At 58.0% G+C, this 57,671-nt stretch carries 44 protein-coding genes and 1 pseudogene (1 of these 45 running past the window's edge); 12 read left to right on the top strand and 33 right to left on the bottom strand.

What is annotated here, in order from left to right; translation table 11 throughout:
* From pepB to OKC31_RS00170, 11 genes are all read left to right on the top strand, one after another.
* A protein-coding gene (pepB, locus tag OKC31_RS00220; RefSeq protein WP_270655890.1) for an aminopeptidase PepB crosses the window boundary here: on the top strand, window positions 1-950 show its 3' portion. Its footprint begins 334 nt before the window's first position; the window shows 950 of its 1,284 coding nt (coding positions 335-1,284); its start codon lies off the left edge, out of view; the stop codon is at window positions 948-950.
* A gap of 267 nt (window positions 951-1,217) precedes the next feature.
* Entirely contained in the window at window positions 1,218-1,646 is a 429-nt protein-coding gene (ndk, locus tag OKC31_RS00215; protein WP_005333805.1) for a nucleoside-diphosphate kinase, read from the top strand.
* A 167-nt stretch (window positions 1,647-1,813) separates the two neighbouring features.
* The gene (locus tag OKC31_RS00210; RefSeq protein ID WP_270655888.1) at window positions 1,814-2,917 is read left to right on the top strand and encodes a bifunctional tRNA (adenosine(37)-C2)-methyltransferase TrmG/ribosomal RNA large subunit methyltransferase RlmN; all 1,104 of its coding nucleotides are present in this window, start codon (window positions 1,814-1,816) and stop codon (window positions 2,915-2,917) included.
* Between the two features lie 11 nt (window positions 2,918-2,928).
* On the top strand, window positions 2,929-3,720 hold the full coding sequence (gene tapF, locus OKC31_RS00205) for a PilW family type IVa pilus biogenesis/stability lipoprotein TapF (protein WP_085943024.1): 792 nt from the start codon (window positions 2,929-2,931) through the stop codon (window positions 3,718-3,720).
* A complete protein-coding gene (gene rodZ / locus OKC31_RS00200) occupies window positions 3,710-4,681 on the top strand; it encodes a cytoskeleton protein RodZ (RefSeq protein WP_270655886.1) in 972 nt (323 codons plus the stop codon). Before tapF ends, rodZ begins: the two co-directional genes overlap by 11 nt.
* 10 nt (window positions 4,682-4,691) lie before the next feature.
* Window positions 4,692-5,807 carry a flavodoxin-dependent (E)-4-hydroxy-3-methylbut-2-enyl-diphosphate synthase gene (ispG, locus tag OKC31_RS00195; protein ID WP_005333801.1) on the top strand — a complete coding sequence of 372 codons (1,116 nt, stop codon included), beginning with the start codon at window positions 4,692-4,694 and terminating at the stop codon, window positions 5,805-5,807.
* A 138-nt stretch (window positions 5,808-5,945) separates the two neighbouring features.
* Window positions 5,946-7,223, top strand: coding sequence for a histidine--tRNA ligase (hisS, locus tag OKC31_RS00190; protein WP_005351051.1), 1,278 nt, complete (start codon window positions 5,946-5,948; stop codon window positions 7,221-7,223).
* 3 nt (window positions 7,224-7,226) lie between these two features.
* Window positions 7,227-7,877, top strand: a complete 651-nt coding sequence (locus OKC31_RS00185) for a YfgM family protein (RefSeq protein WP_270655883.1) — start codon at window positions 7,227-7,229, stop codon at window positions 7,875-7,877.
* On the top strand, window positions 7,870-9,054 hold the full coding sequence (bamB, locus tag OKC31_RS00180) for an outer membrane protein assembly factor BamB (protein WP_005333796.1): 1,185 nt from the start codon (window positions 7,870-7,872) through the stop codon (window positions 9,052-9,054). Before OKC31_RS00185 ends, bamB begins: the two co-directional genes overlap by 8 nt.
* A 74-nt stretch (window positions 9,055-9,128) precedes the next feature.
* Window positions 9,129-10,625, top strand: coding sequence for a ribosome biogenesis GTPase Der (der, locus tag OKC31_RS00175; protein WP_270655882.1), 1,497 nt, complete (start codon window positions 9,129-9,131; stop codon window positions 10,623-10,625).
* A 124-nt stretch (window positions 10,626-10,749) separates the two neighbouring features.
* Complete coding sequence (locus OKC31_RS00170; protein WP_139442116.1) at window positions 10,750-10,974, top strand: zinc ribbon domain-containing protein; 225 nt, start codon at window positions 10,750-10,752, stop codon at window positions 10,972-10,974.
* A 372-nt stretch (window positions 10,975-11,346) separates the two neighbouring features.
* Here the strand turns inward: OKC31_RS00170 and mltF are convergent, their stop codons facing one another.
* A complete protein-coding gene (mltF, locus tag OKC31_RS00165) occupies window positions 11,347-12,831 on the bottom strand; it encodes a membrane-bound lytic murein transglycosylase MltF (protein WP_005344877.1) in 1,485 nt (494 codons plus the stop codon).
* Window positions 12,832-12,980: 149 nt separating this feature from the next.
* Between mltF and purL the strand changes: the two genes are divergently transcribed.
* Window positions 12,981-16,904 carry a phosphoribosylformylglycinamidine synthase gene (purL, locus tag OKC31_RS00160; RefSeq protein ID WP_270655881.1) on the top strand — a complete coding sequence of 1,308 codons (3,924 nt, stop codon included), beginning with the start codon at window positions 12,981-12,983 and terminating at the stop codon, window positions 16,902-16,904.
* A 64-nt stretch (window positions 16,905-16,968) separates the two neighbouring features.
* Here the strand turns inward: purL and OKC31_RS00155 are convergent, their stop codons facing one another.
* From OKC31_RS00155 to OKC31_RS21690, 32 genes and pseudogenes are all read right to left on the bottom strand, one after another.
* A complete protein-coding gene (locus OKC31_RS00155) occupies window positions 16,969-18,513 on the bottom strand; it encodes an HD domain-containing phosphohydrolase (protein WP_270655878.1) in 1,545 nt (514 codons plus the stop codon).
* A 1-nt stretch (window position 18,514) separates the two neighbouring features.
* Window positions 18,515-19,972: pseudogene (locus tag OKC31_RS00145) on the bottom strand (HD domain-containing phosphohydrolase).
* Window positions 19,969-21,105 carry an FIST C-terminal domain-containing protein gene (locus OKC31_RS00140; RefSeq protein ID WP_270655873.1) on the bottom strand — a complete coding sequence of 379 codons (1,137 nt, stop codon included), beginning with the start codon at window positions 21,103-21,105 and terminating at the stop codon, window positions 19,969-19,971. The pseudogene OKC31_RS00145 and the gene OKC31_RS00140 overlap by 4 nt, the downstream one beginning before the upstream one ends.
* Window positions 21,106-21,337: 232 nt before the next feature.
* Window positions 21,338-22,801, bottom strand: coding sequence for an NADH-quinone oxidoreductase subunit NuoN (gene nuoN / locus OKC31_RS00135; protein ID WP_075115877.1), 1,464 nt, complete (start codon window positions 22,799-22,801; stop codon window positions 21,338-21,340).
* The gene (nuoM, locus tag OKC31_RS00130) at window positions 22,798-24,342 is read right to left on the bottom strand and encodes an NADH-quinone oxidoreductase subunit M (RefSeq protein WP_270655871.1); all 1,545 of its coding nucleotides are present in this window, start codon (window positions 24,340-24,342) and stop codon (window positions 22,798-22,800) included. The genes nuoN and nuoM overlap by 4 nt, the downstream gene beginning before the upstream one ends.
* A gap of 98 nt (window positions 24,343-24,440) precedes the next feature.
* The gene (gene nuoL / locus OKC31_RS00125) at window positions 24,441-26,288 is read right to left on the bottom strand and encodes an NADH-quinone oxidoreductase subunit L (RefSeq protein WP_270655870.1); all 1,848 of its coding nucleotides are present in this window, start codon (window positions 26,286-26,288) and stop codon (window positions 24,441-24,443) included.
* A complete protein-coding gene (nuoK, locus tag OKC31_RS00120) occupies window positions 26,285-26,593 on the bottom strand; it encodes an NADH-quinone oxidoreductase subunit NuoK (protein WP_005337247.1) in 309 nt (102 codons plus the stop codon). Before nuoK ends, nuoL begins: the two co-directional genes overlap by 4 nt.
* Window positions 26,590-27,141, bottom strand: coding sequence for an NADH-quinone oxidoreductase subunit J (nuoJ, locus tag OKC31_RS00115; protein WP_005337246.1), 552 nt, complete (start codon window positions 27,139-27,141; stop codon window positions 26,590-26,592). The genes nuoK and nuoJ overlap by 4 nt, the downstream gene beginning before the upstream one ends.
* A gap of 10 nt (window positions 27,142-27,151) precedes the next feature.
* Window positions 27,152-27,694 (bottom strand): NADH-quinone oxidoreductase subunit NuoI, encoded by a 543-nt coding sequence (nuoI, locus tag OKC31_RS00110; protein WP_167572562.1) that lies wholly within the window; start codon window positions 27,692-27,694, stop codon window positions 27,152-27,154.
* Window positions 27,695-27,704: 10 nt separating this feature from the next.
* Window positions 27,705-28,673, bottom strand: coding sequence for an NADH-quinone oxidoreductase subunit NuoH (nuoH, locus tag OKC31_RS00105; RefSeq protein WP_042019045.1), 969 nt, complete (start codon window positions 28,671-28,673; stop codon window positions 27,705-27,707).
* Window positions 28,670-31,426, bottom strand: a complete 2,757-nt coding sequence (gene nuoG, locus OKC31_RS00100; RefSeq protein ID WP_270655869.1) for an NADH-quinone oxidoreductase subunit NuoG — start codon at window positions 31,424-31,426, stop codon at window positions 28,670-28,672. The genes nuoH and nuoG overlap by 4 nt, the downstream gene beginning before the upstream one ends.
* 41 nt (window positions 31,427-31,467) lie before the next feature.
* Window positions 31,468-32,853 (bottom strand): NADH-quinone oxidoreductase subunit NuoF, encoded by a 1,386-nt coding sequence (gene nuoF, locus OKC31_RS00095; protein WP_270655867.1) that lies wholly within the window; start codon window positions 32,851-32,853, stop codon window positions 31,468-31,470.
* Window positions 32,850-33,392 (bottom strand): NADH-quinone oxidoreductase subunit NuoE, encoded by a 543-nt coding sequence (nuoE, locus tag OKC31_RS00090; protein WP_005337236.1) that lies wholly within the window; start codon window positions 33,390-33,392, stop codon window positions 32,850-32,852. The genes nuoF and nuoE overlap by 4 nt, the downstream gene beginning before the upstream one ends.
* 80 nt (window positions 33,393-33,472) lie before the next feature.
* Complete coding sequence (nuoC, locus tag OKC31_RS00085) at window positions 33,473-35,278, bottom strand: NADH-quinone oxidoreductase subunit C/D (protein ID WP_005337234.1); 1,806 nt, start codon at window positions 35,276-35,278, stop codon at window positions 33,473-33,475.
* A gap of 2 nt (window positions 35,279-35,280) precedes the next feature.
* Window positions 35,281-35,955 (bottom strand): NuoB/complex I 20 kDa subunit family protein, encoded by a 675-nt coding sequence (locus OKC31_RS00080; RefSeq protein ID WP_005344917.1) that lies wholly within the window; start codon window positions 35,953-35,955, stop codon window positions 35,281-35,283.
* Between the two features lie 29 nt (window positions 35,956-35,984).
* Window positions 35,985-36,389 carry an NADH-quinone oxidoreductase subunit A gene (locus OKC31_RS00075; RefSeq protein WP_270655865.1) on the bottom strand — a complete coding sequence of 135 codons (405 nt, stop codon included), beginning with the start codon at window positions 36,387-36,389 and terminating at the stop codon, window positions 35,985-35,987.
* Window positions 36,390-36,489: 100 nt separating this feature from the next.
* Window positions 36,490-36,726 carry a hypothetical protein gene (locus tag OKC31_RS00070; RefSeq protein WP_152564689.1) on the bottom strand — a complete coding sequence of 79 codons (237 nt, stop codon included), beginning with the start codon at window positions 36,724-36,726 and terminating at the stop codon, window positions 36,490-36,492.
* Between the two features lie 41 nt (window positions 36,727-36,767).
* Window positions 36,768-37,337, bottom strand: coding sequence for an Lcl C-terminal domain-containing protein (locus tag OKC31_RS00065; protein WP_005351118.1), 570 nt, complete (start codon window positions 37,335-37,337; stop codon window positions 36,768-36,770).
* A gap of 13 nt (window positions 37,338-37,350) precedes the next feature.
* Window positions 37,351-38,790: an Lcl C-terminal domain-containing protein gene (locus OKC31_RS00060; RefSeq protein WP_270655864.1), complete on the bottom strand. Its 1,440-nt coding sequence runs from the start codon at window positions 38,788-38,790 to the stop codon at window positions 37,351-37,353.
* Window positions 38,791-38,849: 59 nt separating this feature from the next.
* The gene (locus OKC31_RS00055) at window positions 38,850-41,297 is read right to left on the bottom strand and encodes a proprotein convertase P-domain-containing protein (protein WP_270655862.1); all 2,448 of its coding nucleotides are present in this window, start codon (window positions 41,295-41,297) and stop codon (window positions 38,850-38,852) included.
* On the bottom strand, window positions 41,294-43,300 hold the full coding sequence (locus OKC31_RS00050) for a prolyl oligopeptidase family serine peptidase (RefSeq protein ID WP_270655861.1): 2,007 nt from the start codon (window positions 43,298-43,300) through the stop codon (window positions 41,294-41,296). Before OKC31_RS00050 ends, OKC31_RS00055 begins: the two co-directional genes overlap by 4 nt.
* The gene (locus OKC31_RS00045; RefSeq protein ID WP_270655860.1) at window positions 43,300-45,438 is read right to left on the bottom strand and encodes a TonB-dependent hemoglobin/transferrin/lactoferrin family receptor; all 2,139 of its coding nucleotides are present in this window, start codon (window positions 45,436-45,438) and stop codon (window positions 43,300-43,302) included. The genes OKC31_RS00050 and OKC31_RS00045 overlap by 1 nt, the downstream gene beginning before the upstream one ends.
* A 164-nt stretch (window positions 45,439-45,602) precedes the next feature.
* Entirely contained in the window at window positions 45,603-46,478 is an 876-nt protein-coding gene (locus tag OKC31_RS00040) for a flagellar motor protein MotB (RefSeq protein ID WP_101529948.1), read from the bottom strand.
* Window positions 46,456-47,214 carry a flagellar motor protein gene (locus tag OKC31_RS00035; protein WP_005351127.1) on the bottom strand — a complete coding sequence of 253 codons (759 nt, stop codon included), beginning with the start codon at window positions 47,212-47,214 and terminating at the stop codon, window positions 46,456-46,458. The genes OKC31_RS00040 and OKC31_RS00035 overlap by 23 nt, the downstream gene beginning before the upstream one ends.
* 1,368 nt (window positions 47,215-48,582) lie before the next feature.
* Window positions 48,583-48,870 (bottom strand): YkgJ family cysteine cluster protein, encoded by a 288-nt coding sequence (locus tag OKC31_RS21695; protein WP_149153902.1) that lies wholly within the window; start codon window positions 48,868-48,870, stop codon window positions 48,583-48,585.
* The gene (locus tag OKC31_RS00030; protein WP_201975651.1) at window positions 48,864-50,573 is read right to left on the bottom strand and encodes a hypothetical protein; all 1,710 of its coding nucleotides are present in this window, start codon (window positions 50,571-50,573) and stop codon (window positions 48,864-48,866) included. Before OKC31_RS00030 ends, OKC31_RS21695 begins: the two co-directional genes overlap by 7 nt.
* Window positions 50,574-50,629: 56 nt before the next feature.
* Window positions 50,630-51,679, bottom strand: a complete 1,050-nt coding sequence (locus tag OKC31_RS00025) for a chemotaxis protein (protein ID WP_149153952.1) — start codon at window positions 51,677-51,679, stop codon at window positions 50,630-50,632.
* Between the two features lie 238 nt (window positions 51,680-51,917).
* On the bottom strand, window positions 51,918-52,193 hold the full coding sequence (locus tag OKC31_RS00020) for a hypothetical protein (protein WP_234923751.1): 276 nt from the start codon (window positions 52,191-52,193) through the stop codon (window positions 51,918-51,920).
* Window positions 52,194-53,119: 926 nt separating this feature from the next.
* A complete protein-coding gene (locus OKC31_RS00015; protein WP_102948324.1) occupies window positions 53,120-54,475 on the bottom strand; it encodes a VapE domain-containing protein in 1,356 nt (451 codons plus the stop codon).
* A gap of 508 nt (window positions 54,476-54,983) precedes the next feature.
* Window positions 54,984-55,949: a site-specific integrase gene (locus tag OKC31_RS00010; protein WP_270655859.1), complete on the bottom strand. Its 966-nt coding sequence runs from the start codon at window positions 55,947-55,949 to the stop codon at window positions 54,984-54,986.
* 197 nt (window positions 55,950-56,146) lie between these two features.
* Window positions 56,147-57,319: a tyrosine-type recombinase/integrase gene (locus tag OKC31_RS00005; protein ID WP_227656665.1), complete on the bottom strand. Its 1,173-nt coding sequence runs from the start codon at window positions 57,317-57,319 to the stop codon at window positions 56,147-56,149.
* A 289-nt stretch (window positions 57,320-57,608) separates the two neighbouring features.
* Window positions 57,609-57,671, bottom strand: a 63-nt coding sequence (locus OKC31_RS21690; protein WP_421288102.1) for an IS1 family transposase, incomplete at its 5' end; no start/stop codon positions are given.

Below are 57,671 nucleotides of genomic sequence, written 5' to 3'. Positions count from 1 at the left end.
CCCCGGAGCAGCTGGGCCCGCTGGAGCTGGCGGTGGAAGCGGCCTCCTTTATTACCGAGCTGGCGCCGGACAAGGTGAGCCATCGCATTTTGAAAGGCGAAGCGCTGCAACAGGCGGGCTGGGTCGGCCTTTACCAGGTGGGCCGCGGCAGTGCGCGCGAACCGGTATTGCTGGAGCTCGACTTCAACCCGGGGCGTGACCCCAAGGCGCCGGTAGCGGCAGCGCTGGTGGGCAAGGGGATCACCTTTGACTCCGGCGGCTACTCCATGAAGAGCTCCGAGGGGATGCTCACTATGAAGTGCGACATGGGTGGTGCGGCGATTGTTACCGGTGCGCTGGCGCTGGCCATGCTGCGTGGGCTCGACAAGCGGGTGAAACTTATTCTCTGCTGCGCCGAGAACCTGGTCTCCGGCCACGCCTACAAGCTGGGGGATATCCTCACCTACAAGAACGGCACCACGGTCGAGATTGTGAATACCGACGCCGAGGGGCGGCTGGTACTGGCCGATGGCTTGCAACTGGCGAGCGAGTCCGGCGCACCGCTGATCATCGATGCCGCGACCCTGACCGGCGCTGCTGTGATGGCGCTGGGTGGGCGCTACAATGCTCTGTTAGGCCTCGATAAAGGGTTGGTAAGCCGGGCCATGACCTATGCCGATGCCGAGCATGAGCCTGCCTGGCCGCTGCCGCTGGAGCCCTGGCACCGCCAGCAGTGCCCTTCCCATTACGCCGACACGGCCAACAGCCGTCCGGTGAAGGGGGGCGGGCCGGGTGGCGCCTCCAACGCGGCGGGTTTCCTCTCCCGTTTCGTTGCCAACGAAGGGATGGGCTGGTTGCATATCGATCTGGCCGCCTGCTTCAGTGACAACGGCGATGCCCTCTGGGCGCCGGGGGCCAATACCCTGGGGATGCGCACCATAGCGCGGGCCTTGCTGGCGGAAGCCAAATAGGCGAGACAAGGCACCCTCGGGTGCCTTTTTCATGCTGTTCGAATTGTGAACAAAAGATGGGGTTTTGGCGGCTTAAGGTAACTATCGTGCGCAAGCGCACATATTTTCTGGCTCTGCTCGGTCAAGATGAGTGTGGATGTTGATTGCAAGGGAGTGATGTTTAATAAAAAGTTGCTTGTTTGTGTGTTTTTCCGGTTTTTGTTTACGTATAATCGCCAGCGAACATGGATTCTAACAATAAAACTCTGTAGTTAAGGAAAGATATCAATGGCCATCGAACGTACCTTCTCTATCGTCAAACCGGATGCTGTCAGCAAGAACCTGATCGGTGCCATCTATAGCCGTTTCGAAAGCGCAGGCTTGAAAGTGGTGGCATCCAAAATGCTGCACATGAGCAGTGAACAGGCTGCCGGTTTCTATGCCGAGCATCAGGGCAAGCCTTTTTATGACAATCTGGTCAGCTTCATGACCTCTGGCCCTGTCATGGTGCAGGTGCTGGAAGGGGAAGACGCCATCCGTCGCAATCGCGAGATCATGGGTGCTACCAACCCGAAAGAGGCGCTGGCTGGTACCTTGCGTGCCTGTTATGCCGAGAGCATCGATCGCAACGCAGTGCATGGCTCCGATGCACCTGCATCCGCTGCCCGCGAAATTGCCTACTTCTTCTCTGACAACGAGATCTGCCCGCGCGGCTGATTTTTGTGGATGATGACCCAAGGGAGCCTCGGCTCCCTTTGTTGTTTTCGCCGTTTACGCAATATCCCTCTATTCTCCAGGTGGAAAGCCAGACCCATTATTTGTACAATGCCGCCCCCTGACGTCGTCAGCCAATAATTGATGAAGTGTTTGAACTGAGGCCATTGATGAGCGAAACAAAAATCAACCTGCTGGATCTTGATCGGGATGCCATGCGTGCCTTTTTCGTCGAACTGGGCGAGAAGCCATTCCGGGCAGATCAGGTCATGAAGTGGATCTATCACTTTGGGTGTGATGATTTCGATCAGATGACCAACGTCAACAAGGTGCTCAAAGAGCGCCTCAAGGCGATCGCCGAGATCAAGGCGCCCGAGATCAGCCGCGAGCAGCGCTCTACCGATGGCACCATCAAGTGGGCTCTGCAGGTGGGCGATCAGGAGGTCGAGACCGTCTACATCCCGGAAGATGACCGCGCGACCCTCTGCGTCTCCTCTCAAGTTGGCTGTGCGCTGGAGTGCAAGTTCTGCTCCACGGCTCAACAAGGCTTCAACCGCAATCTGAAAGTCTCAGAGATCATCGGTCAGGTGTGGCGTGCGGCCCGCGTGGTCGGTGGCAAGCGTCCCATCACCAACGTGGTGATGATGGGGATGGGCGAGCCGCTGCTCAACCTCGCCAATGTGGTGCCCGCCATGCGTCTGATGATGGATGACTACGGCTTTGGCATCTCCAAGCGCCGGGTGACCATCTCCACCTCTGGCGTGGTACCTGCGCTGGACAAGCTGGGTGACCAGATCGACGTGGCGCTGGCTATCTCCCTGCACGCCCCGAACGACAAGTTGCGTTCAGAGATCATGCCGATCAACGACAAGTACAACATCGAGGAGTTCCTCGCCGGTGTCCGTCGTTACCTGGCCAAATCCAATGCCAACGGTGGTCGGGTGACCGTCGAGTATGTGCTGCTCGATCATATCAATGACGATATGCAGCATGCTCACGAGCTGGCCAAGGTGCTCAAGGACACTCCGAGCAAGATCAACCTGATCCCGTTCAACCCCTTCCCGGGCAACCCTTACGGCAAGCCGAGCAACAGCCGTATCGATCGCTTCTCCAAGGTGCTGATGGAGTACGGTTTCACCGTGATTGTCCGCAAGACCCGTGGTGATGACATCGATGCCGCCTGTGGTCAGCTGGTGGGTGACGTGATTGACCGTACCAAGCGAACTATCAAAAATCGGATGCAACAGGATGGGATTTCCGTCAAAATGGTTTAAATGCTAAGCCATTGTATAGACAGGGAATGGATACACGTACATTGATCGTAGTGGCAGCGCTCTGCGCGCTGCCAGGCTGTGTGACCGAGACCACTTACGCTGGCCAGAACTCGACCCAGCGTGAAGTGGGTCCTGACCTCAAGGCGGCTGCCCAAACCCGCCTCGACCTGGGTATACAGTACCTGCGTCAGGGCAATGCCGAGCAGGCCAAGTTCAATCTTGACCGCGCCCTCCAGTATGACCCCTCCAACCCCCAGATCCAGATCGGTTTTGCCTACTTCTACCAGAAGGTAGGAGATTTCAAGGCAGCCGAGACCCATTACAAGAACGCCCTTGCCATGGATCCGTCCAATGCTGACGCAATGAACAACTATGGTGCCTTCCTCTGTGATCGCGGCAGGTATGCCGAGGCAGATCAGGCGTTCAACCAGGCTGTTATTCAGCCAGGTTACGTAAAAATTGCCGATACCTATGAAAATGCGGCACTTTGTGCGCTGCAAAATCGCAGAAATGATAAAGCAGGCGAGTACTATCGCCTGGCCTTGGGGTATAATCCCCGCAATCCAGGGTTATTGCTGGACTTGGCCGAGCTTTCCATGAAAGATGGCAAGCTGCCTGATGTGCAGTCCTACCTCGCCCGTTTTGCCGATGTGTCAGACGAGAACGAGGAGAGTCTCTGGTTGAGACTTCGGCTGGCACAGGCGATGGACAAGCCGGCATTACTTCACCAATTCGGGACTGAGCTGGTAAGGCAATATCCCACTTCGCAACAAGCCAAGCGTTATTTAGCCAATGACTATTGAACAGCAACACGATTTCCAAGACGACTCCCAGGCAGTAGGCCCAGGCCAATTGCTGCGCAACGCCCGTGAACAGCTTGGCTGGACACGAGAACAGGTTGCGTCCCGCATTCACCTTCGTCTGACCCTGATCGCCGCTATCGAATCGGATACCTACGACAAGCACACCTCCCATACCTTTATTCGGGGCTATCTGCGTACCTATGCCAAGCTGGTCGGGATCCCCGACGAGACCATTCTGGCCGCTTACGACAAGCTGGGTCTGACTCCTCCCGACAATATCGACATGCAGAGCTTCTCCCGTCGCTCCCGCCAGCAAGCCAACGACAGTCGGCTCAAGGTGGTGACCTGGCTGGTGATCCTGGTGTTGATTGCGCTCTCGGTCGCCTGGTGGTGGCAGAGTACTTCCCGTCGCTCCGCCGGTGATGAGGCGCTGGCAGCCACCGAGATGAGTGCAACCGGTTCGACTCCAGCTGAACCTGCAATCACGCCGCCCGATGCGATCAACACCGCTCCGGCCGAAGGCGCTGCCATCGCACCGGCCGCCACGGACGTGATTGCCCCTGCGGTGGTCTCCGATGCGACTGCTACCCTGGCGCCTGCTTCTGCGGCTGTTGTTGCCCCGACCGATGTCAGTGCGGCTGTCGGCACTGCGACCGATGCAGCGGTATCCGGCGCCAATGGCACTGAATCTGAAGAGGTTGTCGTTGATCCGGCGACTGCGCCGCAACTGAAGATGAGCTTCACCGCCGATTGCTGGCTGGATGTGAAGGATGCCAACGGCAAGACCCTGTTCAGTGGTCTGAAGAAGGCCAACGACGAGCTGGTGCTGGAAGGCGCCGAGCCCCTGAAGTTCATCATTGGCGCGCCCATGGCCGTCAAGCTTGACTACAAGGGTCAGTCGTTTGATATGAGCCGTTACAACAACGGTCGTACAGCCCGCTTCTCACTGCCGCAGGAGTAATCTGTTTCCCATGTCTTCTCACGAATCACCCATCATTCGTCGTAAATCCAGACAGATCATGGTTGGTAATGTACCGGTTGGGGGCGATGCCCCCATTACCGTGCAGACCATGACCAACACCAAGACCACAGATGTCGCCGCCACCATCGAGCAGATCCAGCGGATCGAGCGGGTCGGTGCCGATATCGTCCGTGTCTCCGTGCCCACCATGGAAGCGGCGGAAGCCTTCCGGCTGATCAAACAGCAGACCCGCATTCCCATCGTCGCCGATATCCACTTCGACTATCGCATCGCCCTGAAAGTGGCCGAGTACGGTGCCGACTGCCTGCGTATCAACCCGGGCAACATCGGCAATGAGCAGCGGGTGCGCTCGGTGGTCGATTGCGCGCGCGACCTCAATATCCCGATCCGTATCGGGGTCAATGGCGGGTCGCTGGAGAAAGATATCCAGGAGAAGTACGGCGAGCCGACCCCAGAGGCGCTGGTAGAGTCCGCCATGCGTCACGTGGACTATCTCGATCGCCTCGATTTCCAGGACTTCAAGGTGAGCGTCAAGGCCTCCGATGTGTTCTTGGCAGTCGGTGCCTATCGCCTGCTGGCCAAGCAGATCGAGCAGCCGCTGCACCTTGGCATCACCGAAGCGGGCGGTTTCCGTGCCGGCGCGGTGAAGTCTGCCATTGGTCTGGGCATGCTGCTCACCGACGGCATCGGCGATACCCTGCGTATCTCGCTGGCGGCGGATCCGGTGGAGGAGGTGAAGGTCGGTTTCGATATCCTCAAATCCCTGCGCATTCGCTCCCGTGGCATCAACTTTATCGCTTGCCCATCCTGCTCACGGCAGGAGTTCGATGTGATCGCTACCGTCAATGCACTGGAAGAGCGGCTCGAAGACATCATCACCCCGATGGATGTTTCCATCATCGGCTGTGTGGTGAATGGCCCGGGCGAAGCGCTGGTCTCCGACCTTGGTCTGGCCGGTGCCGCTAACAAGAGTGCCTTCTATGAAGGGGGCCAGCGGGTCGATCGGCTCGACAACAAGGATCTCATTCCAACTTTGGAGCGCCGCATTCGCGCCCGCGCCGCCATGCTGGATCCCGCCAACCGGATCCCGATGGACAAGGAGTGAGCGAAACAGGGCCACATTGGGTGGCCCTTTTTCCAGGTGACTGATTTTAAATCCCGCATCCGGATTCCCTGATTTTACCTTGGGGGGGAAAATCCCTATAATGCGGCCAAATTTTACCTCTTTTTCTCGAGTATCAACGTGGCAAAACAGATCCAAGCTATTCGCGGTATGAATGATTGCCTGCCGGAGCAGAGCCCGGTATGGCAGAAGGTTGAACAGATCCTGCGCCAGGTCGTTGCCAGCTATGGCTACAGCGAAGTGCGCATGCCGATTGTCGAGCAGACTCATCTGTTCAAGCGCGCCATCGGTGAAGTGACCGACGTGGTCGAAAAAGAGATGTACACCTTTGAAGATCGCAACGGCGACAGCCTGAGCCTGCGTCCGGAAGGGACCGCCAGCTGCGTCCGTGCCGGTATCGAACACGGTCTGCTCTACAACCAGGAACGCCGGATGTGGTACATGGGCCCCATGTTCCGTCACGAGCGTCCCCAGAAGGGCCGTTATCGCCAGTTCCACCAGTTCGGTGTCGAGCTGTTTGGCATCAACGGGCCGGACATTGACGCTGAGCTGATCATGCTGACCCACCGTCTGTGGCGTCTGTTTGGCATCAGCGAGCATGTCACCCTGCAGCTCAACACCTTGGGTCAGAGCGCCGAGCGTGCCGCTTACCGCGATGCGCTGGTGGCCTATCTGGAGCAGTACAAGGAGCAGCTGGACGAAGAGAGCCAGCGCCGCATGTACAGTAACCCGCTGCGGGTGCTCGACTCCAAGGATGAAAAGGTGCAGGCCATTTTGGCGGGTGCCCCGCGTCTGTTCGACCATCTGGGCGAAGAGAGCCTGGCCCACTTCGAGGGGCTCAAGCGCCTGCTCGAGTCTGCCGGTATCAAATACGAAGTGAACGAGCGTCTGGTACGTGGTCTTGACTACTACAACCTGACCGTGTTCGAGTGGGTCACCAGCAGTCTGGGTGCCCAGGGCACCGTCTGTGCCGGTGGCCGCTACGATGGTCTGGTAGAGCAGTTGGGCGGTCAACCGACCCCGGCCGTGGGCTTTGCCATGGGCATGGAGCGTCTGGTGCTGATGCTGGAAACTCTCGAGCTCAACGCCGATATCCGCCCGGCGGTGGATGTCTATCTGGCGATGGTGGGCGAGGGGACCGAGCAGGCTGGCTTCCAGCTGGCCGAGCGTCTGCGTGATGCCCTGCCGGACTTGCGTCTGATGAGCCACTGCGGTGGTGGCAACTTCAAGAAACAACTCAAACGTGCCGACAAGAGCGGCGCGGCAATCGCCCTGATCCTTGGTGAGACCGAGGTGCAAAACGGGGAGATCACTATCAAATATCTGCGTGGTCAGGCCGAGCAACAGACCGTCAAGGTTGACGCCGCCATTGCCCTGCTGGCAGCCAAAGGAGAGTAAGCTGTGGAAGTCTATACCACCGAAGAACAACAGGTTGAGGTTATCAAGGAGTGGTGGAAAGAGAACGGAACATCGGTGATTGCCGGGACCGTGATCGGTCTGGTCGGTCTGTTTGGCTGGCGCTATTACAACCAGCACCAGCAAGAGACCATGGAGGCCTCCTCCCACTCTTACAACCAGGTGATTGAGCAGCTGGCCAAGGGCGATGCCGCCGGTTTCGAGCAGGCACAGCAGTTTGTCACTGCCAACAAGGGTGACTCCTACGGTGAGCTGGCTGCGTTGCAACTGGCTGCCGCTGCCGTCAAGGCGGGCAAGCTGGATCTGGCTGCCGAGCAGCTGGAGCTGGTGGCGACCACGGGTGACGAGAGCATTAGTCCCATCGCGGCGCTGCGTCTGGCCCGTGTGCTGAATGATCAGGGCAAGGCAGATGAAGCGCTGGCCAAGCTGGCAACCATCCAGAATGAGGCCTTCAAGGCGCAGGTAGCCGAAGCCCGTGGTGATGTGCTGCAAAAGCAGGGCAAGACCGAAGAGGCTCGTGATGCCTATCAGGCAGCGGCGGATGCCGGCGGCCTGCAGGGTAGCGCCGAGCTCAAGCTGAAAATGGACGATCTGGCCCTGCCGGCCGTTGCGACTGGTGAGGCACCGGATGCGTAATCTATTCAAGATGGTGGCGCTGGGGGCTGCGGTCTCCTTCGCTCTGCAGGGTTGCTCCCTGTTCAGTTCCGAAGAGGATCTCAACCCGATGGCGCCGCTGCCTAAGGTTGAATCTGCCTTCACTGCCGACACCGCATGGTCATCTACTGTGGGTGATGGCATCGGTGACTTCTACTCCCAGCTCAAGCCGGTGGTGGAAGAGGATCGTATCTATGCGGCGGCCCGCGACGGCGATGTCAGCGCTTTTGACCGTGCCAGTGGCGATCGCCTCTGGACCGTCGATCTGGCCGACCTGCCGGTCAACGCCGACAAGCGCAGTGCCCGCCTCTCGGGTGGTCTGGTTTCCCGTTACGGCAAGCTGTTCCTCGGCTCCGAGAACGGGGTGGTCTACGCCCTGAACGAAGAGAACGGTGAAGTGCTGTGGCAGACCAATGTGCCCGGCGAAGTGGTGGCAAGCCCCGCGGTGGAAGATGGCCGCGTGGTGGTGTTGACCACCTCCGGTCGCCTGATCGCCCTCGACACTGATGAAGGCAAGATGCAGTGGTCGCTCTCCGAAGAGCAGCCGCCGCTGACCCTGCGCAGTGCCGGTGCACCGGTGATCACCAACGGCGCCGTGATTTACGGTCGTGCCGATGGCAAGGTGGGCATCGCCCTGCTGAGCAACGGCCAGCCTGTGCGCCAGTCCAAGGTGGCTGATCCGCGCGGTGCCACCGAGCTGGACCGCATGGTTGACGTCGATGCCAGCCCGCTGATCGCCGGTGATGAGCTCTATGCCATCGCCTACAACGGTCAGCTGATGGCGCGCAAACTGATGACCGGCGATGAAGTGTGGAAGCGCAAGTATTCCGGCTATCGCGATCTGGCGATGACCGGCAATGCCATCGTGCTGACCGACAGTCGCAGCCATCTGTTTGCCATCGACCGTCGCAACGGTCTGGAGCTGTGGTCAAACACCCAGCTGGAAAATCGTACCGTCACTGCACCTGTCATCTTCGGTGACTATGTGGTGGTGGGTGATGTGGAAGGATACCTGTATTGGCTTGATCGTACCGACGGTACCATCAAGGCGATGCAGCAGCTCGATAGCAGTGGTCTCTACGCCGCCCCGCTGGTGGATGGCGAGACCCTGTATGTGCAGAGCCGTGACGGCAAGTTGTACGCCCTCAAGCGTCCTTGATCGTCCGATAATGTGAATATCCGGCTCCTGGTCTTCGGACCCGGAGCCTTTGTCGTCTTGAGAATGAGGCTTTTATGACTCCTGTAGTAGCCCTGGTGGGCCGCCCCAACGTGGGGAAATCCACCCTGTTTAACCGCTTGACCCGTACTCGGGATGCCCTGGTTGCCGATTTTCCCGGTCTGACCCGGGACCGTAAATACGGTCAGGCGAAGTTGGGCGAGCTGGAATTTATCGTGGTCGATACCGGTGGTATCGATGGCACCGAAGAGGGGATCGAGCTGAAGATGGCCGAGCAATCCCTGCTGGCCATCGAAGAAGCGGACGTCGTGCTGTTCATGGTGGATGCCCGTGCCGGTCTGACCGCGGCGGATCAAGCCATCGCCGAGCACTTGCGCAAGGCCCACAAAAAGGTATTTCTGGTGGCCAACAAGACCGATGGTATCGACGGTGATTCCGCGGTCTCCGAGTTCTACGGTCTGGCGCTGGGTGACGTCTACCAGATCGCGGCCGCCCACGGTCGTGGCGTGCTGAGCCTGCTGGAACTGGCCCTGGCTCCCCATCTGGAGACCCTGGTCGACTCCGCTACCGATGAAGATGCGCAGGATGAGGAAGAGGAGGACTTCGACGAAGAAGCCCTGCTGCGCATGGTGGCTGCCGGTGAACTCGATACCAAAGAGGACACCAAGGAGACCCCGTTCGCCGACCTGCCTATCAAGTTCGCCATCGTTGGTCGTCCCAACGTCGGTAAATCTACCCTGACCAACCGTATGCTGGGTGAAGATCGGGTCATCGTCTATGACATGCCCGGCACCACCCGTGACTCCGTTTACATTCCGATGGAGCGTGACGAGCAGAAGTATGTGGTCATCGACACCGCCGGTGTGCGTCGTCGTGGCAAGGTGCACGAGACGGTGGAGAAGTTCTCCGTTATCAAGACCCTGAAAGCCATCGAAGATGCCAACGTCTGCCTGCTGGTGATCGACGCCCAGGAGACCATCACCGATCAGGACTTGAGCATCCTTGGCTATGTGCTCCACGCCGGTCGCTCCGTGGTGCTGGTGGTGAACAAGTGGGATGGTCTGGATCAGAAGGTGAAAGAGGATGTGAAGAACGAGCTGGATCGTCGCTTGGGCTTCATCGACTTCGCTCGCGTCCACTTCATCTCCGCCCTGCACGGCAGCGGTGTCGGCCATCTGTTTGAATCCATTCAGGAGGCTTACCAGTCCGCCACCCGTCGTACCAGCACGGCCATGCTGACCCGCATCATGCAGATGGCGCAGGAAGATCACCAGCCGCCGATGGTCAATGGTCGCCGCGTCAAGCTCAAGTATGCCCACGCCGGTGGCTACAACCCGCCGCGCATCGTGATCCACGGCAACCAGCTGAACGACTTGCCGGACTCCTACAAGCGGTATCTGATCAACTACTTCCGCAAGTCCCTCAAGATCATGGGTTCGCCGATCCGGGTCGAGTTCCAGGAGTCGGTCAACCCGTTTGAAGGCAAGAAGAACACCATGACCCTGAGTCAGGAACGTCAGCGCAAACGCCTGCTGAAAATGAAGAAGAAATAAGTCCTTGCGGCTGCCCTCACCGGCAGCCGCTTTGTTATCCTCGCCATGTTTAGGTGAGGAATAAGGGGAGGGGGATCTGCCATGGAGCCAGACCATGGCAGATCCACTTTTCGAGGAGTTGATTATGGAAGCCCTGCTTTGCCCGTCATGCCAGGCTGAACTGGATACCCGCAGCAAGGAGCAAACCTGTGGCCAGTGCCAGGCTAACGTTCACGTTACGGCCATCTGCCCCACCTGCCAACAGGAGCTGGAGCGTCTCAAGGCGTGCGGCGCGGTGGATTACTTCTGCAACCACTGTAACTCGCTGATCTCCAAGCGGACGGTGCAGTTCAAGGCTGCGCTGGTGTAAGACGATATTCAGGTTAGAAAGAAGATAAAAAACCCGGCTAATGCCGGGTTTATGCTGTGTGCTCTGCAATAAGCAGGGTATAGGATCGATTTCTGCGCCACAGATTGCGCTTGATGTCATTAAGCTTGAGTTTGCGTCTGGGGCTCCAGCTGCACTTCGCTTTTCTGACCAGACTGATTTTTCTACGTTTTTGCATCTTGGTCTCCTCCCAACTCAGGTGGCCATCCCGGCCTTGGGTCATTGATGGAGCCCATCCGAAATTGCTGTTATTTAATCTCTCAACATAATGAAAACATTGCGATTTCGGATAGGCTCCGATGTGAATCGATGGTAACAGAGAAGTTTGCGTGAAAACAGCCGAATAATGGCTGGTTAGCGCATGGTGATTTGATTGACCACTTCGGCGATGGCGGTGGGGCGCTCGGCCAGCTCGGGCTCGCTGTCGTTGTCGAGACTCTCCCGCTGATGTGCCTTCTGCTGCTCGTTGTCGAGCCAGAGCAGACTCTGGTAATACTGGCGCACGTTGTTGACATAGTTGCGCGCCTCGCTGCCACGGGCATAGCCGTAACGTACCTTGCGGTGCCAGCGCGCTTGCTGCAGCAGCGGCAGCACCTCTTTCACGTCGCTCCAGGCGTCAGGATTCTTGCCGAGCTCTTTGGTCAGGCGGCGGGCGTCCATCATGTGGCCGTAACCGATGTTGTAGGCGGTGAGGGCAAACCACACCTTCTCGTCATCGGGCACAGAATCCGGCACCTTCTCCATCATCTGTTGCAGATAGAGGGAGCCACCTTTGATGCTCTCTTCCGGATGAAGCCGGTCGTTGACTCCCATCGCCTTGGCGGTGGGCTCGGTCAGCATCATCATGCCGCGCACGCCGGTGTAGGAGCGGGCCTGCGGGTCCCAGTGGGACTCCTGATAGCTGATGGCGGCGAGCAGACGCCAGTCGATATTCTTGGCGTGAGTCTGGAACAGCGGCTGGTACTTGGGCAGCAGGCTCTTGGCGCGCTTGAGGAAGGTGCGGGTATCGACAAAGTCGAAGTTCTGCACGTGGCCGAAGTACTTCTCGTCCAGCTTGGCGATGGCACCATCCATAAAGCGCTGACCGAAGAAGTCGATCACGCTGGCATAGAGGCTGTCATCGGGCAGCTTGCTCATGGCCCAGGCAACGGTTTGCTTCTGGGCCAGGGTCAGCCCCTCGGTGAGCTCCGGGTAGTAGCGCTGGGTACGGGCCAGCACGGTATCCTGCACCACCGTGTAGTCAATCTTGCCATCCACCACCTGTTTGAGCAGCTCCTCCACATCGGCGTTGTCGCTGGTGCTCCAGGCTAGTTTCGGATTTTCTTTGCTCATCTCTTTGAGCAGATCTTCACCGGTGGAGCCGGCGGCCACCACCAGCTTGCCCTTGATATCGTTCAATGAGGCAGGCTTGGGTTTGCCGTTGCGGTAGACCAGTTTGGGAGAGACCTGGTAGAAGCCCGGGCCGAAGCGAAACAGCTCGCGCCGTTCGGGGGTGACCATGATGGCGGCAGCCGCCAGATCGAGTTTGCCCTTTTTCAGCAGGGTGACCAGTTGGTCAGTGGTGTCGACCGGGATGATGGTGAGTTTCACCCCCAACCAGTCGGCATAATTTTGCGCCAGCTCGTAATCGAACCCCTGGGCGAGGTCGTCACGCTGGTAATAGGAGGTGGGACCATAGATGGTGCCAACCCGGATCTCGCCTCGCTGGCGGATCTGCTCCAGCTGGCTGGAGGGGCTATAGAAGTCGCAGCCAACCAGTGTCAGCGTCAACAACAGCCCGATAAACAGTCGAAAAATGCAGCGCAAGTAGGTGAGTACCTTTGTTGAAAAAATCGGCATTTGTCAAAAAAGAGGCACCTTTATACCAGAGAGTGTGCGCAGAGTCACACTGCACGAAGTGAGAAAAACGTTTGTCCGCTGTGAGCCAGATCCCTATAATACGCGCGTCTCAATTCCCCCCCACTTTAAAACTTGGTGAGAAAGGTCATATGGATATCTTGCGTGGTGCCCCAGCACTGTCTGATTTTCGTGTCCAAAAACTGCTGCAACGCTTCGCACAGATGAGAAACGAGAGTGGAGTAGAGAGCGGAGTAGAGATAGAGGATGTCTATGCCGAGTATGTGCACTTTGCCGAGCTGACAAGCCCCCTCTCTCCCCCCGAGCGAGCGACCTTGGGCCAGCTCTTGCGCTACGGCCCGACTATCCCCGAACACACCCCCAGCGGTCAGCTGTTTCTTGTTACCCCCCGCCCCGGCACTATCTCCCCCTGGTCTTCCAAAGCAACCGACATCGCCCACAACTGCGGCCTGAAACAGGTCAAGCGGCTGGAGCGGGGTATTGCCTATTACCTGACCATCAAGGGGCAGGGTGAGCTGAGTGCCGCCCAGCGCAGCGCCATTGCCGCCGTGCTCCATGATCGGATGATGGAAGTGGTGTTTGCCGAGATGAGCGAAGCTGCCGCCTTGTTTGCTCACCACGAGCCGCGCCCCTTCACCCAGGTGGATGTGCTGTGCGGTGGTCGCGCAGCCCTGGCCGAAGCCAACGTGGCGCTCGGTCTGGCGCTGGCCGACGACGAAATCGACTATCTGGTGGAGAACTTCACCAAGTTGGGTCGCAACCCCAACGACATCGAGCTCTACATGTTCGCCCAGGCGAACTCCGAACACTGCCGTCACAAGATCTTCAATGCCGACTGGACCATCGATGGCGAGCAGCAGCCCAAGTCGCTGTTCAAGATGATCAAGAACACCTTCGAGCAGACGCCGGATCATGTCCTCTCTGCCTATAAAGACAATGCCGCCGTGATGGAAGGGAGCCAGGGGGGCCGCTTCTTCCCGAGCCCGGCCAACGGCGAATACCAGTATCACCAGGAACAGGTCGACATCCTGATGAAGGTGGAGACCCACAACCACCCGACCGCGATCTCCCCGTTCCCGGGGGCAGCCACCGGCTCCGGCGGCGAAATCCGCGACGAGGGAGCCACCGGTCGCGGTGCCAAGCCCAAGGCGGGTCTGGTCGGTTTCTCCGTCTCCAACCTGCGCATTCCCGGCTTCGAGCAGCCCTGGGAGCAGGATTTCGGCAAGCCGAGCCGTATCGTCAGTGCCTTCGACATCATGCAGGAGGGGCCGCTCGGCGGCGCCGCGTTTAACAACGAGTTCGGCCGTCCGGCCATTCTCGGCTACTTCCGTACCTTCGAAGAGGAGGTGCCGAGCCACAACGGCGTCGAGGTGCGTGGCTACCACAAGCCCATCATGCTGGCGGGCGGCATCGGCAACATCCGCACCGAGCATGTCCAGAAAGGGGATATCCCGGTTGGCGCGGCGCTGATCGTGCTGGGCGGCCCGGCGATGAACATCGGTCTGGGCGGTGGTGCCGCATCCTCCATGGCCTCCGGCCAGTCAGCCGAAGATCTCGACTTTGCCTCGGTGCAGCGTGATAACCCCGAGATGGAGCGCCGTTGCCAGGAGGTGATCGATCGCTGCTGGCAGCTGGGTGACGACAACCCTATCGTCTTTATCCACGACGTGGGGGCGGGTGGTCTCTCCAACGCCATGCCGGAGCTGGTCAACGACGGTGAGCGTGGCGGTCGTTTCGATCTGCGCGCCATCCAGAGCGACGAGCCGGGCATGAGCCCGCTGGAGATCTGGTGCAACGAATCCCAGGAGCGTTACGTGCTGGCGGTAGCGCAGGACAAGCTGCCGCTGTTCAAGGCGCTGTGCGAGCGCGAGCGCGCACCCTATGCCGTCATCGGCACCGCGACCGAAGAGAAGCATCTGACCCTCTCTGACAGCCACTTTGACAATCAGCCCATCGATCTGCCGCTGGATGTGCTGCTGGGTAAGGCGCCCAAGATGCACCGCGACGTGGTGACCCTGCCAGCACAGGGCAAAGCGCTCCAGCTCGATGGCATCACTTTGAGTGATGCGGCCGAGCGGGTTCTGCGTCTGCCGACCGTGGCGGAGAAGTCCTTCCTTATCACCATCGGCGATCGCAGCGTGACCGGTCTGGTCAATCGCGACCAGATGGTTGGTCCCTGGCAGATCCCGGTGGCCGATTGCGCCGTCACCGCGGCCACCTACGACAGCTATCACGGCGAAGCCATGTCGATGGGCGAGCGTACTCCGGTGGCGCTGCTCTCCCACGCTGCCTCTGCCCGCATGGCGGTAGCGGAAGCGCTCACCAACCTGGCGCCAACCCACATCGGGTCGCTGAAGCGGGTCAAGCTTTCCGCCAACTGGATGGCCGCTGCCGGTCACCCGGGGGAAGATGCCGGTCTCTATGAGGCGGTCAAGGCGGTGGGCGAGGAGCTCTGCCCGGCCCTTGGCATCACCATTCCGGTGGGCAAGGACTCCATGTCCATGAAGACCCGCTGGCAGCAGGATGGCAAGGAGCACAGCGTCACCTCGCCGCTCTCCCTGCTCATCTCCGCCTTTGCCCGGGTCGAGGATGTGCGAAACACGGTTACTCCGCAACTGCGTATCGATCTCGGTGAAACCGACCTTATCCTCGTCGACCTTGGCAATGGCAAGCAGCGCCTCGGCGCCTCGGCGCTGGCGCAGGTCTATCGCCAGCTGGGTGACAAGGCGCCGGATCTCGACAATCCGGTCCAGCTCAAGGGCTTCTTCAACGCCATTCAGGCGCTGGTGGCCGATCGCAAACTGATCGCCTACCACGACCGCTCCGACGGTGGCCTCTTCGTCACCCTGACCGAGATGGCGTTTGCCGGTCACTGCGGCCTCGACATCCAGCTCGATCGCATCGGCGGCGAGCTGCTACCTGCGCTGTTCAACGAAGAGCTGGGCGCCGTCATTCAGGTGCGTCGTGAAGATAAAGAGGCGGTGATGACCCTGCTGGCCGGTCACGGTCTGGCAGCCTGCTCCCATGTGCTCGGTACCGTGCGCGAAGGGGATCTCATCACCTTGCAGCGGGGCGGTCAGGAGGTCTATCGTGCCAGCCGTACCGCTCTTCGCACCATCTGGGGCGAGACCAGCTGGCAGATGCAGCGCCTGCGCGACAACCCGGCGTGCGCCGACAGTGAGCACGCGGCCCGTCAGGACGCCACCGATCCGGGTCTGCATGCCAAGCTGACTTACAACCCGTCCGAGGATGTGGCAGCCCCTTACATTGCCCGCGGGGTCTCCCCCCGTCTGGCCGTGCTGCGCGAGCAGGGGGTCAACTCCCATGTGGAGATGGCGGCGGCGTTCGATCGTGCCGGTTTCGCGGCAGTGGACGTGCACATGAGCGACATTCTCTCCGGTCGCATCAAGCTGGAGGAGTTCCAGACCCTGGTGGCCTGTGGCGGCTTCTCCTACGGTGACGTGTTGGGGGCCGGTGAAGGCTGGGCCAAGTCCATCCTGTTCAATGACAACGCCCGCGAGCAGTTCCAGCGCTTCTTCGAGCGTGGCGATACCCTCTCTCTGGGTGTCTGCAACGGTTGCCAGATGATGTCCAACCTGCGGGATCTCATCCCGGGCGCCGATCTGTGGCCGCGCTTTGTGCGCAACCGCTCCGAGCGCTTCGAGGCGCGCTTCAGCCTGGTGGAAGTGCAGGAGTCCCCGTCGGCCTTCTTCGCCGGCATGGCAGGCTCGGTGATGCCGATTGCCGTTTCCCACGGGGAAGGGCGTGTCGAGGTGCGTGATGCCGCTCACCTGAACGCACTGCAGCAGAGCGGTCTGGTAGGGCTGCGCTTTGTCGATAACCGCGGCAGCGTGACCGAACAGTACCCGGCCAACCCGAATGGCTCACCGAACGGTATCACCGCCGTGACCACTACCGATGGCCGTGCCACCATCATGATGCCGCACCCGGAGCGGGTGTTCCGCACCGTGGCCAACTCCTGGCACCCCGACAACTGGGGCGAGGACGGCGCCTGGATGCGGATGTTCCGCAACGCACGGGTTCGTCTGGGTTAATAGAGACAGCACCAGCGCATAAAAACAGAAACCGGCCAATTGGCCGGTTTTTTTATCCGTGTCGTTACTGCTTGCCGAGCGGTTGGGGGATAAAGTCTCCCCGGTCGAGGATCCTCAGACAGGCATCCACCACATCCTCATCGAGCTGATGGCCGCGCATCTGGATGATCTGCTCCCTGGCCTGGGGAATGCCGAGGGCGGCGCGATAGGGGCGGTCCGAGGACATGGATTCGACGATATCGGCAACGGTGAGGATGCGGGCCTCCAGCAGGATCTCATCCCCCTTGAGTCCCAGCGGATAGCCGGAGCCATCGAGATACTCGTGGTGCTGGTGGATCATCCGGGCGATGGGCCAGGGGAAGTCGATATCCTTGAGCACCAGATAGCCGATGGCGGGGTGCTCCTTGACCAGCTCGAACTCCAGCGGCGTGAGGCGTTCCGGTTTGGTGAGAATTTCGGCCGGTACCTGGATCTTGCCGATATCGTGCACCATGGCGCCCAGATAGATCCCCCGCAGCCGCTTCTCTTCCAGCCTGAGCTCCCGGCCGATGGCTTGGGCCAGCTTGGCCACATGTTTCTGATGGCCAGCGGTATAGGGATCGCGCTGCTCCAGCACGGCGGCGATGGCACCCAGCGCATCTTCCAGTGCCAGCTCCAGCTGGCGGGCATGGAAGATCTTCTCCTGTTGCGAGCGCAGATAAGCCTGCTGGGTATGGCGCGCCTGCAGGCCATAGGTGAGGTAGTCGGTCAGCTGGATGAAGAGCTGCTCCTCCTCCTGGCTGAACAACCGCGGCTGGTCGCTGTGAATGATCAGCGCACCGGCCTGATCCTCCTGCAGTGGCAAGGGGATAAGCAGGCGGGAGCGCAACGGGTGGCGGCCGGTATGGGGCCGCTCGTGGAAGATCACCTGATTGAGGCGCCGCTGGTGGAGGATGGCCTGGGTGAGGGCCTCATCGTTCAACCACAGCGTTTGTTCCGAGGCATCGGCACTGCCTGCCTGCGCCACGATCCTCGGCGGGTGGGCGAGTTCGGGCTGGCCTTGCAGCACTGCCACCAGCGGAAAACGGTCATCGACGGCGATGGCATCGCAGATATCCTGCAGCAGTTGCGGCTCATCGCCCGGTTTGAGCAGGGCGTGGTGGGCGCGGCTGATCGCCTGCTGGGTCCAGCTGTACTGTTGCAGTTTCTCCTGCTGCCACTTCTGCTCGGTAATGTCTTCGAAGAAGACGCCGACCCCCACGATGACCCCCGCCTCATCACGCAGGGGAAACTTGGTGGTGCTGAGCCAGCGGGCTTCTCCCCCCTTCAGATAGGGCTCTTCGATGTGCTGGTGTATCCCCTCGCGCATGACTCGGGCGTCATCCTCCCGATAGCGCTGTACCAGTTCGGGGGGAAAAAAGTCGCAGTCATTCTTGCCCACCAGTGCCTCTGGGGATAGGGCGAGATCCGCCGCCAGCAGGCGGTTGCCCGCAATGTAGCTGAATCGGGTGTCTTTGAGCAGCACCCGATAGGGAAGCTGATCCATCACCTGGGTCAGCAACAGCGCCGAGGAGGGGAGCGCATCGGTCAGTGGGTGGGGGAGTGCACAGGAGGTGAGGAGTTCGGACATCTTATCCCGCCTTGTCTGCAAGTTGACTGATGGGAGGGCCGAAGTGGTAGCCGGTCTGCCAGAGCACGATACAGCTGTTGACCACTTTTTCATCGTAATGGATCCCGGCATAGCGGGTCAGTTCGGCAAAGGCATCACTCAGGGGCATGGCCCGGCGGAATGGGCGATGGGAGGTCATGGCGATCAGCGAGTCGGCCACCCGGATAATGCGCGCCTCCAGGGTAATGGCGTTGCCCGCCAGCCCCTGCGGATAGCCGCTGCCATCGAGGTTTTCGTGGTGCTGCAGCACTATGGTGGCGATGGGCCAGGGGAAGTCGATCTGTTTGAGAATATCGTGGCCGGCCTGGGGGTGCTGCTTGATCAGTTAGAACTCCACCGGCCGCAATTCACGGGGGCGAGTGATGATCTCGGTGGGGATCTGCAGCAGGCCAATATTGTGCACCATGGCCGCCAGTCCCAGCGCATCCAGCCGCTCTTGCCGCAGTTGCATGGCCTGCCCGATGGCCAGTGCCAAATCGCGCACCCTCAGCTCATGGCCCGCACTGTTGCGATCCTTGTGGCTGATGGCGCTGGCGAGGGCACTGATGGTCTGGAACAGCAGGTCACGCTGGTGGCGCTCGCTCTCCTTGAGGCGGGTGATGTCGACCAGGGTGCCGATGATGCCGGCAACCATCCCCTGATGGTCATAGAAGAGATCCTTGAAACAGATGACCTGATAGCGCATGCCATTGCGGTCATGCAACTGCTGTTCGATGCACTGGGGCTGGCGACTTCGCAGCAACTCGGCTTCCCGCATGCTGTAGGCCTCGGCAAGCCCGACTGGCAGCAGCTCCTCGACCCGTCGACCCAGCAGCGCCTCCTTGCCGATGCCGATCACCTGATTGAAGGCCTGGTTGCAGCCCAGAAATCGCCCTTCGATATCTTTGTAGAACACCGGGATCGGGATGGCCTTGAGCAGGGATTCGTTGAAGTGTTTCAGATCCTTCAGTTCGGCCTGCTGACGCAGGGCGAGCAGCTCGCTGTCCTTGCAGAGGGAAATGGCGCGGGCCAGGTTGCCGAGCACCGGGCTGAACAGATGGCAGACCGGTACGATCTGCTGATGTGGCTGGGGGGCGAGCAGCAAGATGAGATAACCCCCTTCAACCTTGAGCCGATAGGCAAACTGGTAGGGGCGGCTGCCCGGCAGGGGGAGCGTCTGTTGCAGCAGGCAGTGCTCCTCCTCGCTGACCCACCCAGGCAGGCTCAGGGTGGTGCCGGTGTGCTGGCGCAGCTGCTCGTCGCCGATCACCTTGAGCAGCTTGTATCCCTCCCGTTGTTGCTGCAATACCGCGCCAACTGGCGTGGCGCAGTGATGCATGAAGCGTTGCAGTACCTTGGTGAGCAGCGCATCCAGCGTGACTTCACGCCCGATGCAGAGCGCCAGATCGCAGACGATGGCCATGGCGTGGTCGTTGTTCATATCAATGCCCCGTTACAGAGAATGGCGCCGTTATGAAATTGGGGGTAATCCCCGTGGCGCACGCTGCCAATTTCCCCAAGGGAGAGGGCTCCTGCCAGATCGCCGGCCCCCGAGTGGGTCAGCAGGGTGCGCAGCTCGGTCACCGTCTGCTGGTCGAAGTGCAGCTGGCGTCCTGCGCAGTAGTAGACCTCCAGCAAGTGTGCCCGGGTGAGGGTTTGTTGCTGGTTGAGGCGCCTGGCCAGTGAGCAGGCATGTTCGGTGGCACTCTCTGGTGCCTTCAGCAGAGTGAGGATGCTGTGCTCCGCTACCTCGCCGGCGCAGAGCAGGGCGCCGTCATCGTTTGCCTCGACGGGGATCCTGACAATCACATCCCCGTTGGCCCGCAGCAGGCCCAGTGGCATGTGCACCACGAAACGGTAGAGCTCCTCGCGCACCAAAGTGTGCTGGAATTGCTGGCGGATCAGCCCCTGATATTTTTGAAAGGCCGGTTGCCAATCGATGTAGGCAATCTTGTTCGCTTCACTGCTGGTGGCCAGCATCGGTTGGGCCGAGAGTTGGTAACCATGTTCCAGAAAGGGAAAGCTGTTGCTGGGCAGCAGCGTGCAGTTGACCCCGTAGGCAAGTTGCCGTTGATTGTCGAACAGGCAGGCAAGGGGGGTGAAGCTGCCGCTGCCTGCATTGGCGCCGGCATAGTTGACGCGATTGGCCAGCTGCACATAAAGCGCATCCAGAATGGAGGCGATATTGGGAATGAGGTTGTCGAAGGTCAGAAACAGGGTTGGTGGCGGCGAAGGGGTTGGCCAGGTGGCCAGCATGTTCTCCACCTGTTCCGCAATCCGGTGGGCAAGGGATACTGCGCTGGCCTGCGGTGTCAGGGGCAGCAGTGTGGCGTGATAGGGGTTGGCTCTGGGCAGTAGCCAGGCCCCTTGCGGCAACAATCCTTGCGCACCGATCAGCTGGGGGAAAATGGCGCCATCCAGGACGATGTTGAAGTCGCGGCACAACTGCTGCAACAGGGGAACCTGTGCGCAATCCTGTTCGGCCAGCAGTATGGTCAGCTTGCCTCCTTGCAAGGGTGCCAGCGTGGCGGCCAGTTCTGTCGGGTTAAATTGGCAAACGTAGTGTTGCTTCATCAATCTGAACTCCATTCCAGAATATAACCAATATATCAATAAGGAATTCAAGAGGGTATGAGGATCTCGCCCGGTTCTGGTTGTATGGCAAAAACCATGATGGGTATCACCCTCGCTGACTGATCTGTCATTTGCTGGCCTGTGGAGTGCGCGATGCTGTTGTTACGCAAATAGAAAACCGGCAGCCAAGGCTGCCGGTTTTGCGGGTAATGAGGGGTAGCGACGGTAAAGGTTACTGCAAGACCACGTGCTGGAACCCTTGTACCAGGCTGATGACCGGCTGGGGATAGAGCCCCAGCAACACTACCAGCACTGCAGAGAGCAGCACCACCACACCACCGGAAGAGAGCGCCCAGTCGGCGCTGGCATCGCGCTGCTGCATACCCGGTTCGCGCAGATAGAGGGTCACCATCACCTTGAGGTAGTAGTAGAGACCCAGTGCGCTGCCGAGCACGATGGCACCGGAGAGCCACCAGAGCTGCGCCTCGACGGTGACGCCGATGAGGTAGAACTTGCCGATAAAGCCGAGGGTCATCGGGATGCCCGCGAGTGACAACATCATCACCGTCAGTACGGCAGTCAGATAGGGGCGCTTCCAGAACAGACCGCGATAGCTGTGCAGGGAGTCGGCATCCTTGCCGCGATAGGGACTCGACATCATGCTCACCACCCCAAAGGCACCCAGGCTGGTGAACAGATACATCAGCAGGTAGACCCCGGCTGCTTCCACCGGCATCTGGCCGAATCGGCTCGCCACGATCACCGCCAGCAGGTAACCGAAGTGGGAGATGGAGGAGTAACCCAGCATCCGTTTGACGTTGGTCTGCACCAGGGCCAGCAGGTTGCCGACCAGAATGGATATGACCGCCATGGCTGCCAGCAGCCAGTGGATCATGGGATCGCTCGCCGCCGGTACCGCCAGATAGAAGCGCAGCAGCACGGCAAAGACCGCCACCTTGCTGACGGTGGCGAGGAAGGTGGCGACCGGTGCCGGGGCACCTTCGTAGACATCCGGGGTCCAGAGGTGGAAGGGGGCCAGCGACAATTTAAAGGCAAAGCCGACCAGCATTAACCCCAAACCGCCCATCAGCAGCGGGTGGTGAGCCGGGCTCTCGGCCAGGGTCTGCCCCAGGGCAGCAAAGCTCAGGCTGCCTGCCTGTGCATAGAGCAGCGCCATGCCAAACAGCAGGAAGGCGGTGGCGGCGGCAGAGAGCACCATGTATTTCACCGCGGCTTCCAGCGAGTGGCGCTCGCGGTAGGCGTAACCCACCAGACCGAACATCGGCAGGGTCAGCATCTCGATCCCGATAAAGAGAGAGGCGAGGTGACGGGAGCAGGCCAGCACCAGACCACCTGCGGTGGCGATCAGCAGCAGCAGGAAGAACTCCTCCCGGTTATCCGGATAGGCTTTCAGCCACGACTGGCCGAAGGTACAGGTGGCCAGGGCGCCGATCAGTACCAGCCCCATGTAGAAGACGGCGTAACTGTCCACTTGCAGCAGCGGGGTGACGCCCTGATCCCCTTGCGCCATCACGATGGGCAGCGAGAACAGAGCAAGGTTGAGGCCAACAATGGTCACGGTAAAGGCGGTGGTGACACAGCGGCGCCAGGCGATGGCCAGCATCAGGGCAGCCATGGCCCCGGTGGTCAACAGCAGGGGAAGCAGTGCCAGCAGTTGGGAAGCGGAGAAAGTCATTGCAGGGCTCCAGCAGTCGGCAGCAGATACCAGTGCAGCACGTTGATAAGGCTGCTGCTGGCGGTGTCAATCACGGGTTGGGGATAGAGGCCAAGCAGAACCAGCAGGCCCGCGATCACCATCATCATGGTCAGCTCGCGGCGATCCAGTCCCTTGAGCATGCTCTCATCCTTGGCGGGGCCAAAGCAGGCGCGCTGCAACATGATAAGGGAGTAGACCGAGGCCAGCACCAGACCGAAGGTGGCAACTGCCGTGATAACCGGGGCAACCTGGAAGCTGCCGACCAGGATCAGGAACTCGCCGACAAAGTTGCCGGTGCCCGGCATGCCGAGCGACGCTACCGAGAAGAACAGCATCACGCCGGGCAAATAGCGCAGGCGTCCCCACAGGCCGCCCATCTGGCGCAGATCCCGGGTGTGCAACCGCTCGTAGAGCTGACCGCAGAGGATAAAGAGGCCGGCAGCGGAGAGACCGTGGGCGATCATCTGCACCACGGCGCCCTGCAGGGCCAGCTCGCTACCCGAGTAGATGGCGATCATCACAAAGCCCATGTGGGAGATGCTGGTGTAGGCTACCAGCCGTTTGATGTCGGTCTGGGCAAAGGCCACGATGGCACCGTAGACGATCCCGATCAGGCCAAGCACCATGGCGTAGGGAGCAAACTCGGCGGATGCTTCGGGGAAGAGCGGCAAGGCAAAGCGCAGCAGACCGTAGGCGGCGGTTTTCAGCAAAATACCGGCGAGATCCACCGAACCTGCGGTCGGCGCCTGACTGTGGGCATCCGGCAGCCAGCCGTGCAGCGGTACCAGCGGCATCTTGACCGCGAAGGCGATAAAGAATCCCAGCATCAGCAGCCACTGAACGCCCTTGCTCATCGGTGTATTGAGCAGCTCCAGATAGTTGAAGGTGAAGACTCCGGTGGCATGCTGGTGGGTCAGCACCAGCCCGATGATGGCCACCAGCATGATAAGGCCGCTCACCTGGGTGTAGATGAAGAACTTGGTCGCGGCGTTGATCCGTGATTTGCCGTCAGTGACCGAGTGGCCCCAGAGCGCAATCAGGAAGTACATGGGGACCAGCATCATCTCCCAGAAAAAGAAGAAGAGAAACAGGTCCAGCGCCATAAAGACCCCGAGCACGCCGCCCAGGATCCAGAGCAGGTTGAGGTGGAAGAAGCCGATGCGCAGCACGATCTCTTTCCACGAACAGAGAATGGCCAGCACCCCGATAAAGCAGGTGAGGATCACCATCAAGAGCGACAGGCCATCCACAGCCAGATGCAAAGAGATGCCGAAGCGGGGGATCCACGGCAGGCGCCACTCGGCGGCCCAGGCGGAGGCAGCACCGGAGACGCCCGCGCTGTCGAGGCCCGTGGTGGCAAGGGAGAAGTCTCCACTTAGCCAGATGGCACAGGAGAGCAGCAGGCTGGCGCTCATGGAGAGCAGGGCTACCCAGCGGACAAACTGCCCGCCGAGACGCTCCATCTGCCAGCAGAGCAAGCCGCCGATAAAAGGAATTAGCAAGATCCAGAGTAAGGTCACGTTATCAGCTCTCGTTCAAGTTCATATGAGATTGCGCTCCCTGTTCCATCAGGGAGAGCAAACAGCCCGGCTGTACGATCTTCGTGTTGTTCATCGCGTTATCCCAGCAGCAACAGCGCCAGCACCAGCACGGCGCCGATCCCCATGGAGGCGGCATACCAGCGCAACTTGCCGGTCACGGTCCAGGCCAGCAGCTGGTTGCCACGCAGGGCAAGCCAGGCGGGCAGGCCCATCATCCAGTCCAGCGGATCCTGCCCGACCAGACGGGTCGCCAGCAGATAGGGTTTGACCCACAACTGGTCATAGAGCCAGTCAAAGCCCCAGGCGTTGAACCAGAGGGTGCTGAGCAGGCGGCCCGGCGCGCTGTTGGCAATGGAGGTGGCCAGACGGCGCTCACCAAGGAACAGAAACGCGGCCAGCGCGATGCCAGCAATGGCAATGATGCCAGAGGCTACCTCCAGTGCATGGCGACCCTCTTCGATATGGTCCCCCGGGCCTGCGGGCAGTACACCTGCCAGTGGCGGGGTGATCAGCGCGCCGATGCCGGTAGAAAGCACCAGCAGCACCAGCAGCGGCAGATGGTGAGCCAGACCGTGGCCCGCATGGGCTTTGGTCTGCTCTTTGCCATGGAAGGCGATAAAGATCAGCCGGAAGGTGTAGAGCGAGGTGAGGAATGCCCCCACCAGACCTGCCCACAGCAGCGCGCTTTGGCCAGAGGTTTCTACTTGCCACAGGATGGCGTCCTTACTGTAGAAACCGGAAGTGACCAGCGGCAGCGCGGCCAGCGCCGAGCCCCCCACCAGGAAGCAGGCATAGACCAGCGGCAGACTCTTGCGCAGGCCGCCCATCTTGAAGATGTTCTGCTCGTGGTGTGTCGCGACGATAACGGCACCGGCGGAGAGGAACAGCAGCGCCTTGAAGAAGGCGTGGGTCATCAGGTGGAAGATGGCCCCTTCCCATGCGCCGACACCCAGTGCCAGAAACATGTAGCCAATCTGGCTCATGGTGGAGTAGGCGAGGATCCGCTTGATATCGGTCTGAACCAGCGCGGCAAAGCCTGCCAGCACTAGCGTGATGGCGCCAACCTGCCCGACCAGATGGAGGATCTCTGGCGCCAGCAGGAACAGGCCGTGGGTACGGGCAATCAGGTAGACACCGGCGGTCACCATGGTGGCGGCGTGGATCAGCGCAGAGACCGGGGTCGGGCCTGCCATCGCATCCGCCAGCCAGGTTTGCAGAGGCAACTGGGCCGATTTGCCGACCGCACCACCCAAGAGCATCAGGCAGGCCAGTGACAGGGCAGGGGAGCCCTCGGCAAACAGGGTGGGAGCACGAACCAGCAGCTCGTGGATATTGAGGGTGCCCAGCTCCCGATAGAGGATAAACAGGCCGATGGCGAGGAAGACATCACCCACCCGGGTCACGACAAATGCCTTGAGGGCCGCCGCTCCGTTCTTGCGATCCTTGTAGTAGAAGCCGATCAGCAGATAGCTGCACAGCCCTACCCCTTCCCAGCCGAGGTAGACAAACAGCAGGTCATCGGCCAGTACCAGAAACAGCATGCTGGCGATAAAGAGGTTGGTGTAGGTGAAGAAGCGGGAGTAACCCTCTTCCCCGCGCATATACCAGGAGGCGAACAGGTGGATAAAGAAACCCACCCCGGTCACCACCCCCAGCATGGTCAGCGACAGGCCATCCAGTGCCAGCGAGAAGCTCGGGGTAAAGTTGCCCACCGCCATCCATTGCCACAGGCGCTGGATATAGACGCCACCCTCAGGCGGGTTGCCCAGAAAGTCGATGCCCACCCACAGGGTAGTGAGGGCCGACAGGCCAATGGAGCCCACCCCGATCATTGCAGAGGTACGCTCGCCAAACCGGCCGAGGGAGAAGGCCAGCACCAGCCATCCCAGCAGCGGAAATAGAAAAGTCAGATATAAGAGGCTCATCCGCGCATCTCGCTCACAGTGTCCACGTTCAGGGTGTGGTAACGACGATAGAGCAGCAGTAACAGGGCAAGGCCGATACTGGCCTCCGCTGCCGCCAGAGAAATCACCAGGATATACATGATCTGGCCATCGGCCTGGGCCCAGCGGCTACCCGCCACCACAAACGCCAGTGCCGAGGCATTCATCATGATCTCGATACTCATCAGGATGTAGAGCAGGTTGCGGCGGATCAGCAGACCGCACAAGCCGATGCAGAAGAGCACCGCGGCCAGCAGGAGGCCGTGCTCCATAGGGATTCCATTCATTGCTGACCTCCTTCTTGTGCAGAGCGGGAAGCAGAGCGCGGGACGGAGAGCACTTCACCGCTCTTCTCTTCCCGCCCCAGGTGATAGGCGGTTACCAGACCCGCCAGCAGCAGGATGGAGGCAAGCTCCACCGCCAGCACATAGGGGCCAAAGAGCTCGACACCCACCTGCTTGGCGGTCACCTCGGTCACCCCGATCAGGCCCCCGGTCACTCCGAGAATGCCGTGGGCCAGAAAGCCCAGCAGGATCAGCGAGAGCAGGGCAGGCCCTCCCCAGGTCATGGGGGTGAGCCACTTTTTCTCCTGCGCCTGGGCACTCCCCAGGTTCAGCATCATCACCACGAACACGAACAGCACCATGATGGCGCCGGCGTAGACGATCACCTGCAGGGCGCCCGCAAAGGCGGCACCCAGGCAGAAGAAGATCATGGCCACGGCGATGAGGGAGATGATGAGATTGAGCAGCGCATGCATGGGATTGCTGGTGCTGATCACCCGCAGCGTGCTGTAAATGGCCACCAGGGCCGAGGCATAAAATGCCAGTTCCATGATTGACTCCTCAGGGCAGCAGGCTCTTGACATCGATGGGCTTGGCTTCGTTTTCGGCATCCCCTTTCGGCTTGCCGTCGATGGCCATCCCGCTCATGCGATAGAAGTTGTAGTCCGGGTATTTGCCGGGCCCGCTGATCAGCAGATCTTCCTTCTCGTACACCAGATCCTGGCGGCGATACTCACCCATTTCGAAATCCGGCGTCAGCTGGATGGCGGTGGTGGGGCAGGCCTCTTCACACAGGCCGCAGAAGATGCAGCGAGAGAAGTTGATGCGAAAGAACTCCGGATACCAGCGACCATCTTCCCGCTCGGATTTTTGCAGCGAGATGCAGCCGACCGGGCAGGCAACTGCGCAGAGGTTGCAGGCCACGCAGCGCTCGTCCCCGTCGGGGTCGCGGGTCAGCACGATGCGACCGCGGTAGCGGGGGGCCGCATAGACTGCCTGCTCCGGATAGTTGAGGGTTTCACGGGGCCGCCAGGCATGGGAGAAGACCATGGCCAGACTGCGTAACTGGGTGCCGACACCCTGAATAATGCTAAAAATTTTCATAATGAGTGCCTCACTGCGTACTTATCAGTACAACTGCCGCGGTGATCAGCATATTGATCAGGGTCAGCGGCAAGCAGACTTTCCAGCCAAACGACATTACCTGGTCAAAGCGCGGGCGAGGCAGGGAAGCCCGCAGCAGGATGAAGAACACCATGAAACAGGCGGTCTTCAGGGCAAACCAGATGAAGGGGGGCAACCAGGGACCGTGCCAGCCACCGAAGAAGAGGGTCACGATGAGCGAGGAGATCAGCACGATGCCGATATATTCGCCCACGAAGAAGAGACCCCACTTCATCCCCGCATACTCGATGTGATAGCCGTCGGCGAGCTCCTGCTCGGCTTCTGGCTGATCGAACGGGTGACGGTGGGTGACGGCGACACCGGCAAACAGGAAGGTGACAAAGCCCAGGATCTGGGGCACCACGTTCCACAAGTCTGCCTGTGCCTCGACGATATCCCGCAGGTTGAAACTGCCGGTCTGGATCACAATCCCCATCAGGGAGAGCCCGAGAAACACCTCGTAGGAGAGGGTCTGAGCCGAGGCGCGCAAGCTGCCGAGCAATGAGTATTTGTTGTTGCTCGACCAGCCGGCGAACAGTACCGCATAGACCGCCAGCCCCGCGATGGCCAGGATGTAGAGCAGCCCCACATTGAGATCCGCCACGCCCCAGGTGGGGGTGATGGGCACCACCGCAAACGCCAGAATAAAGGCAGTGAAGGCGATGATGGGGGCCAGGATAAAGATCCGCCGATCGGCGAACGGCGGGATCCAGTCCTCCTTGAAGAACATCTTGATCATGTCGGCGGCCAGCTGGAGCAGACCAAACGGCCCCACCCGGTTGGGGCCGTAGCGATCCTGCCACAGGGCCAGCAGACGACGCTCGATGAAGCTCATGAAGGCGCCAGCCCCTACGATCCCCACCAGCACGATCAGTGCCTTGCCCACCTCCAGCAACAGATCGATCAGCGACTCGCTCATGCGATCACCTCCTGCAGGTTAGTGATTGAGGCTTGTTGCAGGGCCGTCGGCAGGCCGTTCACCCCAAGGGGGAGCCCCACCAGACCGGCGCTCAGCTGCTCGCTAAGCCGCAGACGCAGTTGCCAGTGGCTACCGCCCCAGGAGAAGGAGACCTGACTGCCCCCGTGGAGGGCCAGACGCTGCGCATCTGCTGGATTCAATACCAGCTCGGGTTCGTTCATCCGGGCCTGAATGACCGGGCTGCGAGCGGAGAGCTCCTCGCCGCCAAACAGCTGGGCATAATTGACCACTTGCAGCGCCTCTGCGGCCTTGAAGGGGGCGGGGATGGTGGTGAACCAGCCGAGCAGCTCCTTGCCTTCTGCCTGCGGGTCTGTTGCTTCCAGCAGACGGCGACCCGGATCGCCAGCACGCAGTTTGCCACCCACTTCATCCTGGAACTTGTTCCAGGCGGAGGGAGAGTTCCAGCCCGGCGCCCAGGCGAACGGTACTTGCGGCAGCGGCTGACGGGCTCCGGCATACCCTTCCATGGAGAAGTTGAAGGGGGAGTCGGGATCTTGCGCTACCCGCGGCTCGCTGACGTTCTGATCCGCCAGCATGGAGGTGCGACCGCTGTAACGATGCGGCTCGCGGGCCAACCGCATGCCACGGATCCGCAAGCCTGAGTTGGGCGCCGCTTCCAGCATGGTAGCCAGCAGCGGATTGCTGGTGGCGCAGTCATGGTTGACCTGGTCGAAGTTCTGCCAGCGCAGCGGCTTGCGTTCGATCGCCCCTTGCAGCGCCGCCAGCCAGCGCCACCCTTCACGCACCTGAATATCGGCGTTGTAGAAGGCGGGTGCATAGACCTGGAAGAAGCGCTGGGCGCGCCCTTCCATATTGACCAAGGTGCCATCGGCTTCGGCAAAACTGGCCGCTGGCAGCACCAGATCAGCCTTGTTGGCGGTCGGGGTCGCCTGATGGTCGATGACCAGCAGGTGCTGCAGCCGTGCCAGAGCAGCATCCACCCGGTTGCGCGGCGCGCGGCGGTAGAGATCGTTCTCCAGGGTGACCAGCGCCAACCCCTCTTCTGACTCGATACGCGCAAGGGCGGCTTCGAGTGGCTTGTCTGACAAGGTTTGAGCGCCCAGCATGGCCAGACCCAGCGAGTTGGCCTCCTGGCCAACCAGCGCGATGCTTACCTCCTGAGCTCGGCCTTTCAGGGCGCGGGCAATGTTGCTGGCCGCCTCAAGCAGCGCCACATCGCGGGCACTGGAGCCTGCAATGATGAGCGGCTTCCTGGCGTTGCCGAGCAGCTCGGCCCAGCGAGTCGCTTGTGCCTGCTGTTCGGGGCCGAGATCGGCCACGGCTGGTGCGGCTGGGTCGAGCAGGTTGGCGATGGCAAAGCCAATGCGCGCCTGATCGGCATAGGGGGCGTGCAGCTTGTCGGCCGCCACATCGTCCAGACGGGTGGTGTCGAGGCTGGTAATGAGCAGGGGGTAGCGCTCGTTCTGACCCAGGGTCTGAACGGCGGCGACTTGCCACAGATCCACCTTCATCTTGCGAGCCAGCTCGCGAGCCTTGCCCTTGACGGCTTGGCGCAGCGCCAACGCGATACGGGCGGCGCTCATGGTGACATCTTCGCCGAGCACCAGAATGGCGTCGGCCTCTTCCATGTCCCGCAGGCTCGGGGTCGGCACGCCGCCCTGTTGCAGGATCTGCTGCATCTTCAGCTGACAGGCCCACTCGGCCTGCTCGACGCCTGCGTAGAAGTTGGCTTCACCCACCAGCTCGCGCAGGGCAAAGTTGCTCTCCAGCGAGGCGCGGGGCGAGCCGATGCCGATGAGGCCGCGGGCGGTGCGCAGCGCATCGGCGGCGCGGTTGAGGGCGCCATCCACCGTGATGGTCAGCTGGTCGTTGCCATCTTTGAGCAGCGGCTGGCTCGGACGGTCCGCCAGATTGACGTAGCCATAGCCAAAGCGGCCACGGTCACAGAGGAAGTAGTGGTTGACGCTGCCGTGGAAGCGGTTTTCGATGCGGCGCAGCTCGCCATAACGCTCGCCCGGACTGATGTTGCAGCCCACGGAGCATTGCTGGCAGATGCTGGGGGCAAACTGCATGTCCCACTTGCGGTTGTAACGCTCGGAGTGAGTCTTGTCGGTGAAGACGCCGGTGGGGCAGACCTCCACCAGGTTGCCGGAAAATTCACTCTCCAGGGTGCCATCCTCGACCCGCCCGAAATAGACGTTGTCGTGGGCACCATAGACCCCGAGATCCTCGCCACCGGCATAATCCTTGTAGTAACGGACGCAGCGGTAGCAGGCGATGCAGCGGTTCATCTCGTGACCGATGAAGGGGCCCAGCTCCTGATTCTGGTGGGTGCGTTTAGTGAAGCGGTAGCGACGGCTGTTGTGGCCGGTCATCACCGTCATATCCTGCAGGTGGCAGGCGCCGCCCTCTTCACACACCGGGCAGTCGTGGGGGTGGTTGGTCATCAGCCACTCCACCACGCTCTTGCGAAATTCTTTAGCCTCTTCATCCTCAATGGCGATGTAGCTGCCATCAGTGGCCGGGGTCATGCAGGACATGACCAGACGGCCGCGCTTGTCATCGGCATTCTGATATTGTTTGACCGCACACTGGCGGCAGGCGCCAACGCTACCCAGCGCCGGATGCCAGCAGAAATAGGGGACGTCCAGACCCAGCGACAGACAGGCTTGCAGCAGGTTATCTGCTCCGTCTACCTCGTACTCTTTGCCGTCTACATAAATGGTTGCCATACAACTTCCCTGAAACCTGTTTTGTGAAATCTGTGGTGTCGTTACCAGCGCTCGCCCAGCAGATTGGGCTGGATCCCTTTGACCGGCTTGCGGTTATCACCGCTGCCTTTGATCCCGGCCTCGAATTCGGAGCGGAAATATTTGATGGCGCTGGCCAGCGGCTCGACGGCGCCCGGCGCGTGGGCGCAGAAGGTCTTGCCCGGGCCAAGGAAACCGCAGAGTTGCTCCAGAGTCGCCAGATCGCCGGATTGCCCTTCGCCACGCTCCAGTGCCCGCAGCAGCTTGACGCTCCAGGGCAGGCCGTCGCGACAGGGCGTGCACCAGCCGCACGACTCGCGGGCGAAGAACTCCTCCATGTTGCGCAGCAGAGAGACCATGCTGATGGAGTCATCCACCGCCATGGCGAGGCCAGTCCCCATCCGGGTGCCGACCTTGCCGATACCAGCGGTATACATCTGGGCATCGAGGTGCTCCGGCAGCAGGAAGCCGGTGCCCGCGCCGCCCGGTTGCCAGGCTTTCAGGCGATAGCCGCTCTTCATGCCGCCGGCGTAATTTTCAAACAGCTCGCGGGCGGTGATGCCAAAGGGCAGCTCCCAGACCCCGGGGTTGCTCACCTTGCCGGAGAAGCCCATCAGCTTGGTGCCGTGATCTTCCGAGCCCGGCAGCGCCAGCCCGTGATACCAGGCGACCCCGTTGCCGATAATGGCGGGGACGTTGCAGAGGGTTTCGACGTTGTTGACGCAGGTGGGTTTGCCCCAGACACCTGAGACGGCGGGGAAGGGGGGTTTGGCACGCGGATTGGCGCGGCGCCCTTCCAGCGAATTGATCAACGCCGTCTCTTCACCACAGATGTAGCGGCCGGCGCCGGTGTGGACGAACAGCTCGAAGTCAAAACCGGAGCCCAGAATGTTCTTGCCCAGCAGACCGGCGGCCTTGGCCTCTTCCACCGCGCGGCGCAGGTGGATGGCGGCATCAACGTATTCGCCGCGCAGGAAGATATAGCCGCGATAGGCCTTGAGCGCCCGGGCACTGATGATCATCCCCTCGATCAGCAGATGGGGCAGTTGCTCCATCAGCAGGCGATCTTTCCAGGTGTTGGGTTCCATCTCGTCGGCGTTGCAGAGCAGGTAACGGATGTTCATGCTCTCGTCTTTGGGCATCAGCCCCCACTTCACACCCGTGGGGAAGCCCGCGCCGCCACGCCCCTTGAGACCGGCATCCTTGACGGTGCTGACAATCTCGTCCGGGCTCATCTGGCCGAGCGCCTTGCGGGCGGCTTCATAGCCCTGTTTGGCCTGATACTCCTCCAGCCACACCGGCTGGCCGTCATCCCGCAGCCGCCAGGTGAGCGGGTGGGTCTCGGGGGCTCGCGGGGTGCGATTGGCGGTGCCAAGAGAGGCGAGGATCTTGTTTTGCGGCAGGCTCATGGGTAAGCCTCCAGGGTTTTCAGCAAGGTCACCGGATCGAGGCCGCCATAGGTGTCGTCATCGATCATGATGGCTGGCCCCTTGTCGCAGTTGCCAAGGCAGCAGACCGGCAGCAGGGTGAAGCGGCCATCCGGGGTGGTTTGACCGGGGCCGAGGTTCATCACCTCCTTGAGACCGGCCAGCAGATCTTCATGGCCATTGATGTAGCAGACCATGCTGTCGCAGACGCGGATGATGTGACGCCCCACCGGCTGGCGGAAGATCTGGCTATAGAAGGTGGCGACCCCCTCCACGTCGCTGGCGGGAATGCCGAGCTCGGCCGCGATGGCGTGAATGGCGCCGTCGGGTACCCAGCCTCTGGCCTGCTGCACGATCTTGAGCGCTTCGATGCTGGCGGCGCGGGGATCTTCGTAGTGGTGTTTCTCGTGTTCGATGGCATCGCGTTCAGCCTGGCTCAGAACGAAGTCGTCCTGTTTGCTGCTGCATGCCCCTTGCCCCTGTGGGGTCTGATTATTGTGACACTGACATTGCTGGCTCATGACTTGACCTTTGGTGGCTTGTCCTTTTACTGCTCGTCCGGCGATCCCAATTCCCGGCCATGGCCGGGAGGGCGGATCACTTAACGGTCCACATCCGACATAACAAAATCGATACTGCCCAGATAGACGATGAGGTCCGACACCATGCTGCCCTTGATCACCGAGGGGATCTGCTGCAGGTGAGCAAAGCTCGGGGTGCGGATCCGGGTCCGGTAGCTCATGGTGGAGCCATCGCTGGTCAGGTAGTAACTGTTGACCCCCTTGGTCGCCTCAATCATCTGGAACGACTCGGCAGCGGGCATCACCGGGCCCCAAGACACTTGCAGGAAGTGGTTGATCAGGGTCTCGATGTGCTGCAGGGTGCGCTCTTTGGGCGGCGGGGTGGTGAGGGGGTGATCCGCCTTGAAGGGGCCTTCCGGCATGTTCTTCATGCACTGCTCGATGATCGACATGCTCTGGCGGATCTCCTCGATCCGCACGGTGGCTCTGTCGTAGGCATCGCCATTGCTGCCGACCGGCACTTCAAAGTCGAACTGATCGTAACCGGAGTAGGGGCGCCACTTGCGTATGTCGAAGTTGAGGCCGGTGGCGCGCAATCCGGCCCCCGTGGTGCCCCAGGACAACGCCTGCTCGGTGGTGTAGGCAGAGACGCCTATGGTTCGACCGCGCAGTATGCTGTTGCGCATCGCCGCTTTTTCGTAATCCATCAGCCGCTTGGGCAGCCAGCTCAGCAGGTTGTCCTGAACCAGCCGTTGCCATCCCTTCGGCAGGTCGTGAGCCACACCGCCGATACGGAACCAGGCCGGGTGCATGCGGGCACCGGTGATCGCTTCGATGATGGTGTAGATCTTCTGCCGGTCGGTGAAGGTGAAGAAGACCGGGGTCATGGCCCCCACGTCCTGGATATAGGTACCGAGGAACAAGAGGTGGCTCTGGATGCGGAACAGCTCTGCCATCATCACCCGGATCATGTCGACCCGCTGCGGCACCTTGATGCCAGCCAGCTTCTCGACCGCCAACACATAGGGGAGGTTGTTCATCACCCCGCCCAGATACTCGACCCGGTCGGTATAGGGGATGTAGCTGTGCCAGGACTGGCGCTCGCCCATCTTCTCGGCACCACGATGGTGGTAGCCGATGTCGGGCACGCAGTTGCGGATCTCCTCGCCATCGAGCTGCAACACCAACCGGAAGGCGCCGTGGGCAGAGGGGTGGTTGGGGCCGAGGTTGAGGAACATGTAGTCCTCATTCTCGTTGCCGCGGGCCAGCCCCCACTCTTCCGGTTTGAACAGCAGGTTCTCCTGCTCCATGTCCTGTTTGGCGGCATCGAGCATGAAGGGATCGAATTCGGTGGCGCGCGCCGGGTAATCCTTGCGCAGCGGGTGACCCTGCCAGCTCTTGGGCATCATGATGCGGGTCAGATGGGGGTGGCCATCGAAGGTGATGCCCATCAGATCCCACACTTCCCGCTCGTACCAGTTGGCATTGGGGAAGTGGTTGGTGATGGTGGGCAGATGCAGGTCACTTTCGGCCAGCGCCACTTTCAACATCACATCGGCGTTACGGTCGATGGAGATGAGGTGATAGAAGACGGTGAAATCGCTCTGGGGCAGACCGTCGCGATGGCTGCGTAGCCGCTCATCAGTGGCGCTGAGATCAAACAGCATCACAAACGGGGAGGGCACCTTGCGCAAAAAGCCCATCACATCCTGCAGCAGTTCGCGGGGAAGCCAGACCACCGGCACGCCGGTGCGCGTGGTCTGCACGGTGAAGTGCTCGGCCCCGAAGTGGGCAAACAGTTCGCCAATGACTTTGGCATCCTTGTGGTCGCTGGGCTGCCACTGGGCCATGGCGTAATTGCTGGGAAAATCACGAGTCAGTTTCATGGTCAGATCTCATCCGGCGTGCGCAGGTTGGTCACATTGATCCGTTCGCCGCGCTTGCGCTCTTTTTCGGCCTGCATCTGGGGACGGTAGATCCCCTGATCGCCCACCACCCAGGAGAGGGGGCGGCGCTCTTTGCCGATGGAGTCCTGCAGCAGCATCAGGGCTTGCAAAAAGGCTTCGGGACGGGGCGGGCAACCCGGAATGTAGACGTCGACCGGCAGGAACTTGTCCACTCCCTGCACCACGGAATAAATGTCATACATGCCGCCGGAGTTGGCACAAGCCCCCATGGAGATCACCCACTTGGGTTCGAGCAACTGTTCATACAGGCGCTGGATGACTGGCGCCATCTTGATGAAGGGGGTCCCTGCAATCACCATGAAATCTGCCTGACGGGGCGAAGCGCGGATAACTTCGGCGCCGAAGCGGGCCACATCGTGGGGGGAGGTGAAGGCGGTACACATCTCCACGTAGCAGCAGGAGATGCCGAAGTTGTAAGGCCAGAGGGAGTTTTTGCGGCCCCAGTTGACTGTGTCTTGCAGCACCTCCTCGAGGCGGCCCATCATGATGCCGCGCGTCGCTTCTTGCGCCAGTGGGTCATCGACGGTCTGGCGCTGCTCCTGGGGGTAGCGCTCAACGGGTGCATCCGGGTCAATCCGGGTCAGGGTGTACTTCATGGTGCAACCTCAAGGAAAGGGTCTGTGGTTCAATCACTGTTTTTGTTGTTCAACGGCGGTTTGCGCGGTGACCAGTCCAGTGCGCCGATGCGCCAGAGGTAGATCAGGCCGATAAGCAGCAGTCCGATGAAAATGGTGGCTTCAATAAAGCCGACCCAGCCGCTCTCCCGCACGGAGACAGACCAGGCGAACAGGTAAAGGGCCTCGACGTCGAAGATGACGAAGAACATGGCGACCAGATAGAACTTGGCGGAAAAACGCAGGCGGGCACTGCCGACCGAGTCGACACCAGATTCAAATGGCTTGTTCTTGGTACGGCCGTAGGCACGACCTCCCAGCAGGGCGGCGAGGCCTATCATCACCAGACAGATGGTGATGGCACCGATGACATAAATGGTAAAAGCCCAATGTTGAGCAGAAATATCAGCAAACATAGAGGTTTTTCCTAACCAAATTAATCAAGCGACTTAACAATAATGTTACGCATTATGACACTTTCGCACTGATTTACATGTCATTTTTACGGGTTAATTATTAATCGGTTAATCGGTAATTAAATTTTGTTAAGAAGCGCACTTTTTTGTTGGTTATGGCGGGCGGGAAAGGCCTGTAAAGCGCAGAGAGCTGCTCCTCGTTATCACCTGAAAGGGGTAAATGCCGCGGGCGAAGCCGGATCAGGTCGGTATCGCGGGCAGGGGGCACAGGTGGGAGAAGAGCGTGATGGCGGGTGAGATAGGGGGTGGCAAGAGCAATAAAAAGAGAGGCTTTCAAGCCTCTCCTGTCATCGCGTTCCGGTTTCGAGCGTGGGGCGGTCAGGGTTTATTGGCGACTAGCAAGACCTGATCCGGGTAGGCGCCAATGGAGCGAAGACCGATATCTCCCGAGGTGATATCCAGATACGCCCGCTGACCATTGGCGGAGGTTACCGTGCTGCTCATCAGATAGACATAGCCCTCATTGACCTCTTTACCGCCCCCCGCCATGGCGCGCGGGAAAATGGCTTCATTGAGAGAGGGCTTGTAGCAGGCATGCTCGACCAGGGTTGCCAGCTCCTTGATGTCGGGCAGGCGCCACTGGCTGATACCGCCGAAGTGATAGAGAGCATGGCTGCTGTCACTGCGGATCCGCTCCGCCACTTGCAGCCCCTGCTGCCAGTAGTAAACGGTCGGTTCACCCAGGCAACTGCTGCCACTCCATGTCTGCCCCAGTTTGCATCGCATCCAGGTGAGGCCGGTGTGTTGATCCGTGACGGTGCCGTTGCCATGGTCAAGAAAACGGGCAGAGGGGGCGGTGCGATCCATGGTGTCATCACAAATGGCAGCACCGTGGGCCAGGGGGGCCAGCAGTGCCAGCATGGCGAACGAAAAGCGATAAAGGCTCATGATATTCCTCGGATTATTGGGGAGTAGCGACCAGTCGTACTTGCATCAGCTCGATATATTCATCTTGCTGCACCCGCGCGGGATAGGTGGTGCCCGCATCTTCTCCCAAGAGCAGGACTGTGCGTTTGCTGATGGGGCCACCGGAGAAGCGCTGGGCGGTGTTGCTGGTGGCGCTCCAGTAGTAGCCATGGTAGGTGTCATCTTCCGAGGGGGCGATATCCGGGAAGTAACGGGTGTCCACGATGATGCGCTGACCCAGCGGGTCCTTGGCCAGGCTACCGTAGTGCATCAGTGACATCAGCTCACCCATGGTGGGCAGCCGCCACTGGCTGATGCCGCAGCGCTGCTCGCCATTGAGCCACTGCTGATACGCGCGGGTGGTCAGCATGGTGGTCAGCGCCTGTGCCCGGGCGAGGGCCGCCAGATCTCCTTCGGCGGTGAGCTGTTCGATCCTCTTATGAATATGCTGGTAGGCCTCTTGCTGCTCGCCTGCGGTCGCCTTGAACTGCTCATCCTCATAGGCAAAGGGTCTGCTTTTCCAGTCAGGACTCAAGGGATCATCCGATTTGACCTCCCACACCAGACCGGTATTGAGATCCTTGACGCACTGCCAGCTCGGCGCGTTGTCAGGGAGCGCCTGACCGCGATCATCGAGTTTGCGATAGGCAAGCTGGGGACGAGTGCGATTCCAGCTGGCATCTTGTCCCGGATAGTCGGCGGGCTCCTGTTCCAGCAGCGGATCGTTGCCATCGCTGAAGGTGGTGACGCCGGTGACGGTCAGCAAGTTGCGTGGCTGCTGCTGCACCAGCAAGGTCAGCAGCTCGCTTTGGGTCTCTTCGGCAAACTGGCCGTTGCGCTGCCACTCCTGAGCCAATTGCGCCAGCATCAGGCTGATGGCGCGATAGCTGGTGGTGAGCAACTGGGTCTCCTTGGCGGTGGCAAGGCGTGTGCGGGCCTGTTGCTGCAAGTTGATCGCCACCTGTTGCAGGGCCTGATCAAACTGGCCGAGACCTGCGAGGGCCACGCGGTCGCTGCCCGGTTGCAGCGGGGCGAGATCGGCCAGCAGCTGCGTCAGTGCGCGATCGGCGGCCACCCCTTCGGCAATGCGGCTCTGCCACAGGGTGCTGAGCAGGGTCGGTTGCAGCCGTTGTGAATCCCCTTTGGCGGCCGGATGTGCCAGCAGCAGGTCTCCGCTCCTCGGTACGAACAGCAGGGGCGAGTTGACGATGTTGGCCGAACGGCTGACCAGGGCCACAACTCCTTCGCCGCTGACGGCAGGATCGGCGGGATCACATTGCCAGTTCTGATCCAGATCGGCGCACAGGGTACCGGCGGTCGGCAGAGCGACATCGACCCGGTAGTCCGGGATCGCCAGTGGTGCGTTATCTTCCCCGCCGCCACAGGCGGTGAGCAGGGCTGAGAGGGTTGCAATAACCAGTACGGATGGTTTCACTTCACATTCCTTGATTCGGTCACAGGTTCACGGGGGCGGTAACCCCCGTGGTGCAGGATTCAACGGCGCGGGGTGCTCCGGCGCCAGAGGCGGGGCCAGAGGGCCAGCAACAGCAGCAGGGGGGAAGCCGTGCCGCCCCCCCCTTCATCCTGCTCAAGGGGAATGATGCCGGTGTTGGGCAGGGCTTCATCCTTGTCGCAGCGGGCGCCGACTTGCTGGGCTACCCGCCAGTTGCGCAACTGACCGGTGTCACCGGCGCTGGTGTCGTTGATCTCCAGCAGCCAGCGGCCAGCGAGCGGTTCGCCGTGCAGCTTGTCCAGCGATTCGAACGGTACCAGTTCACGGGGAAACTCCCCCTTAAGCCGGGTATGGCTGGCGTAGCCCTTGTTCCACAGGCTGATCCGGGTGCCGTAAGGGGAGGTGAGCCAGATCTCCAGCTGCTCCAGCTTGCTGTGCTCCAGATCGAGGGCGACCACGAATCCGCTGTCGATGCGGGCCTTGCTCTCGGGCAGGGTGAGAGTGAAGCGGGACAGGCCGTGCCGCTCATCGCTCACCGCATCCTTGATCTGGCCACCCTGGCCGATGGCCCGCTGCCAGAGCGGTTCACCGATCGGCAGTTGCAGGTCAAGGCGGGTCTGGCGCTCGGTGGGGCTGGGCAGTGTGAGCTGGAACTGCAGCGGCAAGGTGACTGCCTCGCCACAGGTCAGGTTGCTCGCCGCTTCCAGCGGCAGGGTCCAGCGGGCGGTGCCATCGGCGTTGAGCTCTCCCTGCCAGTGACCGTCACCCATGACCCCCTTGCTCGGGAGCAGGCTGGCGTCAGCCACGGTCAGGGGGCGGCCGCTCTGGTTGGTCAATTCGATGGCGAGGCTCTTTTTCTCCCCGGGCAACAGGTAGCTGTCATCGGCAAGGCGGGCCGCGATGGGCGTTGGCAGCAGGGCGTGGTGGCGGAAGGCCTGCTCCAGCAGCTTGCCATAGCTGCGGTCCGGATAGAGGCGGTTGGCGGTATCCACGGTGACCCGCGCCAGCTGGGGCATCCGCACCTGAGGGCCGAGGCCGAAGTGGGATTCAATCAGCAGGGTATCGAACTCGTCACGGGCTACCTCGCCATACTGTTCAACGGCCTGGCGCAGCGCGGTGAAGAGCGGGGTGCCCCACAGCTGGTCGCCGTTGCTGCCGTTGATGGTGAGGTGAGCCGGATAGAGGAAGCCCGGATGATAGCGCGCCCGCAGATCATCGAGCTGACGGGGTGTCCGGCCGCTGATCCTGGCATCCCAGTTGAAGACCATGAAAGGCTCGAACTGGCGGGCTTCGGGACTGCGCTGGCGCCAGCTGGCGGCCAGATAGTCGCTAAAGCCCTCGCCGATGGCGCCCCAGTCCCCCTCTTCTCCCATGTCGGGCAGGATATGGTGCTGCACCGCATGGCCAAATTCGTGCCAGATCACCATGGGATCTTCCGCGTCGGGCACCCCTATCCGGCCAATTTCCAACCGGCGCAGGAAGGGGTCATAGAGGGAGTTGTCCTGCTCCCCGGCATCGGTATCGATGGCCAGGGGGCCGCCCATCAGCGTCGGGTAGCCAAGGGATTCCACATGGCGCTGGGCCAGATCCAGATGGTAGTAGCCATTGATATCGAGGAAGGCGGGCTGCTGGTGATCCAGCTGGAAGCCATCGGCATCAGGGCTGCTAAAGGGGGCAGTTTCCGGCTCCGTGCCATCCACGACCCGGGCGCGTGGGCCACTCAGCTGGTAGGTGTCATCCACCTTTTGTACCGTGAGCGGGACGGTGCGATAGGCCCGGTTGTCCAGCACCAGATCGTGGCGCCACAGCAAATTGCCATCTTGCAGCTGAGTGCGTGGGTCGAGGGCAAAGATGCGGGCCTGCACCGTGGCCGCTTCCCCTGCCAGCGGGACTGCTTCAGCACGGGTGTTGGCCTCTTGCAGCGTGCGCCCCAGCAGGGCGCTGCCATCGCAGGTGACAAACAGTTGCCAGTGGCTGCTCTTGCTGTTGCCCGGCTGGCTTTCCACCGCCAGCAGACGCCAGGCCGCAGTCAGGGTGTCGCCATCCTGCCAGTACCAGGGCTGGGCTTCGTCACTGCCAGCGAATTGCCACACCGTACTATCCAGCGTGGCGGTATAGGCATCCACCCCGGCGCGGCTTGCTTCATCACATGGAGCCGCCTGTGCCTGCATCAGCCGGGTATTGTGATAAAGGCGCCACGGGCGACCCTGCTCATCGAGACTGACTGCGGCCATCAGGCCGGCGATCGGTGCGCCATTGAGCTGCTGGCGATAGTGAAGATAGTGGCCCAGCTTGCCTTGGCGCTGGTAGGCCGGGGCATCACTCAGGGTGACGCCGAGCTGCTGTTCGAGCCAGAGGCGGGTATCGGCCGGGGCGTCCTGTTCGACAAAACGCAGTTCGGCGGCCTGAGTGGAAAAGCCAGCCAGCCCCAGCAAGAGGGCGGGCAACAGGGGTTTCATAGTGGTACTCCCAATCAGCGGCAGGGTCATTGATTGATCCCCGCCAGATGCAACAAGAAGGCAAATTCACGAGCCCGATCGCCACCACCGGCGCGGTGGCCACCCTCCAGTTCGGTCAGCAGCAGGTAGGGGCCGGAGCCCGTGCTGTGCTCCCGCAGGCGGGCCAGCCACTTGACCGGCTCCCAGTAGGGCACCTGGCTGTCGTGCAGGGCGGTAGTGACCAGCAGGGGCGGGTAGGGGGCGCGGTGCAGGTTGTCGTAGGGGCTGATGCGGCGCATCGCCTGATACTCTGCGGGCTTGGCCGGGTTGCCCCACTCCTGATACTCCTGACGGGTCAAGGGGAGGGCAGGATCGCTCATGGTGCCGAGCATATCGACGAAGGGAACCTGCAACACGGCGCCGCTAAAGAGTGTCGGTTGCTGGTTGAGGGCCGCAGCAACCAGCGTGCCCCCCGCGCTGCCCCCCATGGCAAACAGGGGCAGGGGAGCAGAGTCGGGCGACCAGTGGCGCAGGACGCTACCTGCGGCGATAAAGTCGCTGATGCCGTTCTGCTTGTGGATGCCCCGTCCGTCGCGGGTCCACTGCTCCCCCAGCATGCCGCCGCCGCGCACATGGGCGATGGCGTAGACAAAGCCCCGATCCAGCAGGCTTAACAGCTCTTTCTGGTAGTAGGGGCGCATCGGCGTGCCATAGGCGCCATAGCCGTAGAGCAGTACGGCGCGAGGGGCCATATCCTTGCGCCACACCAGCGAGACAGGCACCCGAGTGCCATCGGCAGAGGTGATCCAGCGCCGCTCGCTCTGATAGGGCAATACTTTATTGCCTGCGGTGTGCTGGTCGTTGATCCACTGGCCGCTGGTCAAATCCAGCCAGCGCTGGCCGGGGGGCTGACTCAAGCCCTGACTGCGCACCAGAATGCGGTCGCTGGCCGGGTCATGTTCTCCTTGCAGCCAGCCGGTACCGGCGCCACTGGCCAGCGGCAGGCGCTTGCGTTCATGGCCGTTGCGATCGAGCAGGGCGAGCCAATCCTCCCCCTGCTGGCGAAACTGCACCCCCAGATGGCGATCGAACAGTCGCCACTTCTCGGGATCGCCGAGATCCTCCCCTTTGGCGGGCCACAGGCGCTGCCACTCACCGAGCGGCGTGCTGGCTGAGTAGAGGGCAAACGCCCCCTCTCGGTTGCTCTTGATCACCCAGCCGGATTGACTGTCCATATAGTATTCCACCCCGCGCTGGCGGGGTTTGACCTGCTGCGGCTTGCCCGAGTCGAGCAGGTACTGCTCCGAGCTGTCGTGGTTGTTGCCCTGCAACACCAGATGCTGGCCATCCGTGGTGCGATAGAGGCTGAGCAGCCAGGCGGGATCCTGCTCCTCATAGACAGTCTGCTCCTGGCCATCCTGCCAGCCGCGCAGCTGCCAGGGGCGCAGGGTGTAGCGCTCGTTGGCGATGGTGTAGAGGGTGCGACCATCTTGTGACCAGACGAGATCAGCGCTGCGCTGTGCCAAACTGGCCAGCGCCTTGCCGCTTTGGAGATCGAGCAGGGTGACCTGATAGTCGAGATCGCCGCGCCTGTCTTCGGCGATGGCCAGTGTGCGGTTATCCGGGCTCAGTGCCCAGCCGCCCGCTTCGTAATAGCCCTCACCCGCTCTGGCGGGAAGCCGTTGCTGCACCTTGTCCCCGTGGCGTTGCCAGAGTGAGCCATCCGGGCGCAGCTGCCATGCCTGATCGCCGCGGACAAGCCAGTTGTATGGCACGGGTTCCCCCGCCGGATGGCGGGCAAACTCGGCGCGCAAGGTTGCTTCCAGCGGCTGCTGCGCGGCGAGTTGCTGCTCGCTCCAGCGATTTTGCTGCTTGAGCAGGGCGAGAATGGCCGGGTTGCTGCGGCTCTCGTCCCGCAACCAGAAGTAGGGATCCTGGCGTACGGGATTGCCTGAAATCAGGTGCGATTGGGACGGGATCGGCGGTGGCAGGGCCTCTTGCGCCCACGCCAACGGGGCGGCCAACAGGGCCGCCATGATTGCATGATGCTTCATCACATCCCCACGAAACGGTAACTGAGGCTGGCTGACAGGTAGCGGCCGCTCTGGCTGTAGAGGGAGGTGTCGCTGCCAGCCGGAAGTCCGGCCACATCCTGATAGCGGACGTAGCGGGTATCGAGCAGGTTGCCGATGGTGGCATTGACCTTGAGCTCCTCGGTGATCTGCCAGTCGCCGGTGAGATCCAGGCTGAACCAGCCTGCGCTGCTCTGGCAGGCACCGTTGTAGCCAGTCTGCGCATTGGCGCACTGGGGCACCTTGGTCATGGCGGCGGCATAGTTGCCACTGAGCTCAACCCCCCAGTCGAGCTGTTGCCAGCGCAGGGTGGTGTTGCCTTCCAGCGGTGTCTGGGTGCGCAGCGGCTCACCGCGGTGATCTTTGCCATCCATCCAGGCCAGATTGGTCGAAAGCTCCCACTCGTCGCTCAGCCAGAGGCTGGCGGCCAGCTCGGCGCCCCAGGTTTCTGCTTTGGCAACGTTGCGATATTGGCGCAGGAAGACACCGTCATCGAGGCGAAAACCGGTCTGGCGCCAGTCGATGAAGTTGTAGTAGCGGTTGTAGAAAACGGCCGGTTTGACGCTCCAGTTGTCGCTTTGGCCATTCACTCCCCACTCCAGACTGTGGCTGGTCTCCTCCTTGAGGTTGGGGTTGGCAATGATCTCGAATGGCGGCATGGCAAAGTAGTGGGGAATGTTGCCGTAAACCTGATCGTAAGCGGGGGCGCGGAAGCCGTTGGCATAGCTGAGCCAGCTGCGCCATGTCTCGTTGAAGCGGTAACTGGCCGCCACACTGGGGGAGATGTGGTCGCTGTGGTTCTCGGCCAGATTGCTGTCCGGTGCGCGCAGGCGCTGGCGGTCAAAGCGCAGGGTCGGGGTAAACTGCCAGTTGCCCAGATCGATCACATCGCTCAGCCAGATGCCATCGCGGCGGGTCTCGGCCTTGCTGAAGGGGGCTTTCTGTCCCTGGGTGGTGATGCCATCTTCCAGGGTCAGATTGCTGACCGGTCGCTCGTGGTTGGCCTGCTCCACTTCCACACCGTAGCTGAAGGTGTGATCCAGCGAGCCGGTGCTCAGCTTGCTCTGCAACTCCAGCTCACTGCCAAGGCGCAGCTCCTCGAACGTGGAGAGGGTGCGCTGGCTGCGATATCTGGGATAGCCGCTCAGGGCATCGTTGCGCAGCAGCTGGCGCTGGTTGGCTTCGTTGCGTGACTGGTTGCCAAACAGGCTCCAGTTGAGGGTATCGACCATGCCCAGATCGTTGGCTTCCCAACTGAACTTGCCGCCTTGGGTGCGCTGATCGCCATCTTCCTGAAAACCGACCACATCCCAGCTGCCATCGGGTTGGGGCACCGCCTTTGGGCCCATCTGGCGTTTGGCGTGATCCTCGTAGTAGTCCAGCTCCAGCCGCAGAGCGTGATGGGCATTGAGGGGGAGGCGGCTGCTGGTGGAGGCGCTCATGCCATCCAGATCCGCCGGAATGCGGTTCTCTTCAAAGTTGGCGGTTTCGTTGCCACGCCAGCCGGAGAGGCGCAACAGATGTTCGCTCTCCAGTGCCCGCACCGCGCCGGTCATGCTGAGCTTCTTCTTGTTGCTGTCGCCACCGTAGAGAGTCTTGGCCGCCAGATAGCTATCTTGCTGTTGCAGATAATCTTCCGGCTGCTTGGTATTCATCACCACGGTGCCGCCGATGGCATCGGAGCCATGCAGGGAGGAGCCGGCCCCCTTGGCCACCTCAATCTGCTTGATGTCATCAAGGTCGAAGTTGAAGCGACCCACCTTGTCATTGATGTTGTCGGCGCCAAAGCCGTCGCTGACGCGTACCCCATCCTTGATCAGCAGGATACGGTTGCCACCGATGCCGCGCACGCTGATGTTTTGCGGTCGCCCGGCAGAGCCGGTGACCGAGACACCGGGGATCTTGCGAAACACATGAGTCAGCTCGCTGGCGACCTGACGGTCCAGCTCTTCCTGGGTGATGACGGTAATGGAGCCGGAAACATCGGAGAGTTTCTGTTGTACCCGTTGCCCGGTGACAATGATGGTGTCGTCGCTGCGAGCCTTCTCCACAGGGGGAAGATCGGCCGCGCCAGCGGAGGCACACAGGAGTGCCGGCCATGCCTGAAGCAGTTTGTTCATAATGATAATTGTTTTTATTTAAGCCTGAGGGGCGGCATTATTGCAGAGGCCTGACCACTTGACAATAAATGGCAATCATTATCATTAAGATCTTATGGTGTTGATATTATTGAGTTATTTGTTTTTAAAAAAGAGGCTCCCGCGCGAAGCGGGAGCGGAGGGGATCAGGGCTTGAGCAGTTGCAGCGACTCTTCTGCGGCCTTGCCTTGGGAGAGGGTGATATCGACCCGGCGGTTCGCCTGGCGATGTTCGGGGGTGTCATTGGCAAAGCGGGGTTGGGTGTCGGCCACCCCCTGAGCGATGACTCGTCTGGCATCCAGCTGGGGGTTGGTCAGCATGGTCTGCACGATGGAGGAGGCCCGCAGCACCGAGAGCTCCCAGTTGTTGCGATAGAGCTCCACCGGCGCTTGGGAGTTGTCGGTATGACCGGTGACCACTACCTGCCCCGGGATGTTGGCCAAAATGCCGGCGATCTTGTTGACCAGCGGGATGAACTGGGGCTGCAGGAACGCCGAATCGGCGGGAAACAGCGCCTTCTCGCCGATGCGGATCACCAGCTGACTGCCAAGCTGCTCGACCTCCAGATCCTTCGATTCAATCTGGGCCTTTAGCTGCTGCTCCAGCTTCTGCTTGGTCACCTGCACCCACTCCTGCTCCTTGGTCTTGTGGGGCCAGGCTTCGGTGGCGCTCGGTTTTTCCGAGGCACCTATGGTCTCGTTGAAGGGGTCCGATGCCGCCATGGGGGCATCTTTCTCCAGCACAGTCTCCTCTTTCGGGCTGCTCGGCGTAGTTTTTGATTCTGGCTCGAGAATCCCTGTGCCCCCCTGCATCAAAGGTGAGCCGGCAGGCGGGGAGATGAGGCCGATTTTACCCAGCGACTCGATAAAGCCCTGGATAAGCACCCGGGTTTCGGACTGCTTTGCCATGGCAAAGGAGTAGAGCACCACAAACAGGGCGAACAGCAGGGTCATGAAGTCGGCATAGGAGACCAGCCAGCGTTCGTGGTTCTCCGGCGCTTCAGCCTTTTTCTTTTTGGCCACCGTGACCTCCCAGATAAGGTTCGAGGGTAACTTGCAGGCGCGCTTGGGATTCGCCATCCACGATGCAGAGAATGCCGGTCAGGGTCATCTCCTTGTAGTGGCGGATCTGGTGGGCAAACCCCTTGTAGCGGTTGCCGAACGGCAAGAAGATCAGGTTGGCTGCGGATACCCCGTAGATAGTGGCGATAAAGGCCACCGCGATGGCGCCGCCCAGCTTGTCGGGGGCATCCAGCAGACCCATGGCGTGGATCAGACCAAATACCGCCCCGACGATCCCCATGGTCGGGCAGTAGCCGCCCATGGCTTCATAGAATTTGACCGTCTGTTCGAGATCTTCCTGTTCAAATTCGATCTCGTTCTCCAGCACCTCGTGGATTTTGGCCTTCTCGTAGCCATCGACCATCATCTGCACCCCTTTCTTCAGGAAGGGATCCTTGATCTCCTCGATCATCCCTTCCAGCGCCAGCATACCGCTGCGGCGGGCGTTGCCTGCCAGGGTCTCCAGCAACTGTGCCTGTTCCAGCAGGTCGAGTTTGAGGGGAGAGAGCAGCCATTTGAAACGCCTCATGGTGCTGCCGACAACGGAGAAGGGGAACTGGGTCAGCGCAGCACCTATGGTACCGCCGATCACGATAAGAAATGCGGGCAGATCGAGCAGTGCACTGGGATGACCACCCTCGATCATGTTGCCGCCAAGGATGGCGATCAACGCCAGTACCAAGCCAATCAAGCTCATTTTTTACACGTCCCTGCATGTTGATAATGGCTAGTGTAGCTACTTAAGTATCAGTTTTTCAAAATGAAATCCAATCGCTGAGCAATTAATGGGCGCTGGGTAACGTCCATAAAAGAAGGCGTGTTGCGGCGATAAGATGGCATTGCAATCATCTTGTTGCTCCTGTTGTGACAGGAAGGAACGCTTGTTGGGTGGGGCAATCACAAAAGCAAGGTAGGGGGCGGGAGCTGGCAATACGAAAAGCGGTGATGTTCCATCAGGGCTTTGCAAACCGGGGGATGAGTGCGTGGATGATCTGCCACTGCGTGGCTCTGGCTCACTTGTCGGCATAGGTGTTTGCGTTTGCCGGAAAGCAAAAAACCGACCCTGAGGTCGGTTTTTTTAAATTTGGCGGTGAGGGAGGGATTCGAACCCTCGAAATCACTCACTAAATCGTTGTGAATCAACCAGTTATAGTTAAAAGCAAGTAATATCGTGCCACGATTTTGTGACAACATCAATTATATTTAATATTTCGATTCACTCCAATAAAGGTCTCCTTCTTCTGGCCATCACTGAGCATGACAGATACCGGATCCAAGACAGTTACAGACCTAGCCAGTCAAGATCACTTTCAAACAGAGCTTACAATCCACAGCATGAAGTCACGCAGTGACAGGCATAGATTCATCGTTCGTGGCGCAGTCCAAGCAATATTCATGCCGTTGATGTATGAAGCAGAGTTGGTACGGCCAGTCACATAAGGGGCGGAGCTTAAGTGCGGTGGATGCAGGAACTGAGTGCAATAAGGCTATTGGATTGATACTGCCGAAGTATAATATTTCCCTATTGCCTCTTTCATCATCAGGGGGGGATTCAATTACTGTGATCGTTAGATAATAAAACCTTATGGCTTTATTATCAGCGAAGCTTTAGTGAAAACAGACCTTGAGCACGCAGGATCACACAAGGCGAGATCATGAGAATATCTTTGTTTATTTTCATGTCTATATAGGTAATTTTACAAATTATCGGAAAATTTGACATCGCATACTCACTATTAGCCTGTATGAAATATGCACATAAATTACCCTTGCAACTCAGAAGATACATGGTTAAGTGAACATTTCAGCAACTCACGCTCTCACCCTGATTTGTCACGCTACAAACGTATAGTGCGTTTAAAAACTAGAGTTTATAATTCTGAATGTAGTGTTTAAACGATACATATGATCGAATTTTTATCTACATCAGCTAATTCGGTCGTTACACAGAAAGGTGAAGACAAAGGAATACCCCCTTCAAGCATCTGGCGAGAGCTAAATTTGCAACCAGTCAGTGGAAGAATTCTTTATTCAGCAACTCATCACGTTGATAAGAATAAACTCACTACTTCCCCCATGGAACACCATGTTCTTGTAAGTTTTTACAGATTTCTTCATTTATAACAACAAAATCCGCCCATGTTATCTGATGAGACAAATTCGCATGATAATAATCTTCAACCCTACATATCAATGGCCGAACATGATAAATGGTACAAAGATGGGTAGTGTCATCAAAATGACGACACACCCCATTTCCCGCATCCAGATAGGCGGTAACTTCACTCATGCCAACATTGCGGCAACACAGGCCACATTGATTACATGGGAAAGATTTCAACGATTTTAGCATAAGCTCTTTAGCCAACTACGGGTACTTTCGGAATTGCCAGGCTCAAATGGCAGATCAATATTTCGTTTGATAATCTCTGCATGAAGAATAAGACCACGCTCATATTCGCTATTGGTGACAGACAGTGCATCTGTGAACGCTTGTAACTCGTTAACATCCATATTGAAGTCTAGTCTTGCCAACTCGGCGAGATACATGTCCAATTTGTAATTGATTGTTTGGAATTGCTCCAGAGTTCGCTTGTAGTGGCTCTTAAATTGATTTAAGAAACTCCAAACCTTTTTCATCAATTCACTGTGATCGAGGAAGTAGGTCATACCAACGGTCATGATCCCTGTTGCCATGGCGCTCAAGAAAGCAGCTATTTCCGTGCCGAATGGAAATGTCATCACCGTGATCAGATGTTGATTTAATACTACACCGAGCGACAGTGAAACTCCCATGGAGATTAAGCGCAGCACTTCACGCGTCAGATCTCCCAACTCAAGATTTTGTGGATTGAAAAACACCAATTTGGCAACATTTACCATAGTGCCCCACATTTCACGAATAAATTTACCAAGAGTCTTACCTGTGGTAGTGAAAATATTTATAAGTGTATTTGTTATGCTGGAAAGGATGCCACCCACGGCACTGTCTTTAAAGGTGATCAGCAAGTCTTTAAATTTATCGGTTACCCGCTGCCAGATATTTTTCAGTATATTACCAATATCTGTCATGAACGATCTTAACGTGAAGTTATGTTTATTCTTATGAAAAATAACAGGAAACTGCTCTTTTAACTCGAACCATACTTCGGCCAGCACGATACCAAGCGTTTCTCTCATACCCATACGCACACCGGTGTTTATTGATGCGCACGCAGTATTAGTAAGGAATTTGCTACTGGTATAGTATGCTATATTTATGTGGTGATCATAATTTTTGCGTGCAACCTTATCTGCTGCCAGCATTTTTTGTGTATCAATGCTCTCCAGCGTAGCAATTTTTTGCTCAGCACTGTTAATTTCAGCCTCTAGCTCTCGTCTCTTATGTCGATTCTCTGGACTATCAATAGGGATCTTATCTAACCGTGCTTTAATTTTATGAATATTGTCTTTGGTTGATTCTATCTTTTGTGGGACAATTTCATTGACGAATTTTTCTACCGAGTGCTCTCGTTTGATATTATTGATGTAATAGTGTGTAGAAATGAGATTAGAATCTTGATTGGCTAGCGCGACGCCATCCACCCCTGCTAGAACTCTCCCTGCATCGTGATGTACCTCATGGGCAGAGATAACATGATCCAATTGGCGATCTTCATTCTGTCGCATAGTGTCGCCTCTATATATATCATAGAGTTGACCATCTTTATGCAAAATTTTATCCTGAGCACCACGAGCTCTGTAGTTGTCATCAGAGCGATAAATATCCTCTCTTTTAGCTTTGCTATTTTTAGAAAAAATGGTGTCGCCGTGCTCATTCTTTTTTATTGGCCGATATTCACCTTTGTTCTCATATGATATTTTAAAATCATCTGAGACATGGATATCGGTCTCCCCACGCTGCCGTTGTCTGACATTATGGATGGTATCGATGTTACCGCCTTTCTTATCTTCCAGCAGCAAAAAATCCAAACCAAAGGATGTGACTAAGCTTTTTACAACTTGCGTGTGAAGCTCAGAGGTAAAGTCAAACTCTATACTTTGTGCATTATTCATAGTCTTACCTATAGAAAAAAGCAGCGATGTAACGATAGCATCGCTGCTATTTTTAACTATTTTAAAGTTAATGCTGAATTTATTGCATCTTCATTCAATATCTGCATGCCATTGGCATCCGTATCAAATTGAGGGATATTATTTTTGTCCATGATAATCTTGCCTTTATTATCCATTTTCGGCTTGAACAGTGGAGTAGTAATAATATCAGTCAGGATAGAGGCTAACTGCATACCATTTTCAATGATTTGCAAGGCCTCTTCTTTCAGATCACCTATAGCCCCTCGGGTTATAATTTGATTGTTAATATACTTAAGCATATCAAAATATGGCGTAAACTGTTGATAGAGGTTATTAGTATGGCGATGGATTTTATCCACATAAATAGAGGTTTTTTTAAGCTGTATTTTGGCTCGCTCGAGTTTGTCCACGGCAGCATTTGCTTCATCACGAGTAGAACGAGCATCCTTTAACGCTTCTTCAGCGTGGGCGGCATAAGCCCAACCAGCAATAGCTATGATGGGGGCTGCGACCACAGACCCTAATACCATTGCGCCCCCCGCCATACCAAAACCACCGGCAGCTAGTGAACCTCCACCTATTGCTGCCATGGCAGCATTATAAGCAGCCGCACCTGAGAGAGCTGCAATCGGAGTACCGGTAGAAGCGGCCGCCAATGCCATTACTCCACCATATACGGCATATGCCGCAGCTGCACCGCCAACACCAGCACCAGCAATCTTACCTAGATATGCGGTTGTTGACATGGCTAGCTCATCTATTTTCACCAATTTATGTTTTGGTAACGTAAACTCTACGTCTTTATTATTTGCGGAATTGATTTTGGCAAGAATTTCTTTTGATAGTTTGCGAAACTCTTTAAAATCAGAGCCTATTTTTAATTGTAGAGAACCGAGCTGCTCAAGACCAGTAGTTGTTTCATTATTGATGGTATCGAACGAGCCTTTTGCTTTTTCATATTTTGAACGAGCTTCCTCGAGTATATCATTCGCTAATGATTTATCCTGATATCCATCATAACCCTTTTTTGCACCAAATCCTGCTGCTGCGATTGCAGCTGCTCCTAAGATAAATGGTAATGGCATAATATAAACTCCTTGTATTATTGATTTTCACTGGCTAGGCTGATGGCATTAGACTGATGCTCTGAGGTTGCCAAGAGTGTCCTGTTGTCGCGTCTACTATTACCAATAATGATCATGCTTTGATCACCCCTCATAAAGTCACGCACTTGATGTTCATCCGGGGGGATACAGGTACTCGACATCAGTAAAGGATGTTTTTGCTCAACAATGCCATGCCATGCTATGTTCATGTATGATTTCATTCTTTACTCGATCCGTGGATGAACCCGAGCGCACGTAGTTGGTAGAGAGCCTCATCCTGCGCACCGTTCGAGTAATCAGGCTCCTGAGTAATTCGAGCAAGCCGGTCAACCAATCTTTTACCGTTATCGTCAAGGCTAGCAGACACATCTAGCAGTGATACTGCGTAGCCTGCGTTGCAAGCGGATGCCAGCGCGGCAGCCAGCACCCCGCTGGATTTGGTCTGCGGATGTTCCTTTATAATTGCCAAAATTTCATTCAAAACTTTCATCATTATTCCTCTTACTCAGGTAATCTTGGAAAGATTCACATTCAGCGTATTCCGCATGTACGGCCCTGGGCGCGGCAAGGCAACAGGCTGGCTCTTGCCGGGTTTCCTATTGCACTCATGCTAGTAAAGCTATACCGGCGTCAAACCACGTTAGATCTGCCCCAATGAGTTCAAATTGTAACTCATTTGAGTCACAACCCTCCCGTCCGGCTTGTTGTAGCTCTGCTCCACATTGGGATGGCTACCGCACCCAACTGACAGCACTATCAGGGGATGAGTATCGCCGTAGTCATTTGGGCGCTGCTTCATGATTTTTTCAATATTACCATGGTGTTATCACCATGAACATGAGCCATATCACTACTCAAACGAATATTGTCAATGTATGACTCTGCTGTCTGGAATGGATCGAGCGGTCTGATACACCCAAACAAGGATACTGGGTGCCAATGTGGCTAATCTGCCGTTGAGTATTCAACGGCAATAAGAAAATCAGCACCGACGACCATTAGGTTGTGCAGCGTCAATTCCCAATATGCCTGCTGGGCTCTCGGTATAATGGTGATCGGAAATCTTTATGGTGTGTGATAGGTTGTTGTGATTAGGCACTGGTTAAGCCAGTCAAACCCCTCTTAATCAACCCCTGAGCCTTGCTATGACAGCGTTTGATGCAATGATGGTTAGGTGGTTAAGCACCGTTGCCGCAAAGCGTTGTGAGCATTTGAGGAGCCCATGCATATTTACTCAATGACTTTTTATATAAAAATTACTTAATCAATTAACCAAAATTCACCGAATGCCAGTAATGGCGAAGGTTTGAGGCTGGTTAAGAAGCGCGAAAACCCACTTAACCGGCGCTTAACCACTTAATCATCAGCATCCAACAGGCGGGCAGAAAAAAGCCCCACCTTATCGGCAGGGCTTGAACGTCATTTCTTGTCGATTTTGCCCATCATTTTTGGGTTAACAATGGGCAAACGGTACTGAGTTTGGTTTGAGCGCCCTTTCCTGCTCTCGATGTTTCCATCATTCGCATGCTGCCTGAGAGCTTTACCCCAGGCCCCAGCTGCGCTCAATTTCTCACCGTGCCTGGTACACAGTTCGCTTGCGATGAGCCATTCAAAATTGGAATGCTCGCTCGACAGGTAGTGATGAGCTATCAATTCATACAATGGGCCCTTGTCGGTGTGAGCATCGTTTGCCGATGCGGCCTGTGCAGCGGTCGCATCATCTAGGAACCACGACACGCCAGACTCATAAAGAGCTAGCACCTCTAGCCAGAACTGGCGCAGTTGCTCAGGATCAGTCTGGGAAAGGCGGCCCGCATTCCAGCTCCAACCCAAGATCGCATTCAAGCGATCAACATCAGCCGCTGCGGCCAGTTCGATAACCGCAAATCGGGCGCTCCCTGTTGGGTCTCTGAGGAAATCTGATCCATTAACCGTGGCAATGAATGACGTCTGGCGCTTTTTGATTGTCATGCTACGGGCATAGGGCAGGCGGAAACAGTCGCTCTCCCTGGTTAGGAACGCTTTGAGCGAGCCAGACTCATGCTTCGTCGTACTTTCCAACTCAGCCAGTTCCACAATCCACGCTGACACCGCACGGCGCACGTCATCCGGCTTGTCTGGATTAATGGAGCAATCGAGGGTCGAACCTGGCACCACGGCAGCCAAACGACTCACCCAGGCGCTTTTTCGATAGGACTGTGCCCCCGCCAGCACGGGCACCAGTTTTGAATTCCAACGTGGTTGATAGAGCGCAGCAACACACCCAACCAGCCATGCATGTAGCACCGCACTCGCATAGGCAGGATTTGCAGCATTGAGGGTAGCAATCACCGCATCGATGCGCGGTATCCCGTCCCACGGGGCTCCACGTTCGAGCCAGTGACGCACAGGGTGATAACTGTGGCGCTCACAAATCGCGATCAGGTGCTCATCAATTGCGGCATCCGGCACACCTGCCAGCTGGCAGGCATCAACCAGCGCAGATCGCTGGCCCGCCTCAGAGCCCCCCAGGCGCTCACCATCAGCCCCCGCCAGTTCCGGCTCACCCGTCATCAGGTTGTAGCGCGGCAACCATGCCTGAAATCGAATCAGGGCGCACAGATTTGCACTGGTCTTGATAGGGCGGCCAGTAGGGCCCATGTCCGGCAGAGTCAGCAGTTCACCCTGCATCACTGACCTAACAGCCTGCTGAACCTGCTCTGTGGCAACACCATCGTTCTGACCGTCATATGACGGAATATCATGCTCAACTGTTGTATTTTTATTGTTTTTCATTTTTTGTTATCCTGGGCGTTATCGCCTGATTGTTGTTATATATGAACCCTTATTATTTTCTACTTATTAATTTCATGAGCCGCTAATACATTAGCCAGCCAATTCAATTAAATCTAAAAAGTTTTTATGAATGGCATTGCGCTATAAATATGGATGACCGTCACCAATATATGTGTCAAGGTTGATCTTCCTCATACTTCGTCAGATGTCACCTTGGCACACATATGGTTCCGATGTCATTCCATATTTCCCGCTTCATGCCATCCATAAAAATGGATTCTCCACCCACTCCGTTCGCAAGCTCTCTACGGGGTTCCGGTCTCGTGCCTCGACCCATCCACATACTTACGCACTTTTGTGCGCGTAAGTATGGTTTTAAAACGCGTTCTTACGTGGTATCACGCCTCGTACTTACGTGTGTGGCAGTCGGCATTACCATGTTGTGTATTGTCAACTTCCTCCCATTTTAAAATGATTGCATTTAGATAATTCGCCCTGAGTTTTTTGACTATGATAAATCATTCCCACTGGATTCATTTTTCCCTCTGCGTATGAATGCGGCCAATCCTCTATTCCCCACAGAATTATTATTGACCTGATTTATTACTGGAGACTCAGGCTTGATATAATGTGTATTATCCGCTGATAGCTGACTGTGAGTCATACGAATTCCGCTTAAATCGGCATCAGCAGGGCAGCTAGGCAGTCGCCCACCTCTAGCCAATTTCCTATTGCCATAACGGTCAACAGAGCCAGTGGCCTGATAGCCCATCAAATATGCAATACGTTGGCGGTCCATTCCGGAACCTTTGAGCTCAGAGCCGAGCTGGTGACGCCAGCTATAAAATGTGGGTAGAGCCCTACGCCTAGGCCATAGTTTTTTACCAGCAGCCCGCAGCCTGTCCTGCATCACACCAATGTCTACTCGTTTCGCCTGCATGACACAATATCTGAGCAGGCCAGAATCGATGCCATCCAACAGTAAAGTGCGGTCTGCCCCCCGTTGTCCGCTATGGCTTTTTTTAGCGCCCGTCACAATAAGCCGATTTCCATCCACTCTCAGACCTGAAAGCTCTGCGGGTCTAATACCTGCGTTTTTAAAAATGAGGATGGCAGAAACCATACTAATGTCACCACGCTGGTTAAAATATGATTTCAGAGCATCCTCATCTGCCTGATTGATCGCCCTCGCGCGGGGCTGTCTGGATTTTTTTGATAAATTACTACCATGTGCAGTCACAGGGTTTTTCGCCCTCCGAATACGCTCGGCAGCATCAACATAGCCCAGCATATTCTGGTGATATGCCAGAGCACATCGCAGTCTCCGCCAATACCCTGGTCGGTAATCTGGTGCACAGGCTAGCAATTCATTAGAAATATTTTTTGCCGTGAGTGGTATCGCCCTATTTTCAAGGCGTTGGTAAAAAAATTCAGCCAGCTTCGTATACTCAAACTCAGTCTTTTTGGTAGTCATATATCTCCTAGGGCTCTTTTCGGCCCCTATTTAAATCTATTATCTTAACGCAACAGTTATGAGCGCCAGCCATATAGGATAACACCTCACGTAACGTTTATCGTAAAATGATAGTGAACGGTATCACTACAATAATTGAATTATTGCATACAGTATTATATCGTGGATTTGTTGTTAGTTAAATAAAACCACTTGACCTATAAGAATATATTGTTTTTGTCTACTCCCCATCGCTGGCTCAATTTATGTATAGCTGCCATCCGCCTATCATCCATATGTAATGTAGATGAGCTATTAACGGAAATATCGTGTATTCTCGAATCACTATCGTCTATAGACGCAGTGTCTGAACCATAACACTGATGAGACTCGTCGGATTTAGCTATCGTAGCTGGTTCCAGTTTCGTAAAACCATTAAAACAGCGGTCCAGCACAGTATCCTCAACGGCATCATAATCAGGTGCATCCTCTACAATCCATTTCCCGTAGTGCCTATATATCATGGCGGTACTGGTTAGCCCCATTTTACGGGCAATCCGCTCTACAGAGACGCCCGCAGTGAGCATCTGACTCGCATAGGTGTGGCGGAATTGGCTAGGCCCTCGATAGCGTACAGCTACTCGTTCACAATAGGGCCTAAAAAATGCCCCCCGAAAATCGTCAACAGAGACATAGGGCCGATCTTCTTCCTGCGAATACGCCAATAAGGTTCTATACATCTGTAAAGATTTTTTATTGTCCGCTTGTAATACAGTAATTAACTGAGGTTGTCTTTGATGGGCATACTCAACCAGTGTTTTGGCTGCGCTCAGAGTCCAGCCACACAGTTCAATGACCCGTTTTGACTCCCTGGTTTTTGGGATTTTAAATTCCTTATCCACCAGCGCTAAATCGATAAACAGCTGCTGCTTATTCAGATCAATTGACTCGACAGTAAGAGCCATGAGTTCGCTAATTCGCAGCCCAGTACCGATTCCCAGGGTGATTAATGCCACCTCAATCGGATAATGCTCCTCGCAACTCCTCAGAGCCTGGATCTCATGCTGTAAAAATGGATCGGGATCGTTGGAAGATGTTTTACACGTTTTTATATTTTGTATCGGACTCATGGCAATCAGCCTATCGTCCACAGCCCGAGTGAATATCTGCCGCAAGATTGAGAGATAGTGATTTACAGTTTTGTTACTATATTCCTGATGCAACCTAGCCAAAAAGAGGCCCATGTCGGTTGCGGTCACATCAGAGATAATCTGCCTACCAATCCATTTATTCAGCTGTTCAGATTTGCGACGAAAAGCCTTAAATGTAGCTGGCGCATATGCCGGCTTCATAATAAGAACATTATTTTTTAGTGCCACTTCAATCGTCATTGCCATCCTGTTTTTTCTATACGCCATTAACTCCATCCTCATGTCATTTGCGGTGAGACTAACCGCATCAAAACGACATGTCAACATGCAAAATCACATTTTTTCAGGCTTGTCAATATCCATTTTTACTAATATTTCAGTGGAATTTAAGACAGGTTATTAGATATTCCTAATGTGCGTCATTCATCACCAGAAAAAACAATATAAATAGTCCAGATGAAATTATTTATATTATTTGATAATCTTATTCTGGACGGTGAGGGAGAACAAATTTAGGTAATGACTCCAATCAGTTGAAATGGTGTCTTTCTATAAAGGCACCAATCACTTTCTCGTGGAGCTCAACGGAACG

The sequence above is a fragment of the Aeromonas sp. Y293-4 genome (assembly GCF_027705905.1).
GTDB lineage: Bacteria > Pseudomonadota > Gammaproteobacteria > Enterobacterales > Aeromonadaceae > Aeromonas > Aeromonas veronii.
The sequence above is the reverse complement of the archived record's forward strand: the minus strand, read 5'-3'. Positions and strand labels throughout refer to the sequence as shown.

Coding starts and splice junctions, on each gene's coding strand:
- OKC31_RS00170 (WP_139442116.1), top strand. CDS start 10,750: ATGGAAGCCCTGCTTTGCCCGTCATGCCAGGCTGAACTGGATACCCGC.
- nuoH (WP_042019045.1), bottom strand. CDS start 28,673: ATGAGCGAGTCGCTGATCGATCTGTTGCTGGAGGTGGGCAAGGCACTG.
- nuoL (WP_270655870.1), bottom strand. CDS start 26,288: ATGAGCCTCTTATATCTGACTTTTCTATTTCCGCTGCTGGGATGGCTG.
- OKC31_RS00155 (WP_270655878.1), bottom strand. CDS start 18,513: ATGTCCGAACTCCTCACCTCCTGTGCACTCCCCCACCCACTGACCGAT.
- mltF (WP_005344877.1), bottom strand. CDS start 12,831: ATGCCGATTTTTTCAACAAAGGTACTCACCTACTTGCGCTGCATTTTT.
- OKC31_RS00015 (WP_102948324.1), bottom strand. CDS start 54,475: ATGAAAAACAATAAAAATACAACAGTTGAGCATGATATTCCGTCATAT.
- OKC31_RS00075 (WP_270655865.1), bottom strand. CDS start 36,389: ATGTTTGCTGATATTTCTGCTCAACATTGGGCTTTTACCATTTATGTC.
- nuoF (WP_270655867.1), bottom strand. CDS start 32,853: ATGAGCCTGCCGCAAAACAAGATCCTCGCCTCTCTTGGCACCGCCAAT.
- OKC31_RS00055 (WP_270655862.1), bottom strand. CDS start 41,297: ATGACCCTGCCGCTGATTGGGAGTACCACTATGAAACCCCTGTTGCCC.
- OKC31_RS00140 (WP_270655873.1), bottom strand. CDS start 21,105: ATGAAGCAACACTACGTTTGCCAATTTAACCCGACAGAACTGGCCGCC.
- OKC31_RS00005 (WP_227656665.1), bottom strand. CDS start 57,319: ATGACGATTGAAGTGGCACTAAAAAATAATGTTCTTATTATGAAGCCG.
- OKC31_RS00210 (WP_270655888.1), top strand. CDS start 1,814: ATGAGCGAAACAAAAATCAACCTGCTGGATCTTGATCGGGATGCCATG.
- ispG (WP_005333801.1), top strand. CDS start 4,692: ATGTCTTCTCACGAATCACCCATCATTCGTCGTAAATCCAGACAGATC.
- nuoJ (WP_005337246.1), bottom strand. CDS start 27,141: ATGGAACTGGCATTTTATGCCTCGGCCCTGGTGGCCATTTACAGCACG.
- OKC31_RS00030 (WP_201975651.1), bottom strand. CDS start 50,573: ATGAATAATGCACAAAGTATAGAGTTTGACTTTACCTCTGAGCTTCAC.
- OKC31_RS00020 (WP_234923751.1), bottom strand. CDS start 52,193: ATGATGAAAGTTTTGAATGAAATTTTGGCAATTATAAAGGAACATCCG.
- nuoN (WP_075115877.1), bottom strand. CDS start 22,801: ATGACTTTCTCCGCTTCCCAACTGCTGGCACTGCTTCCCCTGCTGTTG.
- rodZ (WP_270655886.1), top strand. CDS start 3,710: ATGACTATTGAACAGCAACACGATTTCCAAGACGACTCCCAGGCAGTA.
- nuoC (WP_005337234.1), bottom strand. CDS start 35,278: ATGAAACTGACTCGTGATTTTCCCAGCAATTACGCCATGGCCCAGTGG.
- nuoE (WP_005337236.1), bottom strand. CDS start 33,392: ATGAGCCAGCAATGTCAGTGTCACAATAATCAGACCCCACAGGGGCAA.
- OKC31_RS00065 (WP_005351118.1), bottom strand. CDS start 37,337: ATGAGCCTTTATCGCTTTTCGTTCGCCATGCTGGCACTGCTGGCCCCC.
- purL (WP_270655881.1), top strand. CDS start 12,981: ATGGATATCTTGCGTGGTGCCCCAGCACTGTCTGATTTTCGTGTCCAA.
- nuoK (WP_005337247.1), bottom strand. CDS start 26,593: ATGAATGGAATCCCTATGGAGCACGGCCTCCTGCTGGCCGCGGTGCTC.
- nuoI (WP_167572562.1), bottom strand. CDS start 27,694: ATGAAAATTTTTAGCATTATTCAGGGTGTCGGCACCCAGTTACGCAGT.
- OKC31_RS00045 (WP_270655860.1), bottom strand. CDS start 45,438: ATGAACAAACTGCTTCAGGCATGGCCGGCACTCCTGTGTGCCTCCGCT.
- OKC31_RS00080 (WP_005344917.1), bottom strand. CDS start 35,955: ATGAAGTACACCCTGACCCGGATTGACCCGGATGCACCCGTTGAGCGC.
- OKC31_RS00025 (WP_149153952.1), bottom strand. CDS start 51,679: ATGCCATTACCATTTATCTTAGGAGCAGCTGCAATCGCAGCAGCAGGA.
- der (WP_270655882.1), top strand. CDS start 9,129: ATGACTCCTGTAGTAGCCCTGGTGGGCCGCCCCAACGTGGGGAAATCC.
- OKC31_RS00035 (WP_005351127.1), bottom strand. CDS start 47,214: ATGAGCTTGATTGGCTTGGTACTGGCGTTGATCGCCATCCTTGGCGGC.
- OKC31_RS21695 (WP_149153902.1), bottom strand. CDS start 48,870: ATGCTAAAATCGTTGAAATCTTTCCCATGTAATCAATGTGGCCTGTGT.
- nuoG (WP_270655869.1), bottom strand. CDS start 31,426: ATGGCAACCATTTATGTAGACGGCAAAGAGTACGAGGTAGACGGAGCA.
- OKC31_RS00010 (WP_270655859.1), bottom strand. CDS start 55,949: ATGACTACCAAAAAGACTGAGTTTGAGTATACGAAGCTGGCTGAATTT.
- ndk (WP_005333805.1), top strand. CDS start 1,218: ATGGCCATCGAACGTACCTTCTCTATCGTCAAACCGGATGCTGTCAGC.
- bamB (WP_005333796.1), top strand. CDS start 7,870: ATGCGTAATCTATTCAAGATGGTGGCGCTGGGGGCTGCGGTCTCCTTC.
- OKC31_RS00050 (WP_270655861.1), bottom strand. CDS start 43,300: ATGAAGCATCATGCAATCATGGCGGCCCTGTTGGCCGCCCCGTTGGCG.